36 protein-coding genes and 1 rRNA gene (1 of these 37 cut by a window edge) are annotated in these 57,030 nt (G+C 44.3%); 6 read left to right on the forward strand and 31 right to left on the reverse strand.

Annotated features, from left to right (window positions below; genetic code table 11):
• From WA407_RS22770 to WA407_RS22825, 12 genes are all read right to left on the reverse strand, one after another.
• Nucleotides 1-1,210 carry the 5' portion of an amino acid adenylation domain-containing protein gene (locus WA407_RS22770; RefSeq protein ID WP_336078440.1) on the reverse strand. Its footprint begins 3,416 nt before the window's first position, so only the first 1,210 of its 4,626 coding nucleotides appear in the window; the start codon lies at nt 1,208-1,210; its stop codon lies beyond the left edge, outside the window.
• A gap of 23 nt (nt 1,211-1,233) precedes the next feature.
• Nucleotides 1,234-10,104 carry an amino acid adenylation domain-containing protein gene (locus WA407_RS22775; protein WP_442952049.1) on the reverse strand — a complete coding sequence of 2,957 codons (8,871 nt, stop codon included), beginning with the start codon at nt 10,102-10,104 and terminating at the stop codon, nt 1,234-1,236.
• 698 nt (nt 10,105-10,802) lie between these two features.
• A complete protein-coding gene (locus WA407_RS22780; protein ID WP_336078442.1) occupies nt 10,803-16,892 on the reverse strand; it encodes an aminotransferase class III-fold pyridoxal phosphate-dependent enzyme in 6,090 nt (2,029 codons plus the stop codon).
• Complete coding sequence (fabD, locus tag WA407_RS22785) at nt 16,867-18,087, reverse strand: ACP S-malonyltransferase (protein WP_336078443.1); 1,221 nt, start codon at nt 18,085-18,087, stop codon at nt 16,867-16,869. The genes WA407_RS22780 and fabD overlap by 26 nt, the downstream gene beginning before the upstream one ends.
• A 634-nt stretch (nt 18,088-18,721) precedes the next feature.
• Nucleotides 18,722-19,507, reverse strand: a complete 786-nt coding sequence (locus WA407_RS22790; RefSeq protein WP_254329847.1) for an S-layer homology domain-containing protein — start codon at nt 19,505-19,507, stop codon at nt 18,722-18,724.
• 402 nt (nt 19,508-19,909) lie between these two features.
• The gene (locus tag WA407_RS22795; protein WP_254329846.1) at nt 19,910-20,206 is read right to left on the reverse strand and encodes a methyltransferase domain-containing protein; all 297 of its coding nucleotides are present in this window, start codon (nt 20,204-20,206) and stop codon (nt 19,910-19,912) included.
• 83 nt (nt 20,207-20,289) lie between these two features.
• A complete protein-coding gene (locus WA407_RS22800; RefSeq protein WP_254329845.1) occupies nt 20,290-20,817 on the reverse strand; it encodes a GNAT family N-acetyltransferase in 528 nt (175 codons plus the stop codon).
• Nucleotides 20,818-21,341: 524 nt separating this feature from the next.
• Entirely contained in the window at nt 21,342-21,644 is a 303-nt protein-coding gene (locus WA407_RS22805; protein WP_028541298.1) for a putative quinol monooxygenase, read from the reverse strand.
• Nucleotides 21,645-21,737: 93 nt separating this feature from the next.
• Nucleotides 21,738-22,532 carry an SDR family NAD(P)-dependent oxidoreductase gene (locus tag WA407_RS22810; protein ID WP_235306340.1) on the reverse strand — a complete coding sequence of 265 codons (795 nt, stop codon included), beginning with the start codon at nt 22,530-22,532 and terminating at the stop codon, nt 21,738-21,740.
• Nucleotides 22,533-22,669: 137 nt separating this feature from the next.
• A complete protein-coding gene (locus WA407_RS22815) occupies nt 22,670-23,698 on the reverse strand; it encodes a helix-turn-helix transcriptional regulator (protein WP_254329844.1) in 1,029 nt (342 codons plus the stop codon).
• A gap of 1,146 nt (nt 23,699-24,844) precedes the next feature.
• Nucleotides 24,845-25,909: a Gfo/Idh/MocA family protein gene (locus WA407_RS22820; RefSeq protein WP_336078444.1), complete on the reverse strand. Its 1,065-nt coding sequence runs from the start codon at nt 25,907-25,909 to the stop codon at nt 24,845-24,847.
• A 117-nt stretch (nt 25,910-26,026) separates the two neighbouring features.
• The gene (locus WA407_RS22825) at nt 26,027-26,935 is read right to left on the reverse strand and encodes an AraC family transcriptional regulator (RefSeq protein WP_061830945.1); all 909 of its coding nucleotides are present in this window, start codon (nt 26,933-26,935) and stop codon (nt 26,027-26,029) included.
• A gap of 490 nt (nt 26,936-27,425) precedes the next feature.
• Between WA407_RS22825 and WA407_RS22830 the strand changes: the two genes are divergently transcribed.
• The 4 genes from WA407_RS22830 to WA407_RS22845 all read left to right on the forward strand — a co-directional run bounded on the left by WA407_RS22830 (nt 27,426) and on the right by WA407_RS22845 (nt 31,856).
• Entirely contained in the window at nt 27,426-28,634 is a 1,209-nt protein-coding gene (locus WA407_RS22830) for an MFS transporter (RefSeq protein WP_254329842.1), read from the forward strand.
• A 113-nt stretch (nt 28,635-28,747) separates the two neighbouring features.
• Nucleotides 28,748-29,989 (forward strand): aspartate aminotransferase family protein, encoded by a 1,242-nt coding sequence (locus WA407_RS22835; protein ID WP_254329841.1) that lies wholly within the window; start codon nt 28,748-28,750, stop codon nt 29,987-29,989.
• A gap of 34 nt (nt 29,990-30,023) precedes the next feature.
• Nucleotides 30,024-31,073, forward strand: a complete 1,050-nt coding sequence (gutB1, locus tag WA407_RS22840; RefSeq protein ID WP_254329840.1) for a 2-amino-2-deoxy-D-mannitol dehydrogenase GutB1 — start codon at nt 30,024-30,026, stop codon at nt 31,071-31,073.
• Nucleotides 31,074-31,103: 30 nt separating this feature from the next.
• Nucleotides 31,104-31,856 (forward strand): HAD family hydrolase, encoded by a 753-nt coding sequence (locus WA407_RS22845; RefSeq protein ID WP_254329839.1) that lies wholly within the window; start codon nt 31,104-31,106, stop codon nt 31,854-31,856.
• Between the two features lie 362 nt (nt 31,857-32,218).
• On the opposite strand, the gene WA407_RS22850 is transcribed toward WA407_RS22845, so the two are convergent.
• The 15 genes from WA407_RS22850 to WA407_RS22920 form a co-directional block, all read right to left on the reverse strand.
• The gene (locus tag WA407_RS22850) at nt 32,219-33,820 is read right to left on the reverse strand and encodes an alpha-amylase family glycosyl hydrolase (RefSeq protein ID WP_336078445.1); all 1,602 of its coding nucleotides are present in this window, start codon (nt 33,818-33,820) and stop codon (nt 32,219-32,221) included.
• Between the two features lie 176 nt (nt 33,821-33,996).
• Nucleotides 33,997-34,473 carry an RNA polymerase sigma factor gene (locus tag WA407_RS22855; protein WP_336078458.1) on the reverse strand — a complete coding sequence of 159 codons (477 nt, stop codon included), beginning with the start codon at nt 34,471-34,473 and terminating at the stop codon, nt 33,997-33,999.
• 74 nt (nt 34,474-34,547) lie between these two features.
• A complete protein-coding gene (locus tag WA407_RS22860) occupies nt 34,548-35,762 on the reverse strand; it encodes an ABC transporter permease (RefSeq protein ID WP_336078446.1) in 1,215 nt (404 codons plus the stop codon).
• Complete coding sequence (locus WA407_RS22865) at nt 35,759-36,496, reverse strand: ABC transporter ATP-binding protein (protein WP_336078447.1); 738 nt, start codon at nt 36,494-36,496, stop codon at nt 35,759-35,761. The genes WA407_RS22860 and WA407_RS22865 overlap by 4 nt, the downstream gene beginning before the upstream one ends.
• The gene (locus WA407_RS22870) at nt 36,493-37,965 is read right to left on the reverse strand and encodes an efflux RND transporter periplasmic adaptor subunit (protein ID WP_336078448.1); all 1,473 of its coding nucleotides are present in this window, start codon (nt 37,963-37,965) and stop codon (nt 36,493-36,495) included. Before WA407_RS22870 ends, WA407_RS22865 begins: the two co-directional genes overlap by 4 nt.
• A gap of 34 nt (nt 37,966-37,999) precedes the next feature.
• Nucleotides 38,000-39,106, reverse strand: a complete 1,107-nt coding sequence (locus WA407_RS22875; RefSeq protein WP_336078449.1) for a TolC family protein — start codon at nt 39,104-39,106, stop codon at nt 38,000-38,002.
• A 209-nt stretch (nt 39,107-39,315) separates the two neighbouring features.
• Nucleotides 39,316-41,328: an ABC transporter permease gene (locus WA407_RS22880; protein WP_336078450.1), complete on the reverse strand. Its 2,013-nt coding sequence runs from the start codon at nt 41,326-41,328 to the stop codon at nt 39,316-39,318.
• Nucleotides 41,294-42,073, reverse strand: coding sequence for an ABC transporter ATP-binding protein (locus WA407_RS22885; protein ID WP_254329833.1), 780 nt, complete (start codon nt 42,071-42,073; stop codon nt 41,294-41,296). Before WA407_RS22885 ends, WA407_RS22880 begins: the two co-directional genes overlap by 35 nt.
• Nucleotides 42,074-42,174: 101 nt before the next feature.
• On the reverse strand, nt 42,175-43,161 hold the full coding sequence (locus tag WA407_RS22890) for a sensor histidine kinase (protein WP_336078451.1): 987 nt from the start codon (nt 43,159-43,161) through the stop codon (nt 42,175-42,177).
• Nucleotides 43,158-43,859: a response regulator transcription factor gene (locus WA407_RS22895; RefSeq protein ID WP_254329831.1), complete on the reverse strand. Its 702-nt coding sequence runs from the start codon at nt 43,857-43,859 to the stop codon at nt 43,158-43,160. Before WA407_RS22895 ends, WA407_RS22890 begins: the two co-directional genes overlap by 4 nt.
• A 487-nt stretch (nt 43,860-44,346) precedes the next feature.
• Nucleotides 44,347-45,189 carry a carbohydrate ABC transporter permease gene (locus WA407_RS22900; RefSeq protein WP_254329830.1) on the reverse strand — a complete coding sequence of 281 codons (843 nt, stop codon included), beginning with the start codon at nt 45,187-45,189 and terminating at the stop codon, nt 44,347-44,349.
• Between the two features lie 28 nt (nt 45,190-45,217).
• Nucleotides 45,218-46,096, reverse strand: coding sequence for a carbohydrate ABC transporter permease (locus WA407_RS22905; protein WP_061830977.1), 879 nt, complete (start codon nt 46,094-46,096; stop codon nt 45,218-45,220).
• Between the two features lie 77 nt (nt 46,097-46,173).
• A complete protein-coding gene (locus WA407_RS22910) occupies nt 46,174-47,475 on the reverse strand; it encodes an ABC transporter substrate-binding protein (protein WP_250261379.1) in 1,302 nt (433 codons plus the stop codon).
• A 198-nt stretch (nt 47,476-47,673) separates the two neighbouring features.
• Nucleotides 47,674-48,780, reverse strand: coding sequence for a response regulator transcription factor (locus WA407_RS22915; protein ID WP_336078452.1), 1,107 nt, complete (start codon nt 48,778-48,780; stop codon nt 47,674-47,676).
• Complete coding sequence (locus WA407_RS22920; RefSeq protein WP_235306352.1) at nt 48,773-50,581, reverse strand: sensor histidine kinase; 1,809 nt, start codon at nt 50,579-50,581, stop codon at nt 48,773-48,775. Before WA407_RS22920 ends, WA407_RS22915 begins: the two co-directional genes overlap by 8 nt.
• Before the next feature lie 177 nt (nt 50,582-50,758).
• Here WA407_RS22920 and WA407_RS22925 point away from each other — a divergent pair, with 177 nt between their 5' ends.
• Both WA407_RS22925 and WA407_RS22930 read left to right on the forward strand, forming a co-directional pair.
• On the forward strand, nt 50,759-51,745 hold the full coding sequence (locus tag WA407_RS22925; RefSeq protein ID WP_336078453.1) for a LacI family DNA-binding transcriptional regulator: 987 nt from the start codon (nt 50,759-50,761) through the stop codon (nt 51,743-51,745).
• Nucleotides 51,746-51,827: 82 nt separating this feature from the next.
• Nucleotides 51,828-54,104, forward strand: coding sequence for an alpha-galactosidase (locus WA407_RS22930; protein ID WP_336078454.1), 2,277 nt, complete (start codon nt 51,828-51,830; stop codon nt 54,102-54,104).
• Nucleotides 54,105-54,238: 134 nt separating this feature from the next.
• On the opposite strand, the gene WA407_RS22935 is transcribed toward WA407_RS22930, so the two are convergent.
• The 4 genes from WA407_RS22935 to rrf form a co-directional block, all read right to left on the reverse strand.
• Entirely contained in the window at nt 54,239-54,784 is a 546-nt protein-coding gene (locus WA407_RS22935) for a GNAT family N-acetyltransferase (protein ID WP_336078455.1), read from the reverse strand.
• Entirely contained in the window at nt 54,781-55,506 is a 726-nt protein-coding gene (locus tag WA407_RS22940) for a YjjG family noncanonical pyrimidine nucleotidase (RefSeq protein WP_336078456.1), read from the reverse strand. Before WA407_RS22940 ends, WA407_RS22935 begins: the two co-directional genes overlap by 4 nt.
• A gap of 271 nt (nt 55,507-55,777) precedes the next feature.
• Nucleotides 55,778-56,629, reverse strand: coding sequence for an alpha/beta fold hydrolase (locus WA407_RS22945; protein WP_235306356.1), 852 nt, complete (start codon nt 56,627-56,629; stop codon nt 55,778-55,780).
• Between the two features lie 276 nt (nt 56,630-56,905).
• Nucleotides 56,906-57,022 (reverse strand): 5S ribosomal RNA (rrf, locus tag WA407_RS22950).
• Nucleotides 57,023-57,030: the final 8 nt, after the last annotated feature.

Consider the following 57,030-nt stretch of genomic DNA (forward strand, 5'->3'; position numbering starts at 1 on the left):
TCATTGTCTTCTTGTCTTCAACTTCAATATTAAAGTCATACGGTATTTCTTCGAATAACCGGGCGTCTTCAATAATGAACCCGAGTTTGTCTTGCCAGTCCCGTCTTCCTATCATGTTTTCCAGCGGATAGTTCTCGAATACAACGATATGATCAAGCAAGCGTTGCTTGAGTGCAGATTGCGACTGGATTTCGGCAAGCGAACAATATCCGTTCATCCTTCCTTGGACAGAGGCTCTCTGGACATCGCGCAATAATTCAACAAAACTCTTTTCTTCATTTAGTCTAATTCGTAATGGAATGGTATTAATGAACAATCCCACAATTCGCTCTACTTCATCCAATTCCGACGGGCGGCCAGATACCACCGTGCCAAAAACTACGTCCTTGCTTCCGTTGTAACGACCAAGTACAATTCCCCAGGCGGCTAGAAAAAGACTGCTGAGCGTGGTCCCATTGCATTCAGCAATCGTACGCAAAGTGCTGGTCTCTGTTTCCGTCAGCGTCGTTCTATATTCCTGCAGCAGATAGCCGCCTTTTTCAGGAGTTGTAGCTGGAGTTTTTAGCATCGGAAGTCCAGCCGTTTGTTCGTAACCTTGTAATTCAGAACTCCAGTAGTCCTTGGCCGCCTCCTGATCCTGTTCTTCAAGCCAGTCGGCATACCCGGTGTAAGGTCGTGGTTCAGGCAATTGAACGGAACGGCCTGTACGATAGGCCTCATAGGCCGTTAACAACTCGTCCATTATGATGCCAAGACACCAGCCGTCCATAATAATATGGTGAAAACTTAAAAGCAACGTATAAGCATCTTTATCCGTCTGAAGTACAGCCATCCGGATGAGCATATCCCTGCTCAAATCGTAATGGCTGTTACGGTCCACATCCATAAATCTACGAATAGCGTCGGCTTGCTCCTTTCCGGTCAGCTCTGTCATATTTTCGTAAGTAATCGCCGTGTTTCGCTTTTTAAAGACAATCAGCCGAGAACGAGAAGCGGATTTATGATAAATGTTCGAGCGCAGCGTTTCATGACGCTGAACCAGTAACTGAAAGCTTTTTTGTAGGGCATTCCAATCCAGATCTCCTCGAATAGAAATACGTAATTGCTCGTAATAAGCCTGTGATTCTGGTTCCATCAGCGCATGGACGAGCATTCCTTCCTGTAAGGGAGTCAAGTTGACCACTTTTTCAATTTCAAGTCCTTTGATCATGGATATCCTCCTCGTACGAATCGTTATAGATTCTCATAAAACTGCTTCATGTCTTCAAACTCATCCAGATCCAAACCACGTGCTCCCACATCCGATGGTGTTAGTTGCCGTCCGGATTGGTCCAGACAATGCTGAATAATGCCCGACAAATGATGTTCAAAACGCAACAGAAGCATTCGGATAGTATCTGCTTCATACGCTTGACGGTTATAAAGCATGCAGATGGAAAGCTTACCGTCTTTCAGCCGCCCATCCAGATAGAGGTGATAGGCTAAATCTGAAACGCTACAATTCTGGTCGGACCATAATTCAACATCCATAGGTGATGTATGAAAGTGACAGGAACTAACCGATTCAGAATGAATCAAGCGGAAGCCAATTTCTGGGTAATACTTAGCATTAAGTTCCGATTTACCAGAGGTTGCAGATCCATATTTTAGTAATCCATATCCTAAACCCTGGTTGGGTACTTGCCGGACTGTCTCCTTTACGTTTCTGAGCAAAAGAGAACTGTCTCCCCCAGGCTCCATATTCAGGACAAGCGGATATATGGAACCGAATTGACCTACGGTTCTTGAAAGGTCCGGTTTGTCCAAAGTCACCGTTTGTTGCTCCCGATCATAATGTTCAAATCCAATGGCGATCTTAGACTGTCCAGACCATTCCACTATAGTCAGTCCCAATGCAGCAAGCAGTAACTCGGCGGTCACCGTATTATAGGTTTGGTTAGCCCGTGTTAACAGCTGGCTTGTTTTCTCGTCCGAAAGCTGTATGATGCAATGTTCTACTGGACGAAGTGTTTCTGAATGTGCAGGTGCCTTATGGTCCTTCGGTATAAATTCGCCATCGAAATGAACCTTATCCAGCCAGTAGAGTTTCTCTTTGGCCAGCTTTTTGCTGTCTGCATAGTCTTCTAGCCACCGCATCCAGGAGCGGTAAGAATCTGTTTTGTCAGGAAGCACTATCGGTTCCCCGTTAATAGCTTGTTCATAGGCAGTTGTGAAATCCTCAAGCAGGATACGCCAAGATGTGGGATCAGCCACTAGCGGATCTACAGAAAGGAAGAACTGGTCGGAGCCCGACATCCGGAATAATCCTGCGCGTACTCTGGGTCCCTCAAACATTCCATAACTGTTTTGAATCCAGAAGCATTCACTCTGTAATTGCTTGCTAGCTTGATGGTCATCATCTGCAAGTGAGAACACATCAAGTGTGAACAGTTCTTCATTTCCATCTCGGTACATAAGGATATTCGGCTCATCGATCGACGCCAGACCAAGCCGTAGTCCTTCGTGATGAGTAGTCAATGTTTGCAGCACAGACCGTAACAGATCCTCATCGAAGTCCGGGTTACCCGCAAATAGCATGGATGTTGTCGTACGCAAGGTATACAATGTACCCAGTTCATTCAACTGCCGCTGAATCGATGTTATTGGAATCTCTCCATGTATCGAATTCTGGTCTGTGTAGCGGAACAAAGTTGTCACAAGCTTGCTAAGGTCCTCAATGACCGGGTGCTCCATCAAAAGAGAAATGTCAAGGGAATAACCATGCTGACGCAGACGTGAGGCCACCTGAACCGCCTTAATAGAATCGCCGCCAAGCAGAAAAAAATGATCTCGAACGCCTATTTGATCACATCCCAAAACGTCTTGCCATACCACGACCAGCGCCCTTTCCACATCAGTTCTCGGAGCAACATAATCTGTTTGTAAAGAGTCATGTCGGTCCGGCTCAGGTAAAGCTTTTCGGTCAGTTTTTCCATTTGCCGTAAGAGGAAGCTGCTGCAGAGGCACCACATATACTGGAATCATATAAAACGGCAGCTTCTGCTTGAGCGCATTTTGCACGTCTAGCGGACTTAATGGCTCAGAAGCCACAAAGTATGCACACAAATCCTTGAAGCCGTCTTTGTTTTCCCGCGCTACGACCACTGCTGACTGGATTCCGTCTACGGACAGCAACTGCGCTTCAATCTCACCCAGTTCAATGCGATATCCTCTTACTTTAACCTGTTGATCGATCCGCCCCAGATATTCAATGTTGCCGTCAGGCATCCAACGCGCCAAATCTCCTGTGCGGTACATCCGCTCATAACCCTCCGCGCTGTTAAACGGATTAGTAGCGAACTTCTCCTTTGTCAATTCCGGTCGATTAAGGTAGCCCCGGGCTACTCCTATACCACTGATACAAAGTTCTCCCACCGCTCCAATCGGTTGCAATCGCTCCGTGCCTTCCTGTACAACGTACAAATGAATATTATCAATCGGTTTACCGATCGGGATCACCGAGTGCTCTTCCACAGGCTCGCATTCAAAGAATGAAACGTCTACAGTAGCTTCTGTTGGACCATACAAGTTAATTAGTTTTGCGTTTCCAATCCCTGACATAATTCGATAGAAACGCGCCACCTGCTGAGGAGGCAATGCTTCGCCGCTGGCAAATACATGCTTTAGCGTTTTCAATTTGGCTTGCACGACTTCCCTTGGTTGCTGCTCCAGATATTCCAGAAAAATATGCAGCATCGCGGGTACAAAATGAAGGGTGCTTACCTTGTCTTCATTAATCGTGTTCAGGATCTGTTCGGGAGACTTTTCTCCGCCGATTGGCAACAAGCTTACTTTAGAGCCCACCATCGACCACCAGAACAACTCCCATACGGATACGTCAAAAGTAAAGGCAGTTTTTTGCAAAATCGTATCTTCTACGTTCAGCCCATATCTATTGTGCATCCAGCAGAGCCGATTCACGACGGAGCGGTGCTCAACAATAACCCCTTTCGGTTTCCCTGTGGAACCGGAAGTATAGATGATATAGGCCGCATGGTTTGGTTCTGCTAGAGGCGCAAGGTTGGAGGCATCTTCATGCCAGCTACTCATGCAGTCGGTCATAGGCTCCGTCGACCTGGACGCTTGCAAAGCCATGATCGTGGAAGCATAATCCAGCACCATTACCTTGCAGTCCGCATATTGCTTCAGCTGTTCTGCAAACTGTGGTTGTGTCAGCACCAGTTGTGTTCTTGAATCTTCAAGCATATATTGAATTCTTTCTTGTGGGTATCCCGGGTCAATGGGTACATAAGCTCCACCCGCTTTTAGAATTGCATAGATACCAATCATCATCTCAGGTGAACGCTGAGCGATAATCCCCACCGGCTGATCCGGTCCCACTCCTTCCGCCCGCAGCGTTCGCGCTAAACGATTCGCCAGCTCATTCAACTCTTGGTAAGTCATACACTTATCTCCAAATATGATTGCCATGTCATCTGGAGTCCTGCTAACCTGCTGCTCAAACCTTCCATGAATCGTTGCATCCCGCGGAAAATAGGCAGAGGTGTTGTTGAACTCATATAGTAATAAGTGCTTATCTTCTTCTGTCAGCATATCCATGTCAGCCAAGCGAATTCCGACATCTTGAGTTGCAATTTCCAACACTTTTATATAATGGAGGGCAAATCGCTCAATCGTCTCCAACTTAAACAGGCTGGTCGAATACTCCCAGGTGAAAGTTAAATGGTCTTGAGTTTCCGTTACATGTAATGAAAGATCGAACTTCGATACACCTGCATTAAACTCATTCGGTTGCAAACGAAGTCCCTCGAATTCAATGACCTCTGTTCCCTTATTTTGCAGACTGAACATCGTATCAAAGATGGGATTGCGGCTTACATCGCGTACTCGATCCAGTTTGTCGACCAGTTGTTCAAATGGATATTCCTGGTGCTCCAACGCAAGCAGAGTGTTATGTTTGACGTCCTCCAGGAAAGCACTAAATGGCTGGGACGCTAGCGGTCGATTACGGAGAACTAAAGTATTCACAAACATGCCGATCATCGCTTCCGTATCCGCATGCCCTCTACCCGCTGCCGGCGTACCTACGAGGATGTCCTCTTGCCCGGAGTATTTGCTTAACAGCACATTATAAGCTGCCAAAAGCACCATAAAGAGCGTTGCTCCCGTGTCTCTTGACAATTGATTAAGTCTATCCGTCAGCTTGGATTGCACAATGACGGTAAGGATATCCCCTGCGAAGCTCTGACTTGGCGGACGAGCAAAGTCAGTTGGCAGGTCCAATACAGGGAGCTCGCCGTCCAACGAGTCTAACCAAAATGCTTCATCCTTTGCTCGGCTGTCTCCGGCATAATGTTGTTTTTGCCAAACGACATAGTCTTTGTAGTGCACGTCAATGGGGGCAAGTGGCATACCCTGATACCGCGTGCTGATCTCATCCATTAATACTGCCATTGAGAAGCCGTCTGAAATGATATGGTGCATATCGATCAGCAACATAAACTGGTCACGATGGATTGCGAACAGTTCAGCACGAATTAAAGGAGCCTTACTCAGGTCAAAAGGCTGAATAAACAGTTCATGGACGTGACTAGCATCATCTTCGGAAATTGGAGTAACAGGAATGTTCAGTGAAAGCACATCCTGTACCTTCTGCACGGTTTCCCCGTCTACTATCTCAAAATACGTCCGAAAGGATTCATGCCGTGAAAAAACCTCCTTCACTGCATCAATGAACCTGGAAACGTCTAATCCTCCCTCTATATGCAGTTGACCCGATACATGATACGCTGCACCTCCACCCAGTTGATCCAGCACATACATTCTTTTTTGAGCGGGAGATAGCGGATAAAAGGGCTGTAAATCTGCCGGAACAAGCGGCTCAAACTTTCGCTTTTGTCCTCCTTTTACATGTGCCGCCAGTTGTGCAATCGTTTGCAAATGTAAAATTTGTACCAGCGGAATATATACTTCGAATTCCTTGTTAATTCTGCTTAGAATAACAGTCGCTTTTAAGGAGTCTCCACCCATTTGAAAAAAATTATCGTTGTATCCGATATTAGATACATTCAAAACTTCCTTACATATGGATATCAGTTTGTCCTCAATCATATTACCGTCAGAAACCTGCTTCTGCGAGTCCTCTATCCTGATATCTTCTGGTTTCGGTAATGATTGAAAATCCGGCTTCCCATCAGCCAAAAGAGGGATGCTATCCATTAAAACCCAAAAGCGAGGTTGCCCATAATCAGGAAGTATTGAGCTTACACTCTCTTTCAGCTTCGCTATATCCCACGAATTAGAATTATTGTCCACTATATAAGCCACTAGATACGATGAGTTACTGCTCTCGCCGTCTTTCCGTGCCGTCAAAACACAGGCATCCAAATCGAGTGCTCGCAAAAGACGTTTCTCTATCTGCTCAAGATTCACTTGATGCCCGCGAATAAGAACATCTCGGTTAACTGCACCAATATGTCGAATTCTCCCTCCAACCTCAACATAAGCCCATTCCAGCGTCGTTCCCAGTAAACCAGCGGATGTGGCCAAATATACTTGTCCGATGGTACCCGTAGGAGACGGATGTTTATATTTATCCAAGACACAAGGATAATTCCCTTTAGAATCCGAGTGTGTCGCCCACACTTCCAGAAGCCGCTCCCTTTGCGTACTTCGAAGCAAAGACAGCGCAGATACACGCATTCCGTCTTCCTGCACAATCGAGCTCAGCAGATGTAAAAAGTATTGCGCCCATACCTCTATAGTGTCTTGTTGAAAAAGACTCGCAGCATAGTCAAAATCAAGCCGCAATTGCTGACCAGACTCCGTAACATTCAGGAACAACTCATACTGACAGGACAATATTTCATGTTCCAACAATTCTGTTTCCAGTCCGTAATAGTGAAACTCCGGAATGGGCCTATCCATATTGAACAACACCTTAAGAATGGGCAAATGGCTTAATCCTAGCTGGGCAAGTCCGGCAAAGCTGTATTTCTGATAAGCATCCAGCGTATGCATTACTCGCTTGACCGTCTGCGTGAATTCCATGAACGTTGCTCCAGAGTCTACCTCACAAATCACTGGAAGTAAGTTAACGCAGTGGCCAATTAGCGGGGACACACCCATATGAGATTGCCCTGCGGTTGGAATACCTACTATTATTTGATGTTGGCCTGTCAGTCTGTGCAAGAAAAGCTGAAAAGCAGACAATAAAGTCACAAACAAGCTGTTTCCAAGCCGAATACTGACTGATTTCAGTTGCTTCACCAGAAACGCATCCACCACAATGGTGTGCCGTGCTCCGCGCGAAGAAGGAGAGCTGATGTTGCGTTGGAGAGACGGCAAGTCAAGAACTGGCAATGGCTTCGCAAGTACATCCGACCAAAAAGCAAGGGCAGCTGCTCCACCTGCCTCTAACTGGTTTTGCTGCCATGCTGCGAAAAGTCGGAACGGAACAGGATCGGGAAGCGTGCAGCGTTCGCCCTGTACACAAGCGGAATAAAGTTGTTCCAGTTCATGGAAAAACACACCGATGGACCAGCCATCTGCAATCAGATGATGAAATGTAAATGCAGCGATGTGCTTCTCATTCGACGTTTTTAAAAGCTGGATACGGAATAAAGGTTCCCCCGCACTTATTGGGAATACGGTCTCCCTGTCCTTCTCCATCCAAGCACGGATATCGTGTTTCTGCTCCTCTCCAGAAAGACTGCTGATATCATGTAGCGGAATGCTGACAGTCATTGCCCGGGCGATGATCTGCGTTTCTCCGTCCTCCCCCATAAAGGTGCGTAAGGCTTCGTGGCGCTCAACGATGTGATGGACAGCCTCATTAAATTCCTTAACATGTAACGGGCCCCGGAAACGCAGTAAAACAGTCTCATGAAGCGACCCCGATCCCTTTGAATCCGAGACTGAGGCGAACCATAATTGCTTCTGATCCGGAGTCAGCTTAATCGTCGATTCCTTAAGGTCTGCAGTTGCAGTTTCAGGAAAAAAAGCCTTGTTTAGATCGCTTTCATGAGGGTGTGGATCCGGCAGAAATCCTCCTTTGCGCAGCTCATTAACGCTCTCTTTAATTGCCTGTACAATCCGCACTATATCTTCCGAAGTATGAGCCGTTGACAAAAAACAGTTCCGGCCTTCCCATATATAAATTCCTTTATCCAGCATGTGATAGAAGAATAGTTCCAAGTCACCTTTAAGGACGAAGCGGAACAAGGAACCGAAGTAAACGACCTTTATAGGTATCTGTTCCTCCGTAAAATAGTGGTTCAGTTCTGCTGCGAGCGCCTTCGTACGGCTATTCAGCTCGTTATGCAGTTGCCCCCTGTCCTTCTCCAACCGCTCTAGTACGGCCAGCGAAGCTGCCATAGCCAAGGGGTGATGGCAAAAAGTTCCTGCTACAAACGTTCGCTGTTGCTCATGCGGTGGATAAGAGTCATCTCCGAAGCTCCACATTCCTCCATCAATTCCATCCATGAACGATGCTTTCCCTGCCACGATACCGATCGGAAGACCGCCGCCAATGATTTTACCGTAAGTTACAAGGTCGGCTTCAATGCCGTACCACGCCTGCGCACCCCCCGGCTGAATACGGAAGCCCGTAATTACCTCATCAAAAATGAACGCGGTCCCGGATTGCTCCGTAATCTGGCGTACTTCCTTCAGAAAAGCTGCGGGATGGAAATCAGGGCGGCGACTCTGCACTGGCTCTATGAGAACAGCAGCCAGTGCATGGGCATGGGAGCGGATATATTGGAGTGACTCGTCCGTTCCATAGCTGAGCACAACGACATCGTCCACCATGTGCTGTAGTACACCAGGTGCCAGAGGAGTGGAATGTTGTTCCCTGTCATCCGTTGCTCCCCCCAATGCCAATATTCCATCAAAGGTACCGTGATAGGAACCAGAAAAAATCACCACTTTATCCCGCCCGGTGGCAGCCCGTGCTAACCGAAGAGCGACCATAATCGCCTCTGTCCCCGAGTTATATAGCGCAATTCGTTCCATGCCTGTCATTTTGCAAATTTTTTCAGCAATCTGCCCGGCCATATTAGACATCGGTCCAAGGCACATCCCGTTATGTATTTCCTTTACTATCGATTCACGAATAAAGGATGGGTTGTGACCAAACAAATTGACCCCAAACCCCATCGTCAAATCAATATATTCATTACCATCCAAATCCCAAATTTTAGAACCCTCTGCACGTTGGGATATAATCTGATACACCATTTCCTTGAGAGCAAGCCTAAATCCGGCCACATTCCGGTTATTGGCGTATACAGATCTGTATTGCTGAGTATATTCTTTGGTTTTTCGTGTGCGCATCGTGTAATGTTCAATCAGCTTTTGCAGATGCTTTTCCTGCCTAAGTGAAAGTGAATTATGGGTTTGTACATTTATTTTTTGATAGGGAACAAATGCTTTCGTTTTTTTTCTGTCTGGCAAAACAGCTGACATGGAAGCTTGTACGGGGGAAACAGAAGTAACTGTGGCAGCTACCTCCTTCATCGCGGATGTCTGAGGCTCGACAGCAGTTTGTAGTGAATGCGATTCAGGCATTGCCACTGGTGCAAGCCGAGATTGACACAGTATTTCCATCTGCTGCGACATGAGTTGAAGTTGCATTTCTAAAATTCGTTCTCTCCCCGCAAATATATCCTTATTTGATAGCTTGCTTTCATGGGATGCAGGATCTTCTATAGGGATAGTGGATTTTTGACTCCAGTCCGGCAAGACGGAAGGCACCGAAGAGGTGACACTGGACGACGCAGTCAACTGAAGCTCCTCCGAATTCCGGGTCAATTCTTCAGAGGTCGAGGTTACCCTATCAGCAATATAGTTTGTCAGCAACTCCAGCGTAGTCAGTGATTCAAAAAACTCGTTCATCGGGATATCCAAGCCAAACGTACTTTTAATGCTGTGTCTAACCTGAGATAGAAGAATAGAGTCTAAACCCAGTTCTAAAAAATGTTTTTGCGGCTCTAATTCGTCTGGACTGAGTTGGGATACACTTTCGATTATTTTTGACAGTTTATTAGCAATCGTAGATTTTTGCGGATTGGAAGCAGATTCCGTCGAGAAATACTCATTCACCATCTTTTCAGACTCCTTTACTATGGGGGATTCAAGGAATAATTTTATCCTTTTCAGCTGTGACGCTAGCCTAAAAAGTACGATACAACCTAGCTAGGGGTAGAGATAGAGTTCTCTCATAGGAAGGTAAATATGAACGGTCCACTGTATAAGAAAACCATCTTCATACTAATAAAATATAATTATCCATCTGTTAAAGCGAGGATCTAATTTGTTTTATTAAACCATTAATGGCTAAATTCTTTTATTCAACTTATTATGCAGGATATAGTTTTTTTCCAGTATTGATTCTTAAAAACTCAAATCTTTTCTTTTACCCGCTGACATGCGTCCTCATAAACTTTAAAATTCACGACACTCAAAGCTCAAATTAAAGACTCAAAGGCTTTAATATGGTTGCTCTGCCCTTTACGTGCGATTACAACCACTTGCAAAATATGACCTTTGTTGTCGATTCAGCGCAGCCTCACAGCCCAATTGCGATTTTCTTCCACTGGCTTTTTTATAATTGGTACCCGCACTACTAAAAATGCCAAGTCCTAAGAATAGAACCTGACATTTTATCAAATTTGGAGCGTAAAGACGCCGAGGTGCACTTTACTTAATTTTTCGGCAAAATAATACGGGATTGGCCAATTCACTTAACGTCTCACATTAATATAAGTTCGTATGTTAAGAAGTCACTTCGTTTCTTGACATTAAGCGAACCAGAACTGCCTTTGATCCGGGGTTAGTGGAATGACCGTTTCATCCACATCCACTGTCGATACTTCTGAAGGGTCAGCTATATACACACTTCGCTTACCTGGACCTAGGCCTTTCCCGATCGGGGTCAGATCAGGCAAGAAGCCCCCTTTACGCAGCTCATCTACACTGTCCTTGACAGCTTGTATGATCCGCGCAATATCTTCCTCCGTATGAGCGGTCGACAAGAAGCAATTCCGCCCTTCCCAGATGTAAATACCCTTTTCCAGCATGTGATAGAAGAAAAGCTCCAGATCACCCTTGAGTACGAAGCGAAATAGTGAACCAAAGTGAACAATCTTCATGGGTATCTGCTCATGGGTAAAGTAACTATTTAACTCTGCTGCCAACGCCGAAGTACGGCTGTTCAACTGATTTTGCAGCTGTTCGCCGTGGTTTTCCAAATAATTCAACACTGCTAGGGATGCCGCCATCGCCAGCGGGTGATGACAGAACGTACCAGCTACAAAGGTTCGCCGGTGCTCATTCTGAGGATAGGAATTATCTCCGAAGCTCCAGGTGCCTCCGTCAATCCCATCCATAAAGGCGGCTTTCCCTGCTACGATACCGATCGGCATCCCTCCGCCAATAACTTTACCGTAGGTCACAAGGTCAGCTTGTACATCAAACCACGCTTGAGCGCCTCCCGGTTGAATTCGGAAGCCTGTAATCACTTCATCAAAAATAAAAGCTGTACCGGATTGCTCCGTGAATTGGCGAACCTCCTGCAAAAAGACTTTCGGCTGAAAATCGGGACGACGGCTTTGCACTGGTTCCACAAGCACAGCAGCCAGCTCATGCCCATGTGTGCGTATATAATCCAGCGATTCATCCGTTCCATAGTTAAGTACAACGATATCGTCCACCATGTGCTGCAAAATGCCAGGCGCAAGAGGTGTGGAATGCTCCTTATTGTTGCCAGCGCTACCCAACGCAAGCACCCCATCGAATGTACCGTGATAGGAGCCGGCAAAAATGGCTACTTTGGCTCGCCCGGTGGCAGCACGCGCCAAACGAAGAGCAACCATAACCGCCTCAGTGCCGGAATTGTACAAAGCGATCCTTTCTACACCGGTCAGCTTGCAAATCTTCTCGGCGACTTGTCCTGCCATGTTGGACATAGGTCCGACACACATGCCGTTCTTTAGCTCTGCCTCAATTTTTTCACGGATAAAGGCTGGATTGTGTCCAAACAGATTAACACCAAAGCCCATGGTCAAATCTACATATTCATTCCCATCCAAATCCCAAATTTTGGACCCGTCTGCACGTTGAGATACAATTTGATAGACCATTTCCTTTAAAATAGGCCGGAAGCCAGCTACATTACGGTTATTCGCGTAGACAGACCGATACTGCTGAGTGTACTGCTTGGTGCTTCGCGTCCGAGCAGTAAAGCGCTCAATCAGCTCTTGCAGATGTTGTTCTTGTCGGTGTGAAAGCAATTCATGGGCTTTGACCTCCAGCTTTTTATAAGGCGTAAACAGTTTTGCTTCATGGCCTGTCTTCTTCGGAACAGCTAGTACCGGTGAAACAGTAGCTAATGCAGTTGCGACTTCCTGTTTGGTTTCAATGATCTCTGCGCTTCCTCTATTTGCTGACGACAAATCCCTTTCCGGTTGAAATGATTGAGAAACGGATGTCGGAGGAGTCGGTTGAGTTCGGAGCACATCAAGCTGCTGTGACATCACGTGCAGCTGCTGCTGCAAAATCTGCTCGATACCAGCAGAAGTCGCTATAACTGTTGTGCTTTGAAATGGCTCTTGCCCGGACGTAACTATTCCATGAGTCGATGTACCAATTTCGCTGGAATCCTGCCCTGTCCAGGTTGATACTGTAGTAGCATCTACCCGATTAAGGGGTATTTTCGGTTGGCTTTCAGGAGCACCAACTGCTGCCTCGTCAGAAACGGAACTCACCTGATCTGCAACGTAGCTAGTCAACAATTCGAGCGTGGTCAGCGATTCAAAAAATTCATTCATTGGGACATCCAGGTCGAATGTATCCTTGATGCTGTGGCGGACCTGGGACAAATTAATGGAGTCCAGCCCTAGTTCTAGAAAATGTGTTTGCGGTTCCAGTTCCTCAAGACTAAGTTGTGACACATTACCGATCATTTTCGCTAATTTTTGTTGAATGGAAGATTTATGCTGTTCAGTAAACGACACTGACGTCGAATACTCATTCCCCATAATTTCAGACTCCCTTACTATAGTATTTTTATAAACGGGTGTAGTCTGCTCCGCTCGCACCTGTTCTGGAACATGAATCCAGCACCTTTTCCTTTCAAACGGATACGTAGGCAGCGAAATCCTTTTGTACGGGTGACCTGCGTATAGCGTGTCCCAATCTATTTGTGCCCCCTGAACGTACTTCACTGCTACTTGCTCCAGTGCTTGCAAAGTGTCCGAGCTTCCGACGGCTGTTTCTGTACCACCACTACTATCTACTTTCCCAATGTATACACCTTCAATGGCCTTGCCCTGCTCATGAAGCTGATGTAATTTCGCTTTCAGGGCCTTCGCTCCTTCGGCTATCACAGCCACTCGATATGTTAAGTGACTTCTGCCTGTGTTAGCTGTATAGCAGACATCCTCCATCGGCAATTCTTCCTCACGTTCAAAGCGATCCACGTACCGTGCAATCAACTCGCTTAAAGCTCCTTCAGTTCGCGCCGATAGTGTCAGCAGCAATGGCGATGATCCATTTTTTCGGTCGGTGGTTTCTTGGTCCGCACCCTTTTTCGCTATATATTCTTCCAGCACCACGTGACAGTTTGTCCCGCTGAAGCCAAAGGAACTCACCCCGCATCTTCTCGGGAATCCGTCTGTCTTCCATTCCCTCAGTCTAGTGTTGGCATACACCGGAGATTCTTCAAAATGGATGTTCCTGTTCGGTGTGCGAAAATGAACGAGCGGTGCAATCTGCTGATGTTTCATTGACAGCACGCATTTGATCAATCCCGCAATCCCAGCAGCTTCGTATAAATGCCCAATATTCGTTTTGACTGTGCTTATCGCCACAAACTGCTTGCGCTGTGTAAATTTGCGGAATGCCTGGGTAATGCCCTTAATCTCAACGGGATCGCCTAGCTTGGTGCCGGTACCGTGAGCTTCAATATAACTCACTGTCTCGGGATCAATCCGTGCATCACGCCACGCCTGCGAAATGACTTCTGATTGAGCCAGCGCATTGGGCGCGGAAATTCCAATCGTACTGCCGTCCTGATTAATCGCGCTTCCTTTAATCACACCCAGAATGTGATCTCCGTCTTTTTCCGCTTGACGAAGCGGCTTTAAGAGAACGGCTCCAACGCCTTCTCCCCAGCCTGTGCCGTCCGACTGATCGTCGAATGCTCGTGCCCGGTCATCGGAGGATTCCATGCCAATGCCAGCTTTCAACGGCAGCAAAATGGTCTTCACTCCACCGGCCAAAGCCATCTCGCAGTCTCCATTCAAAATCGACTTACACGCCAAATGTACCGCCACGAGTGACGAGGAGCATGCCGTATCAATGGTCAGTGCCGGGCCTTTTAAATCAAGCAAATACGCAATCCGACTGGAGATAACGGACGGAAGATTGCCTATGCCAAAGTTTGGAATCGCCCCTGGCTCCACTTCGGACAACAATCGTTCATATTCAAAGCTGGTTTTGGAGAATCCAACATACACTCCTACCTTTTTCCCCGACAGCTGTTTTCCTCCATAGCCTGCATCCTCAATCGTGCTCCAAGCAGTTTGCAGAAATAAACGTTGATTCGGGTCCATCAGAGAAGCTTCCCGTGGAGTTAGCTTGAAGAAGGTGTAGTCAAATTTGTCCACTTCATCCAGATAGCCACCTTCGGCGATTTGCATGTTTCTCCCTTCCATATTCAGACGGGAAATAAAAGCTTCGGCATCCTTTTTTCTTTCGTCGCTATATGGACTGATATGGTCTGTACCGGAAGCTACATTCGCCCAAAACTGCTCCAGTGTATCCGCATGAGGAAACTTGCCGGACATGCCAATGATAGCAATATCCAGGTCCTCTACCTCCTCTTTGGATTCTGGTTGCGGTGCTGTAATCACCTTATGACCTAAATCCTGACTGGATATATATCCAGCTAGCTTGGCGATAGTCGGGTAAGAGAAGAAGTCCGTTACCTCAATATGAATCCCGAGTTGTTCCTCTAATTGGTCCGCGATCTGAACGAGTTGTAAGGAAGTTACGCCGATATCAAAGTAGCTGTCTTCCGTTCCAATTGACTGTACATTTAAAATAGCTTGGCAAATCCCAATCAGTTTTTGCTCGATCTCACCTTGATGAATAGGGGCATGGTTCGCTACCTGTGTAATTTGAGTGGCCTCCGCCAGGGATGCCAATACTGCATCAAATTCTCCCTGCTCGTAGCTCTGAGCTAGCTTGTAGCGCTGAACCTTTCCACTAGTAGTTTTGGGAACACGGCGGATTGGAACTACATCTTGAATATGCCATCCTCCCCGATAATTCAAATGGCTTTTCAGCCTTTGGACTAGTGGTAAAAATAACTCTATTTTTTTCGTGTGCATCACAAAAACAACAATACGATCCTGTCTAGTTTGTGCATCATGTACACCGCAGACAGCTACTTTCCCCAGATCCACCCCGTCCAGTTCCTCTGCAATCCTTTCAATATCATGCGGATAAATGTTCTGGCCGTTCACGAAAATAATATCCTTGGCTCTGCCTGTAATCACTAGTCGTCCGTTTCTCATAAAACCCAAATCACCGGTAATAAGCCAGCCATCCTCTGTCTTGACCTTTGCGGTAGCCTCGGGATTGTTATAGTACCCGGCAGTCACATTTTTGCCGCGAATTTGGGTGTATCCGATTACATTGTCCTTTAGCACCTGATTTTGCTCATCACAAATGCGAACGGAAGTGCTGGCCATGGGGTAGCCCAAATCCGCAAACGTAAGACAACGCTTATCGGATGAATCTACTTCTTCTATAGGTTCACCTACATGCAACTGCTGCCGATTTAAATGAATGGTAACAAAATTATCTTTATCCAAAGGTGGAGTGGAAACACCTACGCTGGCCTCTGCCAAGCCGTATACAGGATACATGATATTTTTATTTAATCCATGTACACTCATGGCTTCCATAAATACATGGCAAAGCTCCACCGATATGGGCTCAGCCCCATTTAAAATCATACGAACACTTGACAAATCCCAGTTATCCGCTGTTTTGGATTTATATTGATCAAGGAAAAATTTATAGCCGAAGTTAGGAGAACAGATTTGAGTCACCTTATGCTCCGACACCTTTTTTAGCCATAATGAAGGACGTCTTATAAAAAGAGCTGTTGGCATAATGAGTTGCTTGGCATGGGCGATGACACAAGTTAAATGAAAAGCGATCAACCCCAAATCATGTGTGAGTGGCATCCAGCCCAGATACGCATCACTTGAAGTCATTCCCGTTTGACTGGCGATATCCCGAATATTGTATACGAGATTCTCATGCGTCAGCATGACTCCCTTAGGATCACCTGTCGAACCAGAGGAAAATTGAATAAACGCCAAATCCTCCGGTCTGGATTCATGTATGGCCCCTTTGTTCTGATCGGAATAATCAAAATCATGACTAGAAAAGGTCGCTTTTTTTACAGAATCAAAGAAATCCAGCATCTCATGCTGGTGAGAATACTTTTCTAGCTGCTCTAGTACTTTATGATCCGCAATCATATAAGGGCAAGTAAGGGTACTCCAGATTTTAAACAGCTTCATTTTATGTTCATCATTATTCCCGATACTTACAGGTACGGGGACGATTCCTCCGAGCAGACAGCCCCAAAACACATTCACAAAGGTATGATTGTCTTCAATTTGCATAATTAGCTTATTACCGGGCTGTACTCCTTTTTCCTGCAATTGATGAAGCACCTGCAGTGCTTGCTCCAGAAGTTGACTGTAGCTTACATACTCCTCCTGTGTATCACCCGAAATGAAAATAATCCCATTTTCAGCTCTACTGGCTCGGTCCTGAATGATTTCAATTAAAGTTTGAAACTGTTCCATCCTGATCCCTCCTCAAAAGGTCTAAAACTTCCTCCTGCTCTCCTGCAGATACTTGTTTGGTTTGCAATATCAGGCGAATACACTCCAGCGCTTCGCGTCTTAGTTCATAAGCAGAAGAAGAGTTGCCCGATTCTATGCTTTTGAGTAACTCTTCCAACCTGCGAATAGGTAAAATAACCCCCTTATGATACTCATCCTCATTCCAATTGGCATTGGGTGTAGACACCGCCAGCGCCAGCGGTTTGACCAACCAATCACGGATCGAAAAACGACGTTCCAGTTCAATCCGATCCAAGTCTCTGTCCAAGGAAAGCACCTCAAAAGCGATGTTTGTTTCCTTTGCCAAGTTTTTCAGCACCGTTCGCGGTCCTAATTCAATCCCCTGCTTCACCCCATGTTTCTCCATATACTGCATCGTTTGTATCCACCGCACTGGACGGATCATTTGCAAATGCAAACCTTGACGAATGCTGTTGGCATCCGTATATGGTAGTGCTGTGACATTAGAAATGACAGGCCACAGTGGTTCATGAAACGTATATTTTTGCAGTTCCAATGCTAATCGGTCAGCAGCATGCTGCATAAGCGGGCTGTGAAAAGGGCCGCTTACCTGCAAACGGGTAATTTGGAACCCGCGTTGCTCTAATTGTCCCGCCACCGCAGCAACAGAGGCATGATGACCAGAAACGACGTATTGATAGGAAGAGTTATAACATGCGATGGTAATAGGCTGACTGGTTACGGCATAATGATCGCACAGCTCTTCTAGTAGATTTAAATCAGCCCCACGAACAGCAACCATGCAACCCACTCCGGCCTCTGAGGCTTCTTCCATAAAGCGTCCTCGTTCTTGCACCACCCGCAAAGCATCGCCAAACGACAAGACTCCGCTGCATACCAATGCAGAGTACTCACCCAAACTATGCCCTGCCGAAAATTGGGGAATAATCCCAACATCGTGCATGTAACGTCTGAATGCGATTACACTGATCGTGAGTAGTGCAGGCTGGGTGTAGGATGTTCTTGATAATTGAGAGATGGGTCCTTCCATACATAAAGTTTTCAAATCATACCCCAAAATATCAGCAGCCTCTTCAAAAATGTGACCTGCCTCTGAAAAACCATCATGCCATGTCGCTCCCATCCCGACATATTGAGACCCTTGTCCCGAAAAAAGCAAAGTCATGCGGTTCATGTCCAACCCCTTTCCTCACCATAAAAAAAGCGGTAAAACAAATGTTTTATGGGATCCAGATGTTCACATTCCTATGTATTTAAAATAGATACAGCAAAAACAACAAAATGTCTTGCCACAAACAAACAGTAATCGACATGTTAAAGTAAATCGTTTTTGAGTTTCATGATGTAGTTAGAAATAAAAAGTGTGTAAGTAGACTTGGAAGTGTAAAAAAAATGGAGAGTGCTGGAAGTTCAGGCTTGATACTTAGAAACTTCAGCATCATAGATGAGTGTAGTAAAACATAGATTAAGGCTATTAATTTATTATAAACATTAAATTGAATTAAAGTACAGTGATATATAATACATATATTTTATAAACAAAAACAATACCCTCTTTTGCTTAAAAAAAGGAATTGTTTTCATCTTTTTAATGAATTTACATGAAAATTTCATATTCTAAACTATTGACTGGCATCTATCGTTAAAACAAAAAAGCCGCCAATTTGGCGACTTTTATACATTGTTTCATTCGACAGTAATCGACGGTTAGGCGTCGTCATAGATACGTAACTAAATAAGTAGAAATCTCCAAAGCGGTTTATCTCCTTATGTAGACAGTCTCCTTGATGGCTACAATACGCAAGCGGTTAGTGTCGATCCTCCACTGACTTCGTTGTAGCTTCGTACAAACGCTGTAAAATGGTAACAGCTTCAGCCCGTGTGACTAGCGCTTTTGGGTGAAGGTATCCTTCATTAGCAGTAAGGACTCCCATCTTGGTTAGGGTGTAGAATGCTTCTGCCTTTTGATCCTGGGAATCTCCATCATAGTTGTACTCTTCTCCAGTCTTGTCGATGTACAGCACCGGATAGTAGGCCGAGAAATTGTCATTGTAATTGGCCTGACGAACTTTCATATCCTTGTACTGCGCAGCTGCGGAAATCACTTCCTCAATCTCAGGATGAAGCGTCTGATTGGTATAATCTGTCCGAAGAGAGGCGATCATCATCACATCCCAGCGGGTCAATGGTTTGTCAGGTTTGACATAGAATTGATAGTTTGGATATTTCCCGCCAACACTTTCAGCATACGGCCAGACGTAGTCCCCGTTGAATATTGCTGCAAAATCTTTATTCGCCCAGTGTTTACGCGCATCCACAAAGTCGGAAGGTTCGCCGGAAGAATGATTGATTTCTGGAAAAAGCTTGTGAAACATATGTACAAATTCCGCTTTCGTTATGGTTTTGCTTGGCTTGAAGGTCCCATCTGCATAGCCCTTGACAACGCCCTTGTCGACCATGGAACGAATCGATTCGGCAGCCCATTCATATTTTGTTCCTTCCACATCAGGAAACGTGTTTGCCGCGAATGCAGATTGACCGAAAAACAGTGTCGTCGCAACCAACGGGGTGATAAGCCATTTCTTTTTAAACATCTCTTTCCACTTCCTTTAGGTAAAATTTATGTATAAAATAGTTCTCTAGACTCAATTTTATATCGGCATTTCAAAAGAAAATGATGATATTAGAGAGAAAAAAGCACTGTTAAACAGTATTTTTAAATATCGACAATCTGTGTTTAAAAAATGTTATGGATACAAGTTCTAAAGCCTCTCCGTATTCGGGTAGACCCGTCGGGAATTGAGAAAACTTGTGGAGGCCTTCATGGGCCGTTCTCGCTTTTTACTCTTTTGACCTAAGCCTGTACGTTCGACCCTAGCATCGATTAACCGCTTCATGCGATGAGGAATCTGCATTAGTGTAATCTGCCCGTTAGTTAAAAAACAGCCGAGTGCTCGGCTGTTTTTGGTAGCGTTGAACTATCATTTTTAGTTAGTTTAGCGAATTACACCCCATAGGACTGGGGAGCTCTTCGCTCCAAAATATTGATACATATCTACGCTTATGACTGCATCGAAGTATTGCTCTGCAAAAGGCAAGTGGCAGGCATCTGCATGGATGGGGATAATTTGGCTTTCCAAACCAAACTCTCTGAATCTTCTATAGTTTTCAGTTGCACTAATCCATAAATCGACAGCAAATACGGTTATGTCAAACTTTTGCGCCAGATAGATAGAAGTAAGTCCGGTCCCACAACCCAAATCCAACACTCGCATTCCTTTCTGCAAAGTCAAATTTTTCGATAGCTCCTTGAGCATGTAATCGAACTAGGCCCCATTAAATTTTATGAAATCTACGTCATCTAGATCTCGCCGGATCATTTCTGCTGACCCCCTCCTACTTTCTTCATTTGATATTTCCAAGAAAGCAATTCTTCATCTTTGTGATCAATTTGAAATCCTAACTTCAATAACAAATTCTTAGAGCTGTTATTGTCAGGTACGCATCTTGCCATTACGATTTGGACTTCTTCATGATTTAAGGACCACTCTATTAATTTTTGAGCGGCTTCATAGCAATAGCCTTTGCGGCGATGACTTTCATTCGTTGCAAAACCGATCTCAATCATACCGTTCTGATCAGGATCTCCTAAAAAACCAATCCCTCCAACAATTTCTTGGGTATCCTTCTCCACAATGATCCAAGAATCAAAACCTCTAGTGCCATTATTCTTTTTCAAAAGTTCTCGAAAATAAGGTAAAGCTTCAAAGAAATCAGGACCCGGCCATTCATCACTGGTTTTATAACCCAAAGCTTCAATAGCACCTATATCACGTCGGGCTGCTGCTTCAATTAAATTAAGATCAAGTGTTTTTAATAGGAGCCGATTCGTTTGAAGTTTCATGTATTGTCCACCTTTCTACTTACTTAGATTGAATCTTTCATTCAAGAAGTCTGGTTGTATTTGACCAAATTGGAGTAATTCCCTTCTATCCCCCTTTGCTAAAATTAGAAAAGGGCAGGAATGAACATACGTCATTCCTACCCTCATATCACCTGCTATTTAGCCACAAAAAAATCCGCGCTGAACCAGCACGGATTGGACTCATTATAACAGGTATCCCTAAGGATCTGATAGTATCCGTTGTTCTTAACTATTCCGAAGCTTTCAAATCCCCACCCGTAATACAAAAATTGGGCAGACGAATAGTAGGTGCATGAAAACCTCTTTTTATGGAATTGGATTAGTAAAGAACAGCTCCAGACAAAAAAATCTCTCCTTAGTGAATTACCCTTATTATACCAGGGCCAATTTTATCTGCCAACCTTTCATATATTACAAAAGCGTTTCATTAGGACTATCCTGCTGGTTAGCTTAAAAACAACCGAGTGATCGGCTGCAGTGGTAGCAGCACTTGCATCATGGCCCTACAGGCCTTTTCCCCCTAGAGCACGTAGTTTAATGGGCTCCGCTCCAATAATCAACGGTCGGCCGCGTTGTATCGACGCCAGTACCTCTTCGTTCTTAAGGCTGGCTGCATGGGCATCTGCATCTTTCCACAGTTCGGTTACATACACCGCATTCGGGTCGTCGTCTGACACATTGACTATATACAAATAGCAGTCATTATTCGACTTCAACAGATCGGCCGCTTCTAGCAAGATGTCTGCAAGAGCGTCCCTTTGCCCTGGACGTGCCGTCAACTTTCCATACATAGCAAAATGGTTCATGATCCTCATCCTACCCTCGAATAATATTTGACTTCATCTTATTATAATGTTCCACAATGTCAGCGCTAATTTCAGCAAGCTTCTCCACAAGCGTTAATAAATAGTCGGTACCATTCCTCCATCCATACGGATTGGCGAACCTTTAAATGCAGATGCATAAGGACTACATACAAATGTAGCTAGTCTACCTATTTCAATAGGCTTGATAAATCGCTGTATTTCAGATTGAGGCAGGTTTGTAACCATAAAATCTTTCTCTTTTTCTGAAAAAGTCATATCTTCATGAGGATACATACTCTCAATGATTTGGTGCACATTCTCAGAGAGTGTTGGTCCTGGCATGATCGTATTGACTGTAACTTCTGTCCCTATTGTTAATTTAGATAAGCTTTTTGACAATGATAACAACATAGATTTTGTCATACAATACTGCGGCATTTGTCCTGAAGGCATAATTGCTTCTTCACTCGCAATAAAAATAATGCGGCCATAATCATTTTTCAACATTTTAGGTAAATAAAATTTTGATAATCCATTTGCAGCAAGAACGTTAGTACGGAAGTATTTTTCCCATACTTCATCGTCTACGTCCTCATATTGCATAATTTCATAAATGCCCGTATTGTTAACCAAAATATCAATACTAGGGTATTTTTCAAATAAAGCTTCTCTTTGTCCAATATCCACAATATCGGCTGTCGCATTTTGAGGGGAGGTAGCTGGGAAATTTGACTTAATTTCATTTATAGTTCGTTCTACCTCTTCATAATTTCGTCCATTAATTAGTACATTAACACCTTCTTTGGCTAGTTCAATGGCAGTTGCTTTACCTATGCCTTTCGTTGATCCTGTAACTAAAGCTGTTTTATATTTTAATCCCATATCCATAATACACTTCTCCTTTTTTAAAACAGTCTTGAGCTCTGGATAGTGATTATATTAACTTGTCTGGATTGTCCAGTAACTAGCATATTGCGCCAAAGTTCTTGTTTAACACGCCAAATGATAAAACTCATTAGGCAGTCCTAACGTGCTCCTGATATCGAGTTTGTACCTAAATGCTCAGTCCGCCAATTTGAAGGTGTATCACCCTCCCATAGGCGGAAGGCACGGTAAAACGAGTTCTGGTCTTCATATCCAATCAAAAATGCCACCTCTTTAATATCGAGCGAGGGGTCTGCCAAGTACTCTCGTGCCTGCTCATGTCTAGCTTGTGCCAATAGAAGCTTGAAGCTCGTGTTTTCGTCAGTAAGCCGGCGCTGCAAGGTACGATCGCTCATACTGAGCTCCTTCGCCACAGCCTGAATGTCAGGACGCCCTCCTGTAAGGCTACGTTTCATGATCCATTTGACCATTTCAGTAATTGAGCGGCTGCGCTGCTGCTCATCCAACGATCGGTCCAGAGCAGGAGTCAGGATTTCCAGCAACTCTTTGTTGTACGAGACAAAGGGACGGTCCAGATCTCTTCGATGTAGCGTCAATCGGTTACATTTTGCACCAATTCGGATGCGACAGCCGAAGTATGCTTCAAGGGCTTGTACATCGCCCATGGAGTGCGAAAATTCAACAAGCTGCGCTGTCAAAGGTTGACCTGTCCCCCGGCGTCCAATCTCCAGAAGACAAGCCAGCGTAATACCCACCAGCATCGACGGACCAGATTGCTCGGGAGACAGCCATTCCAGATCAATTGTACAGTGCTCGCCCTTCTCAGTGATGTGTAGGTTTTCCGGGGGACACAGTTGTTTGTACCGAGCCATTCGGTTTAGAGCGTCGCGGTAGTCCCGAGCGTGGTAAGTCGCTAAGACAGTCGGTGGGTACTTCGCTGTATCAAAGACGGTCGCAAGCTTGATGATTCCTTGTGCAGTGTCACCAATGAGATCAGAATATGCCTGCCAGATCGCGAAATATTGAGCGGTAGTGACTACTGTTTCAGTACTAATGGTGATCGGCAATCGTGCTTTGCGAGCTACGTCGTGGGCGCCAAACCCTAACTGACATAATCCTGCCCACAATCCTAGCGGGATTTTAATACGGTCAGAGGTATGAGACTTCATATATATGGGCCTCCTTTATATACTTCATATTCATTAGTTTTGGTTGCGATGGGGTCCCTCTTAAGTACACATAAGAATACTCTTAAGTATGTTAAGGTGTCTACATTAACGTAATAAGCTGCGAAAAATGTTACATCTTCTTGTTATCTGTGATACTTTCAATCAATGAAGAGGAATATGGCGAATTACTTAATCATAATAAAATTCTGTTAATGGCATGAACGACTCATCCTCAACATCAAAAAAACACACCCATATGTTTATGAGTGTGTTTTTAAAACCTCAAATCACGACACTCCTAGGAATGTCATTCCTTCAGGCTTCTTATATTTAAAAATTAAGGCTTCAAGAAAGGCCCGTTTTCACCGATCTTACCGGGGGCAGGATTATCCGGGAGATCAAGTACAATATACCTTTTGCACCCCAGCAGCTAGAGTAGTTATACACAACATCCTGTATGATTTTAATATCTTTGTCGTGTGCAGCATTAATCAAATCCTGGTAGGTTGCACCTGGCGACTCTCATTGGATCACTGTGGGATGCATTGCCGCTTGAAACATGATTCGCACCACCTCGGTTGTTCGAAGGGGCCGCATCAACGTTTTTTGCATTGATCAGCATTGATCGGCGTTACAACATTACAGATGTTAATACAAGTATCCCCGTGATCATGAGTAAAAATTAGCGTTTCCAGGACCTTCGTTTATAACTCCTCATTCTCTAGTCCCTTCATCTATATTCTTCTGGTCGCACACTACATTAAATGATCTCTCCCTTCCTCTTTTCTCGTACAAATGATTATTCTATCACTCTCATGGATTATTTTATGTTTTTATGGAAGAATTCAGAGTGGAATATGTTGATTTATAAGAGGAAATAGCGGATTTTATGTAAAAACTTCTTTTCTCTTTACGTGTAAATTAAACCTATTCGAAATCTCAGCAACTTAAAAATGATCAAGCAATAGAATTCGGTTGTGGAGCGATACCCGCTTGGTTTTATGGTGGGCAAAATTATTTTGCTCACCATTTCAAAGGTTTACTGATTACTCAAATGCATCCCAAAATTTCATTAGATCAATACTGTTTGGTTCTCTCCAGGATCCTATATCTCTCTCTTATGATAGATCGAAAAATAGAGCGGATTTAAATAGTTCTTCGAATCACGCTTTTGGTTGCTGCCGCCTCAAAAATCGTCTCAATCAGCACCAATACACGGTGTACTTCTTCATTTTTGATCGCAATCTCCGCTTTTCCTTCGATGGTAGAGACAAAATTCTCATAAAAGCTTTCTGCAGCAGCAGGTATTTTCTCAATCGGGAACCTAAGGGTGGATTCCTCAGACGGCGGCGCCATCGTTTTCGTCAATCCTTGACCTGCTTGAATCGGCTTGGGTTCCACGTGAGCGACATCTGGATTTCGGGTGACGATCTCTCCACTCAAATCCCAATCTCTAATCATTGAAGTTCCTTCAGTTCCTTTAATATACCAGCGCGGCAGCTTTACGTAATTGGTTGTACCCACTTCAATGACTGCGGTCAGACCGTCCTTGAACTCAATAAAGCTGGTAAAGCCGTCATCCACTTCAGTCCCCAAAATATAGCTAAGGGTAGCAGCTACGCTTTCTATTTTGCTGTCCGTAATCTGAAGCAGCTGGTCCAACAGATGTACTCCCCAATCCAGTAGCATTCCTCCTCCATACGCCTTTAGTTGCCGCCAGTCACCTGGGATGCCATTAGCCCCCTGAACTCGCGATTCCAAGTGGAAAAGATCACCCACGGTCTTATTGCCAATTATATCTTTGATAATTCGGAAGTCTTCATCCCATCTACGGTTCTGATGTACTGTAAACACACGATTTTCTTTCTTCGCCACCTCAACAATGTCCAATAAATCCGCGCTCGTTATCGTAACCGGCTTTTCACAAATGACATGTTTTCCGGCTTGCAGTGCCTGGATCGCGATTTCCTTATGAACATCATTAGGTGTTGCTATCAAAACAATATCCACTGCCTGATCGGCAAGGACGGCATCCAGGCTGGCATAGGTTTTATAGCCGGCAGCCGCAGCCAGTTCCATTCGGTAATCGACAATATCATATACACCGCCAACGGCAAGTTGCTGATTAGATTCGATCAATTGAACATGGTAGCTTCCCATGCCTCCATAACCGATAATGACTACATTGTATATACGATTGCCCATTTTCATCTTCCTCCACTCCTGATTTAAGCCCACCGCATATCAAGTGGTTGCTCATAGATCAATAAATTTTAATGTCCTCGTAACTCTCCCTTCACTTCATCGGATAGCTCTATCATACAAATCTCATGAAAAGCTTTCCTCCTCATTTCTTGCTGTTTTATTCCCGAATATTGTCCTGCGGTATTTCAATGGTGATGTTCCTGTTGCTTCTTTAAAGAGATGATGAAACGTCTTTACACTACTGAACCCTGCTGCCTCTGCGACCTCAGTGATCGGATTGTTTTCATTCAACAAAATCCATTTTGCCTTATTCAGTCTGTAATCATTCAAAAATGCTACAAAGGTCATCCCCGTATTCTTCTTAAATAGCCTGGCGAAATAATAGGGACTGAACCCCATATAATCAGCGACATTCTTCAGCGAAATGGTTTCATGATAATGGCATTCCACATATTCAAAAATACGTTCCAGTTTATAAAGGGTGTCCTTTGATTGTGTTAAGGGTCTTTCAGAGATGTCAGGAAGCCTTGGCGTCATGCTTCTCGGCACTTCACGCATAATAAGAGTCAACATCTCAAATAACTTCGCTTTGATCATATAGGCATGACCTTCGTGGTGGTTGACGTTCTCATCATAAATGCTTTGAATCAGAGGAAGCATTTTAGCTGCTGTTTCTTCTGGCCAGTTCCAGCTTGATTGCTCCATCTCCGTAAATATATATCTAAGAGGGCGTTTCTGATCACTTAATGTGGAAACCTCTTGAAAAAAGCTCAGATCAAATTGAATAACCACCCGTTCGCTGTCGGGAGAAGCCAAGAAATAATGAACATCACCCCCATTTATAAACTGAACTTCACCTTGTTTCATGCGTATCGAAATATCGTTAATTCCCAGATCCAAGGTTCCCTGGGTCACATAAATAATTTCAATTTCTTTATGCCAATGAGGATAGCAAAGCACGTCGCCTTTATTAATAAAACTCCGGAAAGGAAAATGTCGGTCAAGCTCCGGGATTTCTAAATAAAAATTCATTTTGGTAGACTCCTTTTGTTGTAAAGTTCAAAAAAGCCGTACACATGACTATTGATAATTATGCTGCACTGCATTCCTTCTTCTCTTCTTCATTTTTCTCCTTCTCGACTTTCGAATAAATTCCCTCTCCCTTTTAAATTGTAAGCGGTTAACATTCTTTTTCCTACCCTATCAATCATAGTTGTATTAAGTAAAACAACTGTTAGGTATCCTTACTAACCTAATTTTGCAAACACAAAGTTATGCCTTAATTATGAGCGGTTTGGCGCCCGAAAACAATTTGGGCTGATCTTATTTCTCCCTTCCCCATGCGGTTTCTCCGGATAAACAGGTTTCACCTTAACTGGATTAAGTAAATACGTGTAAAATTGTCGAGCGATCATTTTTACATTTTTTATATAAATACATGTGTACATTTCCAAGAAAAAGGTATAATCTAGTAAAGCAACAGAATCCATATAAAAAATATAGACTTATGGAGGGACGGACCTTGAAGAGACTATTCGCTTTAAGTTGTGCTTTCTATCTGTTAATCGGCATTACTAGTGTGGTGCTTGGAGCATTACTGCCGGTCCTACTGCCTTACTATGGACTGGGGTACAGCGATGGCGGATTATTGTTGTTCCTTCAGTTTTTCGGATTTCTTGTCGGTGTTCTGTTCTCCCCCTTCATGGCTCTACACATCGGTCGCAAGTCTATGCTGTCCATTGCCCTGGTTAGTATCGTAGCAGGATATGCCATCTTGGGGGTACTTCCCTCATGGACCTGGGTTATCGTGATGACCATATGGGTTGGCTTCGGCTCAGGCATCATTGAGTCGTCCATCGGAGCGTTCACGATTGAGTTCACCGAAGAGCAGAAAGCCGTAGCCATGTCCAAGCTGGATGTCTATTTTGCACTTGGCGCACTGCTCATTCCCGCAGTGGTAAGCCTGTATATCTGGCTTGGAGTGTGGTATTTGACCTTCTACACCATCTCCCTTCTGACGTTTATTCTGGGGCTGTTCTGGATTACCATGCCTACTTCCTCCTCTTCCCACCTTATCCAAGCAGATCTCCAAACCTCTGAGCGATCGGTCGAACAAGCCCGGTACTCTGTACAGCACCGTGTGTTACTGGGAATATTCATTGTATTCTTCTTTGTTTACATGGGGCTTGAACTGGGGCTCATGAACTTCCTGCCCTCTATTCTGATCGAGACCCTGCAGATTCGGGAATCCGTAGCTTCGTTGGGTGTTAGTATACTATGGATTGCGATGATCATCGGCCGCATGTTCTCAGGGAAAATTGCAGAGTCCACAGGATATATTCCTTTCCTGCTGTGGAGCGGAATCGGAACTTTCTGCTTTCTGGTCGCAATGGCGTTTGTCTCCAGTCAGTGGGCTACATACCTTCTGATTTTTGGTGCAGGGTTATTCATGTCCGGTCTCTTCTGTATTGCCCTCGTCTATGCGAACGTGCTGATTCCGGGAATGACCGAGAGAACGACCAGCATTCTAATTGCGTCAGGCGGAATTGGCGGAGCAGTGCTTCAATATGTAACAGGCTGGAGCATGAGCGAATGGTCGGTGACGGCTACCCTTTGGATTTTGGCGGCTTTCAGCCTAATTTTGCTGCTGGCAGTCATTTTCTCGTATCTGTGGAATAGCAGGAGCAGACGGGTAGTTGACTCCCTTGTCCATCAGGGCAAGGAAGGATGAGATTCTTTATTCTTGGGGGAGGTGAGGCCCACCGCTTTATGTAGTAGCAGGGCAGTACATTTTTTAAGGATGTACTTAATGAGAATGTATATTCTGATATGGAGGGGAACATCGTGCATACCTTAACCAAAGAACGCTTCAGATACGGAAAAGGCATTACTCTGATTGACGATTCAGGTAAGGAATATTTAGATGGCGTATCTGGCACCTTCAATCTCTCACTCGGTTACAATCACCCTCATGTCGTCACCAAAGTACAGGAACAAGTCGCCAATCTTGCCCACATGTCCTCATCCTTTACCGAGCCCTATGTCGAGGAAGTCCTGGATCATTTGATCCAGTATACGCCGAACGGCATTGACGCGGGATGGATGAGAGATATTACCGGCTCTACAGCGAACGAATGCGCTGTGAAGCTAGCCCAGAAATATACGGGAGCGCTCGATATAATCAGCCTGTATCTATCCCATCATGGGCAGACCCAATTCGCAACAGGCATATCCGGCAACGCCTTCCGGCGGAGGAAGTTTCCCAACTCGGCTGCAGCAAATTCCCTTCATGTACCTGCTCCCTACTGCTATCGCTGCCCGTTTAATTCTTCGCCTGACAAGTGTGGCTATCAATGCGTCGAAGCCATATCGGATGCTATTGAGTATGCAAGCTCAGGTTCTGTGGCCTGTATGATTATTGAACCCATCCTGGGCAACGGAGGCAATATCATCCCACCTGCAGGATATTTTAAGCGTCTCCGTCAGCTGTGCAACGAGTACGGGCTGATCCTAATCGCTGATGAGGTGCAAACCGGGATTGGGCGGACAGGCTATATGTTTGCAAGTGAACTGTTTGATATCCAGCCAGATATCATTACTCTCGCCAAGGGTCTCGGCGGCATTGGTGTACCGGTAGCAGCAGTATTGATGCAGTCTCGTCTTAATGTCCTCGAGAAGCACGAGCACTCCTTCACCTCAGGTAGTAATCTAATCTCGGTTACGGCAGCTAAAGCCACGCTAGAGGTTGTATCTGAACCCGGTTTTCTGGAAGCCGTTCGGTCCAAAGGAAGCCTGCTCGAAACCCTGCTGACGGAGATGGCCAACAAGCACGATTGTATCATTGGTGAGGCTCGCGGCGTCGGATTGATGTGGGGACTGGAAATTGTCGACGAGGATAATGCCCCAGACGCAGTTAAGAGCAATGCGATTATCGACCGCGCTTTTGCCGAACAGCAGCTGATTCTCAGAGGCTCCCGTTACGGTTACGGCAATGTGGTCAAAGTGAGACCTTCCCTCACGGCTACGGAAGATGAGATTGTCGAAATTGCCAAGCGGCTTGACACTGTTCTGACCACCCTTCACTAACGATCTGCCTAACAGGCAAAAGGAGGAATTATTTATGCTTGCACTGGTATACAAATCGGCTTGGGATGTCGCACTTGAGGAAAGACCTATCCCGGAGATAAAAAAAGATAACGATGTACTCGTCCGAATTCGGGCGACAGGCGTATGCGGTACGGACCTAGGTATCATTAGTGGCAAATATCATGCCGTTCCGTCCACTATCTTGGGCCACGAATCAGCGGGGGATGTGATCGCTGTAGGATCAGCCGTCAGTTCACTGCAGCCTGGGGACCGGGTGGTGATTGATCCAACATACTACTGCGGCCAATGCGAAATGTGCCGGACAGGAAGACAGAATCATTGCACACACAAATCCGTAACCGAGACCGGAGTTAGCGCCGACGGTACGTTCACCGATTATTATGTGACTGAGGACCGTTTTTTGTACAAGCTGAAGGACCATATCAGCTACGAAGAAGCGACGCTGACCGAACCGCTGAGCTGTATGCTGACCGGAATCAACCAGATTCACCTGCTGCCGAACTTCACAACCGTTATTTTAGGCGCAGGTCCGATCGGGATTCTGTACAGTTATGCTCTTGCTTCGAAAGGCATAACTGGTTGCCTTGTTGACATCTCGGAGGAACGGCTCGCTATAGCGGATTCTATTGCTCCCGAACGGTGGTCCGCGCACGCCACACTGGAGTCGGCCATTCATGAGCTGGCTCCGTTAAAAAATCAGGTGGACATGATTGTGGATACCACAGGAGTGGTCGGCACTGAGGTACTAAGCCAGCTTGCGAGCGGCGGGTATTTGATGCTGGTGGGGCTGAGAGATGGGGTAAGTTCGTTTAATCCGAAAGAGGTAGTTGACCGTAGCCTTAAAATCATCGGCTCGATTGATTCTCTGGGCACGTTCTCCACGGCGCATTACCTGATTGAGCAACAAATCATTCCCGCCAAAAAAATCATAACCCACTCGTATCCGCTTGATGACTACCATGAAGCCTTTAAGACGCTTGGATGCAATATCAGCGAGCGGACACTTCAGCCTTCGTCTCAGGCGATCAAGATTGTACTGCAATCTAATGGCTCCGGCAACTAAATTTAGCTACTAACAAGGGAGAGAATGGACATGACGAGCATCCATCATGTTACACCGACCAATAATGAATGCACAGGAGACCTATCAGCGTCCGTTCCGGTCAAAGCGGTCATTTTCGACATGGACGGGGTGTTAGTAGACAGCGAACCGATTTACTTTGAGGTCGAACGCAGCTCCTTTGCCCATTTCGGTGCGCCCATGACGGAAGAAGAGCATCACACCTATGTCGGAGTGACACTCGAATCCATGTGGCGTCAAGTGCTGAACAGGCATCAGCTCACCAATACGGTGGAAGAGGCCCTGTCCTATCACCGAAAAAATGTGATGCAGACGATGATTGCGCGCGAGGGCCTTGTGGCGATTGACGGACTGGAGCGGTGGCTGGACTGGCTGAAAGAGAAAGGGATTCCGGTCGCGGTGGCCTCTTCCTCTCCACGGGCGCTGATTGATCTCATTATGGAAAAGACAGGACTTGGCCGTTACTTCGACATTCGAATCACCGGTGAAGAGGTATTGCAGGGTAAGCCTGCACCGGACATCTTCTTATATGCCGCCGAGCAGCTAGGCATTGCACCGGCCCATTGCATCGTTATTGAGGATTCACAGAACGGGGTCCAGGCAGCCAAAAGTGCAGGAATGTACTGCATCGGCTTTCACAACCCCGGCTCCGGCCGGCAGGATCTGTCCAGAGCCGATCGCTGGATTCTCAGCTATGACGACCTGTGGGCGATCAAAGAGAATCTACCGTTCGATGAGCAGTTGCTTGCTAAGAGCAAGAGCTGAAAGGTACCGGAAGGTATACCCCCTTTATAATTATATGGAATCGTCCGATCTTTACTATGATTGAGGGTATTAAATAATGCCCCTTGGAATATACACGGGAGAATGTCATTTATCCTTCCCTGTGTGTACTCTAAGGGGCGTGCTTTGCATCCAAGTGGTCTAGTTGAAACGAGTAATTTCCCGGTTCAACACACAACTGTCGTAAAACTGTCTTTTTGACATATAACTGATCTCCTGACGGTTTTAAATCCTCTATTCGTGTGCAGCAAAACTTATATAGAAAAATGGGGTGCTGTTAACACCCCAAATTGGATTCATCGATATATATCCTGCTTCATCTGAACGGTAATTTTGCCCTATATTCAGCTCTTTCTGTCTTCTTCGGTAATTAGAGAACTGTAAGCCGGAATTGTAACTGTTCCTTTCTTCACCTTTACATCCTTTGAGGTGGAAAAGATCACTTTCCATTTACCCTTATCGAAATCTTTTATCTGCAAGGTAACCGACTCTCCAGACAGGTTATGATATACATACATTGTGTCTTTGCCTGAAGTACGTTTAAACGCGGTCACGCTGGCAGAACCTGCTTGTATAGGTTGCAGACTGTCGCTACGTAAAGCTTCATGTTCTTCCCTCAGACGGATGAGTGTGCGATAGCTTTCCAGTAAGGAATCATCGTCCCTCAGCTGCGCTTCCACCGATACCTTGCCTGTGTTGTATTTGGGTTTCTCCCACGTCGTTTGACCAGGGCCATCTCCCTTGTACCAGCGCATAGGCTCACGAAGATACTCATCAGGCTTCTCTCCCTTCATGCCGATTTCTTCCCCGTAATACAGGAAAGGCTGACCCGGAAGCGTCAAAAGAATGGAAGCGGCCAGCTTGGCTTTTCGCACATCCCCGCCCAGTTCGCTCATGACACGGGTCTGGTCATGGTTGCTCAAGAACGGAGCATCGAGTGCTGCCTTATTATACGATTTGTACAGTTGCAGCGTTTTCTCGGCGAATGTCGCGATACCCTGATCTCGGCCGTTTTTCACGGAGTTCAAAATCGTTCCACCCAGGTCAAAATTAAATAGGGAGTGGAGTGGTCCGAAATAAGGAGCTATGGTCTCCGGTTTGTCCCATACCTCTCCTGCCAGATATACATTTGGATTCACCTTCTCCATCTCGGAACGGAATTCATTCCACCAGGCGATGTTCTTATCCGCACCATCCTTCGTCTGTCCTCTAAAAATATGCATCGCCGCGTCAAGCCGGAACCCGTCTGCACCCTGCTGCAGCCAATACTTGCCTACTTTGATCATTTCTTTGCGGACTTCGGGATTGTCAAAGTTCAGATCCGGCATGCCCGACCAGAATGTACCGTAGAAATATCCTTCGCCGTTCGGATTCTTATGCCATACCTGCTGACCCCACGATCCCTTTTCTTCCAGATCTGTGTTCTCATCCGCCCATACGTAATAGTTGTGGTATTTGCTCTGTGGGTTGGCACTGGCCTCCTTAAACCATGGGTGCTCGCTGCTCGAATGATTGATAACAAGGTCCATGATCACCTTGACGCCCTTTCGGTCCGCTTCTTTCATCAAGGTGCGGAAATCATTTAGACTCCCATACTGCGGGTCCACCTGATAGTAATCAGTTACATCATATTTATGGTAGCTTGGAGATGGATTTAGGGGCATAAGCCAGAGGCCGCTGACCTGCAAATCCTTACCCGAATGGAGTTTGCCATCGTTTAAGTAATCAAGTTTTTGTGTGATTCCTTTCAAATCACCGTGTCCGTCTCCATTCGAATCATAAAAAGAATTGATATAAATTTCATAAAATACGCTGCTTCCAGTAGAAACCGGAGGCTTATGTCTGTTCAATTCCTGCTCTGCCATTGCACCTGAAGCGAACATCGTGAGCATAGGCACCGTTAACATGGCGGTGGACAATCTTCTTAAGCGTTTGTTACGTGTCAAAACAAATCAGCTCCTTTGATTGTTATGGGTGCGCTTTCATTATAAATAGAAACAATCCAAAAAAAGGGGATATTTATTATCTATTATGGTGGAAAATATCGATCTTATTGTTATATCTCTGTATCAAGTAAAAAAGAGCAGACTCTATGTCTACTCCGCTTTTCATCCAAATCAGTTCAGGAAATATATCTTAATTTAATGCGTTTTGAAGCTCTGTGCAGCGAAGACTTTACCGAATTTTCACTCTTGTTTAAGATTCTAGCCGTTTCTTTTATGGAGTATCCTCGGACTACACGCAATTCAAGTACCGTCCTTTGCTCGGTATTACTTGCCATCAAAAGAATTCGATTGACCTCCTCCTGAATTTCAAAATCGACGGTATCCCAGTGATAGTAGAGCAGCTCCTTACGTAAGTTGTATTCATCCATCTTTTTTCGTTTTCTTATTAAATCTATAGCTAAATTTTTGGCAATTCTCAGAAGATAAAATCGAATACGATCTTGAGGCAAGTCAGGTGAAGCTCTTATAAACCGAATAAAGCACTCATGCAACAAATCTTCGGCATCCTGTTTGTTATGCAATATCCTCAATAGATATCCCAAGAGATCTGATTTGCAAGATAAATATAGATCCTCCACACCTTTAATATCCATATTATTGCTTGTCCCTTCTGTTTTGTTTGGAATCGGCAAGTCACTTTATTGTCTTAAATTCATATCCCTGCTTATTATTCGTATCTCAATGCATCTATAGGCTTCAAACTTGCTGCTTTATAAGCCGGGTATACTCCAAATAGGATGCCTGTGCCTGCAGAGCTAAGAAACGAATATATAATAGGCGAGATCGTAAATTCAATGGTCATATGTGCAGTTGCTTCAAGTATTTTGGATGCCCCTATGCCTGTTACAACCCCGATTGTACCTCCTAATAGACCAAAGATGACCGCTTCAGATAGGAATTGAATCATAATATCTCTCGGCTTGGCGCCAATAGCTTTTCGAATACCGATTTCTCTTGTACGCTCTATAACCGACACCATCATAATATTCATAATTCCGATTCCCCCTACCACGAGCGATATCGCGGCTACACCTCCTAGCAAGCTGGTCATGATATTATCTACACCTGAAGCAGCACCTGCTGCTTCTGACAGACTAATAATTTGAAATTGATCCGGTTCCGAGGGTTTTAGCTGGTGCGTTAAACGCAAGCTTTCCAATATGTCTGAACGAGCCTGATCCATCAAAGCTGGTGACTTGGCGGATACGTCCAATCCTGTAATGTTCTTCTCACCCAGACGGTTCATTATAGTTGTAGCAGGGATGTAAATTTGTTCATTAGTGCTGTAGCTTAATTTCGTTACTGGCTGAGTATTTAATACTCCAATTACCTTGAAAGGGATCTGTTTAATTTGAAACGTTCGTCCCAATACATTTTGGGTATCTCCACCAAAAAGACGTTGAACCGCCTGACTTTCAAGAATGGCGACATTCATGCGTTTATCCATCTCATCGTTGGTAAATGTTCTGCCCTCGGCAAAGGAAAACTTTTTGACTTTATAGAATGAAGCGGAAGTCCCTACAATAGTGGCGTTATAGTTATATCGCCCCCACGTAGCTTTTGAATTGCTCGTTATATTTGGCATCAATGCATCTATGGAATTCTTTTGTTCCAACGCCTCGACATCAGCCCAAGTAAACGATGGAGTGTTGTCATAATCTATTTCACCATCGACCATTGTCATAGCTGGCGCAACCATCAATACGTTATTCCCTAATTTATTAATTTCCGCCTTTATGCGGGTTGTAGAGCCGTTTCCAATCGCCATAATGGCAATAACCGCTGCCACGCCGATAATAATACCGAGTATTGTTAAAAAGGAGCGTAGCTTATTGGTTGTTAAACTGTTAATTGATACACGGATCGTTTCCATTAAATTCATAGGCTTGCCATCCTTGATGAAATTCTTCTATTCATAATGCTCTCATCCCGCTCAATATTCCCATCACGAAAGCTGATCAGGCGCTTGGCATATTCGGCAATTTCCAGCTCATGAGTAACTAAGACAATGGTTTTCCCCTGTTCATTCAAACCTTGAAACAGCTCCATAATCTCGACACTCGTCTTTGTATCTAGTGCCCCCGTTGGCTCATCCGCCAGCAGAATAACAGGATTATTCACCAACGCACGCGCAATGGAGACACGTTGCTGCTGACCACCAGATAGCTCATTAGGCTTGTTGTACATCCGTTCTGCAAGCCCTACACTTCGAAGCGCCTCCACAGCTCGTTCCCGGCGTTCCTTGGCAGGTATACCTGCATACATCATAGGTAGCTCTACATTAGCTAATGCTGTAGTTCGGGGAAGTAGATAAAATTTCTGAAACACAAAACCCAGTTTCTGATTTCGAATCTCGGAAAGCTCGTTCTCACGAGCATCCAAAATGGAATACCCATCCAAATAATACTTCCCCGTATCAGGATGATCGAGGCAACCAATGACATTCATCATAGTGGACTTACCCGAACCAGAGGGGCCCATTATGGCAACAAACTCACCTTCGCTAATAGATAAATCAACACCACGCAGAGCCTGAATCTCCTGACCGCCCACCTCATATAATTTTTTAAGTTCTTTAATTTCAATAACGCTTTTATTCAAACGAACTTCGTTCATTGTGCCTGACCTCCATCAGGGTCCTGACCCTCTTGACTGCCATTCGGACCAGCACTACCACCCTGGGGCGGAATAACAATGGTTTCGCCTTCCTTGACACCAGACTTGATTTCGGCCTGATCCGCTGTATAGACCCCCAGCTTCACTGGTCTGAATTCATAATCTGCAGGGTTAGCCGGGTTCCTCGCTACATATACTCCATCCACTCCACCTTCGGATCTCAATGCGAACAATGGAACAGACAACGCATCTTTATGTTCAGCCAAGAGGAGTGATACATCCATGTTCATCCCTGGTTGTAGTCTTATCTTTTGACTATCCAAAGACAATTCAATTTTGTATGTAGTCACATTGGAATCCGTAACCGGCTCTGGAGAAACAAAGAGGACTTCGCCTTTAAATTCTTTGTCAGGGAATGAATTCGTGTGTAACGTAGCCTGGAGCCCAGTCCTCATTTTAGCAATGTCACTTTCGTTAACCTTGGCACTAACCTTCATAACGCCTGTATTGGAGTTGTTCATAACAATGAAAGGTGCTGTAGGACTGGTACCAACATCGCCATTAACCTTCAAAATAATTCCATCCCACGGTGCCGTAACCTGTAATTTGTTCAGAACACTTTTCTTCTGTTCCAATTCCGTTTCAGCCTGTTGTAAAGAAGCCTGTGCGGATTGAATATTGGAAGCATCAGGCGGGGACTGTGCTGCCTTTAATTGTATTAAAGCTGTTTTATAGCCCATTTCCGCATCCTCAATCGCCTGAACTTGTCGATTCTTTGCCTTCTTGTATTGAAGTTCGACATTATTCATATCCAATTTTGCCTTATCGAGGTTTTGCTTGGCCGTCGCCAGGTCACTTTCTGCAGCTGCATCATTCTGGACTAGATAATTCTGGTCATCATAATCCTTCTGGGCTTTATCCAAAATCATCTTGGCCGCCACTTTTTGTGCAGCGACTTCTTCCAGCTCCATGGAATCCTTGGCTGTTTTAATCGCCATCTGCGCCTTTAGGACATTTGCCTTCTGGAGCTCAATATCACTAGACTTTGGTCCGCGCTTGGCTTCCTCCACCTTGGCTCGGGCAATCGCTACATTGGATTCAGCATTTTTAATTTGTAACTTGGAATCCGAATCATCCAAACGAGCCAACACCTGACCCGCTTTGACACTATCTCCTGCTTTAACATTGACGGCAATGAGCTTGGCACCCTCAACATTTGTAAAATTGATATTGACTTCCTTAGAAGCCTGAACGGTTCCAGTTACTTTAAGCGATTCGGTCATGTTTGTTTTCTGTACCTGTACGATCTGGTTCGCAGGACCCTCCACGGGCTTTTCCTGACTTCTATTCATATAAACAGTACTGCCAATTCCCGCTATAATAATCAAGACAAGAATACCTATGATCCCTTTCAATCTTTTTTTCCTTCTTAACACTTGCAATGCATCTTTCTTTTCTGTTTCCGGCAATGTTATATCCCCTTAAAATGTATTTTTTTTAAACCTATACGCTCCATGGTTTGTTTAAAGCATGTTGCAGCATTGTCATTTGAATAATGAGTTCATCTTTATTCCGTTCAATTTGCTTTGCTTTTAACTGATTCGTGGCGACCTCCGCACCTGTGGCAAATCCACGTTCCCTTTTTTTACGAGATATGTCCAACACTTTAATAGCGTTCTGTAAATTACTTTGCATTTGTTCGTATTGTTCATCATTTTGCTGTAAGTTAAAGTAGATACTCTTTAGTGATTCTGCCAATTGATCCTTGGTATTTTTGAGTCCACCTTCCGCTGAGTCTACATCAATCTGTTTAATTTCATAATCGTCCGTTCCCGAGTTCCATGTGTAATATTTAATTTCCATTTTTGCTAGCTTGACAGCCTCCTCCTGTCTCCATACCGAAGGACTCGACGAGATTGCACGCGTCACAAGCGTATCCAAATTCGTGTTATCCATTTTCCGATAAGCGGGTCGATCAACCAGTTCATATACCGTACCTTGCGGTTGCCCCATTTGGGTGTTTAGCACCTCTAACGCTTTTTGCAGCGCAGATTTTGCAATCTCTACATTCTTTTCTGCTTCTAAACGAGTCTGAATAATGGTGCTTTGTTCACCTGGAGATATTTTTCCACGGTTCGCTTTCGCCTCAGCAGCTTTTTCCTCCAATAAGGCAAGCGAAAGTGCATCCTCACTACTCTTCACTTTGTTGTCAGCCAAAAGTACGTCGTAATAGTCCTTCATTGTGGTGTAGTCTGTCTGATCTTGAGCAAGTTCGATTTGCTTCTTGGATTCCAAATAAGAAACCGTCGATGAAGCATACCCCTTCCAAGCTGAGCTACTAGCCGCGTCTTCTTCACCGTTGCCTGCACCTGCTGGAATGAAATCCAGATTCTTACCTGCATTTTTTAGGTTAATCCGGTTACGCTCTATCGTTTGCTGGGCTTCTTTCAAACTAAAGCTATTAGACCGTGCCCATAGCTGGGCTTGACTCAATGTTAGTTTCACACTTGCATTGGAAGCCAATTGCTGCCCCTCTGCTTGAACAAAGGACCCTGAAAAAGAACTGGTTGATAAGGCCAACAACAATAAAATAACCACACTTTTTTTCATAGATATCCCCCTCTTTCTAAGTTTATTAAGTCTAATAAATACGTTGTTATATGAATTTCAATTCTTCCTCTACACTACAATTTCTTTGTATGACTCCCCATCAAGGAAATCGTGATTGAGAGCTGCATCGTCTATAATCCGTGGAGATTCCAGAAAGGAGGAACCGCTCCTCCCCTTCTGCAACTTTTTTACACACAGCTTATCGTTCCTTATAACATCTTCAAATCCAATTGACGAAGGTACAGGAACCGTACAATAAGAAAGGAAAAGAATTGGATTGCCCAAAAGCACAGCATAATCTGAATAAGCGTAATGCGAAAGGGTACTACATATACTCCAGATGGTTCTGACATAACTAAACAAAGCACTATTCCTATGGATGATACGACTAATGGCAGAAGAAATAAGAAAGCAATTTGTCTGGATGCAGCTCGTCTCATTTCTCTTGAGTTTAGTCCGATTTTCGATAAAGCTCGGTATATTTCCTCATCCCGTTGAAGATCTACATACAATCTGAAATACAATAGACTTACAGTGCTTGCCAACATAATAATGGCGATAAATCCGCCAATAAATTCGCTAATATTCAGATCCATCTCCGATGTCAAATAATCCACTGCTCTAGAGTTAAGCACCCCTTTATTCACCTTGTGGGCCAACACGGAATACAACCATATCTCCTGTTGAGTTTCTGAAGTATCTAAAGAAAGTTGACCATTCTTCCATTTTGGCACAAAGTAGTAAACAGATTTGTATGCCAATGGATCATTGAAATACCGTTGTTCAATTAAATGGTCGTAAGTTCGATCTGGAACAACAAGTAACCGTCCTAGTTCAGAGATGATGTTTTCATCAGACTTTAAGTTATGGTCCAACTTCTGAGTATCCATAATCTGAATATTCATAATCTGAGATTTTCCTTGATTGTAAGTTAGCTTTTTTTCAAAAAAGGTTTTCTGTTCTTCTAAAGACATCCCGTTTGAATCAAAAATGAAAAAGCCTTGATGATCCCGAAGCGCTACTGCCTGTTTTAGCTCCTTAAACCTGGAAGCAAGAGCCTCATAATTGGATTGTTTCATCACTGGCGCGAGCTGTTCATGAAAGGGAAAGATCAACACTTCTCCTTTCGAATAATCTACCCCAGCCGTATGAAGATTTTGGTCAATCCCTTTTTCAAGCTCTATAGAACTTACAACATCAGAAGTAAGTGCAAATGAATAGGATTGCTCCTTAAGAAATCTTTTTTGCTGCTGCATGGAGTCAAACGTTGACGCTGCTCCTACACAAGAAATGATAGAAATTAGGGTAATTAATGAAAACAGCCCGGCATTATTCCTGATTTTGTATGTGATCTCAGATAACCATAATAAGCGTATTCCGCTCCAAGACCATTTCCTGTTAGCTCTAAGCAATTGAATGAATAGTACACATAATTGAGTGTAAAATAAGTAAATACCAATAAATCCCATTACAATTGTATATTTAAATGTGTCTCCAACTGAATAGTGTAATATATAAAAAGAAAGAGTCCCCAAACGATACGGTGCCAGATAAATGTAGGGTGGAAAATCAATCCTCATCAAATATACAGCCGCTCCTATTAATACTATGGCAAGAAAGGACAGGCTCCATGAAGCTTTTAAATCCTTTTTCAGCTGTGAAACCTTGCTAAAAGGCTGCTGCAATTTAAAATAGCGTATGAAGAAAACAGACACAAATGAGATCAATATAAACAAAAACATAAAGCCCACCACGGTGAAAGCCAGTGCTTTCCAAGGAAAATAAAACGTTAAATACATTCTTATGACATTGGAGCCCAAAAGTAGAAAGAATTTCGCTGAAACAAATCCTCCGATAATCCCGGTAATTAAGGATAAAAAGCCTATAATTAGATTTTCATATGCGACCAAAAAATAAATCTGCCTGTGATGTGTCCCTAAAATGGTCAGTATACCAAATTCTTTTTTCCGTGCAGCAACAAAAATATGGTTTGTGTATAATACGAAGAAAAAGGAAAACACAAAAATCAACAGATCAGCAACTTGTAATCCCTTTTTTACATTAGCTGCTGTGATTGCATCTGAGACATCCGGGTGAAAAATAAATATCGCATATACGAAAAAAATCGAAATCATCAATGAGCTGCTTACATAGTAAGGTACATAAGCACGCACATTGTGCTTGAGATTATTCCATGCTAACAGACGAAAGCTCATGCGCATGTCTACTTCCCCCCAAAAAGGAGAGTATATCTATAATTTCTTGAAAAAATAATTGCTGACTATGACTACGATGGATTTCATTATATAACTCACCATCTTTTATAAAAATAACCCGATCGCAATAACTGGCTTCCACGGCTCCGTGTGTTACCAGCACGATTGTGGAATGATCCACACGACTGATAAGCCCCAGCATTTCCATCACAACACGTGAAGACATGGAGTCGAGATTTCCAGTGGGTTCATCTGCGAGCAAGAGTGAAGGAGAGTGAATAATAGCCCTGCCTACAGCTGCTCTTTGCTTTTGTCCTCCTGACACCTCATAAGGTCGTTTATCCAAAATATCAATAATATCCAGTTTCTTCGCTACCTCTTCCAGTTTGTGCTCCATTTCCTTTAATCCTTTTTTATTCAGCATCAGAGGAAACAATATGTTCTCTCCCAAAGTGAGAGTTTCCAGCAAATTATAGTCCTGAAATACAAATCCCAGCTCTTTGCGACGAAATAAAGCCAGCTTATCCTTCTTGAGCTGATGTGGATTTTCCCCTTTAATGCAAACCTCGCCAGAAGTCGGCATATCAATGGTTGAAATCATGTTTAATAATGTAGTCTTCCCACTACCAGACGGCCCCATAATGCCAACAAACTCGCCTTGTTTGATCGTTAAATGGATGTTGTTAAGGGCTCGGTAGGGAACCTTGCCATAGTATATTTTGGTGACTTGATCCATTCGTACAATCTCCATAATTCATTCCTTTCTTTTTCCTATGTCATGATCATAATCCATCCAGACAAGTGAAGCGATCGATTAACATTACAAAAACCTTAAATCTGTTGTAAGGTTTCTCATTTGCGAATTGGAAACAGAATTTGAACCGTCGTCCCTTCACCAACCGTCGATTTTAACTGAATGTTATGATTCAGTCTTTTGCAGATTTCAGACACCAAATAGAGACCCATCCCGGTTGATTCACGATACTTCCGCCCATTTTCACCTGTGTAATAAGCCTCATATACCCGTTCTACGTCTTTTTTAGGGATACCAATCCCCTCATCCTGTACTTCCAACACAATGACATGATCTCTTACGTGAGACATCAGTTTTAGACTGTGGGCATGACCTGAAGAATACTTCACCGCATTGGTCACCAATTGGTTAATTATGAATCTTAGCCACTTGGCATCGGTTATCACACACAACTGCTCGTCCACTTCATTGGAAGGATAAATTTCGTTACGAATCAATAGTCTTTTGTTATCATAGATCACATCACTAACCAGTTTTCGTAATACAACAGGCTCCACATGAAAATCAGGTTCAAAGGATTCCAACCGTGACATATATAAAATCATGTCTAGTCCTTTTCCCATTCGATCAATTTCATCGTAAATCTGATCAGATTCAGGATCTATTTTTCCTTTGAGGATTAAATGAATAACAGCAAGAGGAGTTTTCATCTGGTGAACCCACTGATTGATAAATGTAATATGATCACGCTGCTGATGCTCTAACTGATGAATTCGAGACTGATACAATCGGTAATATTGTAAAAGCAAATGTTGCAAAGAAGAGGCTAACGGATTAAGTACCTTCATCTGAATAAGCTCATCTAAATCTCTTAGGTTTGCAGTGGATAATATTCGATATAAACCAGAGTACAGGACATATCGGAAGAGCAAATAAACCAGCAATATGGAAGCCCCAAAAAAGACGGAATACAGGGCCGTCGACCAGTTACGGTAACCATCCAACCAATAGATACTTAACACAAGAAAAAGTTGGATGATATTAAAAATCACCAGCGAAAAATGGTCACGCCAAAAAAGCTTCACCGTTCATCCTCCTCAGTCAAGTGAAGCCGATAGCCAGCCCCTCTAACCGTCTCTATGATATCCCCCAGTCCCAGCTCGCTCAGCTTTTTACGGACACGAGTGACATAAACATTCAATGTGTTCTCCCCCACATATTGGTGATCATCCCATAAAGCCTCTAAGAGATGAACTCTACCCACAACCTGTTTAGGATACGTCATTAATAGCTCTAGCAGTGCTGCTTCTTTCTGGCTAATTTCGACCTGCTTGTCATGGAACACAAGTTCCATAATATCGGGATATAGCGTCAAACCTGACACTTTTAAGGAACGGGATTTTGGAGCAACGGCATAAGAACCATAGGCACGTCGCAGATTACTTTCTACTTTGGCTAACAGTACTTCGGGATAAAATGGTTTCGTAATGTAATCATCTGCTCCATTTTGCAAAGCAATGACCTGATCCATTTTATCATCGCGTGCAGACACAAAAAGGATGGGACATGTAGATTGAGTCCGTATTTGTCTACACCAATAAAATCCATCGAAACGAGGAAGATTCACATCAAGTAGTACCAAATCAGGCTTCACCTCTTGAAAGGCAACTAAAACTTGATCAAAATTTGAAACAATAACTCCTTGATAACCATACTTTTCAAGATAGGATTGGAGCAAGGAGCTAATTTGAGGGTCATCCTCTACTATTAATATCTTTTGCATTGTGTTTTCTACCTTCTTAGTGCTTGAATTTTTAACAACTGATTTCTCTATAATGCCTTTATTTGACCATTCAAGCAATAACAACAATCTAATCCCCTTTGGTTGTAGATTTAGGAGGTTTTCGTGGTGGTGTATATAGAACCCCGGATAATATGCATGGTGCCAAATACCAGAGTGATTAACAATATAATTATAGTAACAACAACTATTACTGTTATAATGGTTTTTTTACGATTTTTTAATATTTGATTGAAACTTTGCTTTGGATCTTTCAATTCTGCTCACTTCTTTCCTTGCCTTGCTATTTACCAGCATAATTAGTTTCTACATAACGAACAACAGTTGAATCTTACAAAAACATTTCTTTGCTGTAAGGTTTCTGATTACCTACAGACCATCGTCGGATTGAACTAACGTATGTACATAACAAAACTGCCCGGGGTTGAGAATCTTTTTCTGATTCTCAACCCCGAGCAGTTTATCCTTTCTATCCTTTTACAGCCGAACCTACCGTCATCGCCCGCTCCACTTGTTCACTCAAGAACAGGTAGACGAGTACCATCGGTAAGGAAGCCATAGTCATAACAGCCCCCATGGCTCCCCAATCTGTGCTGTAAGAGCCTTGGAAGAAAAGCAAGCCGAGTGGCAATGTCTTCATATTTTCATCAGAAATTAAAATATAGGCCAAAGTGAACTCATTCCAGTTGTTCAAGAATTGAAAAATGGCCACCGTCGCAATTGCGGGCAATGCAAGTGGCACAATGATTTTCAGGAACAGTCTATAAATATTAGCTCCATCCATGCATGCCGCCTCTTCAATCTCCTTAGGAATTCCTATAAGAAATCCGTAAAAAATCATGGACGAGAAAGGAAGGCCAATTGCGATATAAGGAAGAATAAGAGCTCCATACGTATTGGTAAGATGAAAATCGCGAACCAGAATCGCCAGCGGTATCATGATAACCTGCAGTGGCATAAACATTCCTATGATCATATAAGTCCGAACGGCAGAACGAAACCTCCATCTCATACGAGCCACTGCGAAGGCAAACATCAGAGCCAGTAAAAGGATGAACAGAGTCGAAATCGTTGATACGACTAGACTGTTCAGAAAGTAACGGGGAATATTAAACTGCGTCCAGGCATTAATGTAATTCTCGTAACGAAAATGCGTCGGCAGTCCAAATGGATTAGAGACAAAGATCTCATCGTTGTTCTTGAACGAGTAGGAAACCATCCAGAACAACGGGTAGACCGAAACAATAAAATACAACCACAGCGGTATCTGCAGAACAGCTTGTCTGAACTTGCTCAAAGCGGTTTTACTCATTTCGTTCTCCTTTTCGATACACGCCTTATCAGGCGGTTTGTCCGCGGTCGAACAGCTTATTGATGACTACAGTTGCCAATAGTGAGATTAGTACAAGCAGCACGGATACAGCACATGCATACCCATAGTTGCTTTCCATGAAAGCATAGCGGTAAATCATGAATGTCATTGTATAGTTTGTAGTGCCGGGGCCACCATTTGTCATAATCAGCATCTGCACAAAGGCCCCAATTCCAGAGGTAATCGCAATAATAAAGCAGAATTTGTAAGTTTCCCTCATCAGAGGAAGTGTGACATGCCAGTGCGCTCTCCATTTGCTGCAGCCGTCAATCGTGGCGGCTTCAAAGTAGTCTTCGGGTACTGACTTAACTCCTGCATATAGCAGCGCGAATTGATACCCCATAAACTGCCAGGCATTAACGAAGGCGATGGCAATAATCGATGCTGTCGGGGAGCTTAGCCAATTTTGCTGATAAGGGATGTTCAAGAGATCAAACAGCCGGTTGATCAATCCGTTAGTTGGGTCATAGATTGCGATCCACAGCTGGCACACCACGGTTACCGATAAGACAACTGGGATAAAATAAGACGTTTTCAGTATTTTTCGCCCGCGTGTGCGCGGGTCCGCACAGATTAGCGCTAATAGTGTTCCCAGTCCGATCTGAAAGACCGCCAGCACAATGGCAAAGATTAATCCGTTCTTAAGCGAAGTAGCAAGTAGAGGATCGGAGAACAGTTCCCGATAATTACTCAGTCCCGAAAAGGTCAGCGTACTCAGGCCGTCCCAATCATAAAAGCTGCGAAGAACAGTTTGCAGAACGGGATATATCAGTATCACGCTATACAGTATCAAAGCAGGGAGGAGAAACAGTGCGAGCGCCGATTTGTTCCCCAAATATTTATTCATGTCTTGCTTCCACCCCTTATCTTTGGAACAGTATCCCCCAGCGACTTATCCGCCAAGGGTGCCGAATCCCTGAATTCTCAGTTTTCTTTTTCCAATGTACTATTCAGATTGTTCACAAAATCCTGTTCAGAGAAATTGTCTACCATTAAATTTTGAGTATTGTCATTAATGGTGTTCTGAATTTTTGTATTGCTCAGAAGTTGAGCATATTCCTGCGCGTTTGGCAGCAACTCTTTGACGACTCGCTGCATCATTGCTGGGACATTAGAGGCCATTGGCTTATCCACTTTCTGCGAAACAATTGGACTTCCAAGTTGGGTGTATCTGTACTCGGCTGACTTTGTGGCAAGGAAGGCCGCTACCTTTACTGCTGTTTCCTTGTTCTTGCTACTCGGTGATACTGCGTAACCTTGTGGTGAACCCGAGCCGTCTATGAAATATTTGGAATTCTCGTAGGTTGCTTCATCCTTTGCAGGCCAGTACATCCAGTCAACCTGGTCGCCCAGCTTTTCTTGTGAACTGTAAATTTCCCATTGTCCGTTCACGAACATAGCAGCCTTCCCTTGATAAAATAAGGACGATGCCTGATCATAATTGGTATTCGTGGCGTTGGCATCGAACAATCCGGCTCTCTGCAATTGCTTCATCTGCTGAGCTGCTGTTACGAATGCCTCCGGCAATGCTTTTACACCTTTCTGATCAAGTGCTCCGAATCCATGCGGCTGCTCCCTTGTAACCAGTCCATTATAAAAAGCGGTCGTTATCCATTTTTCCTTGGCGAAGATTGACATAGGCACATAACCTGCGGCTTTCAACTTTTTCCCTGCATCGGCCATCTGGTCAATCGTCTTAAGCGGTGTTTTGATTCCGACCTTCTCAAAAATTGACTTGTTATAATAGATCATTTGGAATTCTATACCGGTTTCGGGATAAGCATATACATGATTGTCTGGAGCTACCAAACGCGATTCAACACCCGGGTTAAGATTCTTCTTGAATTCGGCCGTTGTGTCATAGTTGTCCAGCACCTCAACATTTTTCGACTTTGCGAAAGTTTGCAGAACAGACCAATCCGCTAAATAGATGTCCGGCATGTTGCCCGTTGCCGCATAGGTTTTCAGCTTCTGGCCTCCATCCTGCACGGCAGGATCCAGTTCAATCTCTACGTTTGGCATCTTCTTTTTGAGCTCTTCCACCGCATAATCGAACGGCTTTATGGTATCGTCATCAAAATGCTGCGCATACACCTTCAATTTGATCGTACCGTCCCCTGCCTCGCTCTTGGAAGAGGTCGAGTTATCTTCGCCACAAGCGACCAATCCAATAGACATGGTGAGCACTAGCAAAGCTGCACTCCAACTTCTGTAAGTTTTTTTCATGTGTTTAATCCCCCTCATGCAGTGTGTTTTATGATTACGCTTTCATTTGCATGACTACAGTATACTGCCGCTTCTTTTTTTGATTAAGGAATAAAACGGGCTTAATCAGTAAAAAACGGGACAAATAGAGCAGCGGTTCTCCATATATAGGAAAACCACCAGGCTTAAATCGATTTGTCCTGCCTCTTAGGAAAGGCGCTACCTTTTTTTGAGTTGCTCATATTCAGTCGGTGTCATGCCAAAGCGTTTCTTGAAGCATTTGCCAAAATAATTGGGGTCACTGTATCCAACACTTTCAGCGATTTCTGACAGCTTCCGATTTCCATACAGCAAAAGCTCCTTGGCCTTCTTCATCCGGATGTGTGTAATATGATCCACTATGGAGAAGCCAGACTCCTTGCGAAAAACGCGGCGGAGATAGCTGGCATCGACGAAAACTCCGCACGAAACCTGCTCAGCAGACAACTCTGTGTCTGCATAATGTTCCTCGATATAATTGATCGCCGCCGCAAACAAATTGGAAGCCTTCGTAGGACGCATATTCTCCATCAGCTGGATCAGCTTGCGGTATAGGGCGAGCATCCAACCTTCAGCAGCCTCCCAGGAATCCAACTCCCGCAGCCGGTCGTAAGGAGATTTGTTCCCTCCTTCATCCCATAGCCGATCATAAGGAATGCCGCGTTCACTTGCAAAGGAAAGCGCTAGAGATACGATTCCCATAAGCATCGCATCTGCGTATTCATCCCCCCACTTGTATATACTAAGCTGCCGGATTGCCTTACGGACCTCCTCTAACGTTTCACTGTCTTTCATTCGGAGGTCTAGGACGACCGCATCACGCAGATGGCCCAAATCAGGCATACCTGCTCTGCCGTGCAACGCTTCGCTACCATGCTTACCCCACTCGGTACTTTCGCTCTCTTGTGGAAACACTGGTAGTTTCGGCTTAATACGTTCCAACATCGAGAGCATTTCTTCTGCATTGAACGGCTTCAACAAATAATCCTGTACTCCGGTTCGAACCGCCTTCTGTAGGTATTCAAATTCGTTATGTCCGGATATGAATACAATAACGATGCGTTCGAACTTGACTTTCAACCTCTCGGCTAATTCAATTCCGTCAATAAAAGGCATATTGATATCTACGAGAGCGAGATGCGGCTGATGCCGCTCGGCTTCCTGAAGTGCTTCCTGGCCGTTCCTTGCTTCGCAGCAAACCCGAAAGCCATGACTTTCCCAATCTATCTTAATACGCAGAAAGTCTCGGAACAGCGGTTCATCATCGACAATCATCACTTTATACATCTTGGTGTTCACTCCCCTTTGGCAGCATCGGCAGCAACAGGTCAACAGTTGTTCCCTCCGTGAGCACACTTTGCACGGATATCCCATACTCTTCGCCAAAATAGAGGCTCAGTCGTTGCTGAACACTGTAGGTACCGATTGATCGTATTCCTTCTTTCGGTAAATGTCTGGACATGATAGTCTGAACTTGGAATTCATCCATCCCCACACCGTTGTCCTGCACTCGAACGACCACCTTATCTCCCTGTTTAAAGGCAAAAATACGGATAAAACCTTTTGTTTCTTTCTTCTTAAGACCATGATAAATCGAATTTTCGACAAGCGGCTGAAGCGAGAGCTTCGGGATCGGTGTACCTGCAAGCTCTGGAGGGATATCCACTTCATAGCGAAACACATCGGGATAACGGATTTGCAGAATCGTCAGGTAATCATCAGTAATCTGAGCTTCCTTTTCTAAAGTGATTAATTCCCGTCCCTTGTTCAGCACCATTCGATAAAAATCTGCCAGCGCTTTTGTAGTATCTCTAGCCTCCTCATTACGATCTAACTCATTGAGTGCATAAATGGTATCCAAAGTGTTGTACAGAAAATGCGGTTTAATTTGGGCACTTATTAGTGCAAGTTCATATTCACGCTTACGGTTCTGTTCCTGCCTTACCTCATCCAGCAGCTCCCGAACTCGTCTTATCATAAAATTAAACGCTTCAGCAATGGTACCGATCTCATCCTCTGTGCGGACTGTTGTAACCGATTGCAAGTCACCGGTTACAACAGTCCGCATGGCCCTAGTTAGTTGTTCGAGAGGGCTAACGACCATTTTAGATAGAAAGCTAGCGCCCAGCCAGGAAAAAATAAGGCATAACACGCCGATTAAGAGCGACAGTCTAACATTTTGCCGGACATCAGCCGTAAGCAGGCTAAGAGAAACAATATTGACCAACTTCCAATCCATCCGGTTATAATCCGTGACCGTTACCAGATTGCCCTCATACTCGAATGAGCACGTTCCATGGGATGCATTAGGTGCACAACGTTGGATGGCCTCACCCAGCTGTGGATTCACCAGATTCATCAACATCTCATTGTCTTCTGCCACAGCCACGCGCATTTCGTTATCTAAAAAATAATAAGATTTGGGTGCATCTGGATCGCTGGAACGAAAGTAATCAGACAAACCTTCTTCCTTCACTAACAGAAAAAGCGTTCCATAGGGTTCGCCGGTGTCTATATTAATGACCATCTTCCCCAGCGTCAAAACGGGAGAGCTCCGATCTGGTGTTAGGAAATCCCTCTTCTCCATATCAAACCAGAGGGCCTGTCCATAACTTTCAGATTCCCTTACCTGCTTAAGCATGCTATAGATCTTGCGATCATCCCCGCTTTCGGTATAAGAGGCGAAAATCGTCCCTTCGTTATCAATGAATACAGCGGCATCCACCTCACGAAAGATTGACAAATCAATGGATAAGCGGCTCTGCATCAAGTTTCCAAACTGAATAGGCTCCATGGCAGTATTAGGTTTGGCACCGTATGAATCATACATCCGGTTAATATTCGTGACCATAATATTGGCCGCCGTTTCCACACTCCTGAATATATAATCGGTCCTAGACAAGATGAGCTGAGACTCATCGACCACATTGCTGGTGGTTCGATCTATCAAAGAACGGCTGAAAAGTTGGTTTGACAATAGTCCAAGAATAAGCAGAGAAATAATAATTAGCGGAAGAAATACCGTTATAACCTTGCTTTTAAAGCGAAGTCGACCGAACCACTTACGAGCTAGTGACAAAATATTCAACTAGGACCCCTCCGTCATCAAGAGAATATTCATCATGTTAACACAAACAATCTCTACAGTAGTAGTTCAAAAATAAAGTTAAAAAAATTCAACCGTTCTTCTTGAAAGTGCTTTAGAGATGTGTTAGGATAAAGTCGATTTTTAGTAAAATTATTAACTAAAAAGGTGTGAGCTCTTTTGGCAACCATTAAAGACATTGCCCGCGAAGCGGGTGTGTCTGCCGCAACCGTTTCAAGGGTTTTAAATAACGATCTGTCACTGTCCGTAAGCCCAGACACTAAAAACAGAATTTTTGGGGTTGCCGAGCAACTCGGGTATAAGCCTACCCGGCTGAGGCAATTAAAGCAGAATACGGAACGTGCCGGGAAAACGGTCTCCCTCCTGCTGTGGTGTTCTATTGAGGAGGAAAGAGACGATCCGTATTACGCTTCGATCCGCCGTGGAATCGAACTGCGCTGTGAAGAGCTTGGCCTGACGTTGGGCCAGACCTTGCGAGGCCGCTCATCCATCGGCACCCTGCAGAAGGCGGACGGTCTGATTGTTGTGGGCGGCGTTGACCCTGAAGAGGTATTCAAGCTTCATCCTGACAAGAACACCATTGTCCTTGTCGACCAGTACCATGAACAGCTGGAGTATGATTCTGTACGACTTCATTTCCGGCAAGCTGTTGATCAGGCACTCGGTCATCTACTTGAGCTTGGCCACCGACAAATCGGATTTATCGGCGGTAAGAACGACGGTGAGCGAAGAGCGCATTATTTTGAACGATTCATGCGGGAACAGGGGTTGTACAATCCTCAATTCGTCCGTATAGGTGCCTGGAGTACCGCGGATGGTTATCTCATGATGAACGAACTCCTAACCCAACAGGAACGACCGACAGCCTGCTTCGCTGCAAGCGATCCGCTCGCTATTGGTGCCCTCCGCGCCCTTCATGGACATGGAGTCAAGGTACCCGAGGATATGGCTGTTGTCGGCTTCGACGACATTGAGATGGCAGCCTTCGTGCAGCCTCCGCTAACCACTGTCCGTGCCTACCCTGAACAGATGGGAAAGGCGGCCGTGCAACTGCTCTCTGAACGGTTTGAGGGACGTGAACCACCTGCGTACAGCGTGATCGGGACTAAGCTTGTCATTCGGGAGAGCTCATGCAAAAAAGGCTAACATCAGTACTTGAGAGTCTTGTTGTCATTGATCAGTATCCTTACGTAAAACAATAATGATAACCCCCTAAGGAGTGAATATCATGAACATTCATGTTAACGAGGCGCTTGGTTTGTTTCATTTGCAGTCCAAGGATTGCAGCTATATTATCCAGCTTGTAGAAGGATATCCCGCACATGTCTATTGGGGAGCTCAACTTCATCATGACCAAAGTCTCGCAAGTATATTGGAGCTTAGGGAGCGTTGCTCCTTCTCTCCCACTCCCGTTTCTTCCAGCCGTACAATTTCTTTGGACACGCTTCCTCAGGAATACCCCCAGTATGGAACAAGCGACTTTCGTCAACCAGCTTACCAGGTTGCACTTGCGGACGGAACTCGGACTACGGAGCTGAAATATAGTGGTTACCGTATTGAACCGGGTAAACCAAAGCTCGAGGGACTTCCTTCCGTCTATACCGAATCGGATGATGAAGCCACAACCCTCTTTTTGATCCTTGAGGATCAATACTCGGGGCTTAAGACTACACTGCTCTATACTGTATTTGCGAACCACAGTGCTATTGCTAGGTCTGCTCTTTTTGAACAAAAGGGAAGCGCTACCATAAATATTGAACATGCCATGAGTGCCTCTGTCGACTTCGCCGATTCCAACTACCAAGCTCTCTACTTATCTGGAGCCTGGGTTCGGGAAAGACATATCCAACGCCGTGATCTCGGACCCGGCTCCATTCGGCTCGAGAGCCGACGGGGTTCCAGCAGCCACCAAATGAACCCCTTTCTGGCACTGCTTCGTCCTGATGTGACTGAAGATCGTGGGGATGTTTACGGTTTCAGTCTAATCTACAGCAGCAACTTCGTCGCACAGGCAGAAGTAGAGCAGTTCAATCAGACTCGTGTAAGTATCGGAATCAATCCTTTTGACTTCTCCTGGCGGCTTGAGCCGGGTCAGTCATTCCAGACCCCTGAAGCCGTATTGGTCTTTTCCGAAGAAGGTCTTGGAGGCATGTCACGCACCTATCACCGACTCTATCGCACACGTCTGTGCCGAGGGGCTTACCGTGACAAAGAACGTCCGATTCTCGTGAACAATTGGGAAGCCACGTATTTCGACTTCGACGCCGACAAAATCGAAGCGATTGCCAAGGAAGCAGGACCCCTTGGAATTGAGCTCTTTGTTCTAGATGACGGTTGGTTTGGTAAGCGCGACAACGATGATAGTTCGCTTGGAGACTGGTTTGAAGACCGTCGCAAGCTGCCTGGCGGGCTTGCTGACCTGGCAAAACGGGTTAATGAACAAGGATTACAGTTTGGCTTGTGGGTTGAGCCGGAAATGGTATCACCGGATAGTGAACTGTACCGCAGCCATCCCGACTGGTGCCTGCATGCAGAAGGCCGGCGGCGGACGGAAGGCCGATCCCAACTGGTGCTCGATCTCTCCCGCAAGGAAGTATGTGACTACTTGTATGAGACACTTAGCTCCGTATTCTCGATCGCTCCGATTACTTATGTCAAGTGGGACATGAACCGTAATATGACAGAGATTGCTTCGGCTACTGCTCCTAGTGGACGTCAAAAGGAAACTGCACACCGTTATATGCTCGGACTTTACGATCTGATGGAACGTCTGACCTCCCAGTTCCCGGACATCTTGTTCGAAAGCTGTTCCGGAGGCGGTGGACGATTCGATCCCGGAATGCTCTACTATATGCCGCAGACATGGACCAGTGACGATACCGATGCCATTGAAAGATTGGCTATCCAGTACGGCACAAGCATCGTGTATCCAGCCAGTACCATGGGCGCACACGTATCGAACGTACCAAATCACCAGGTGGGGCGAATCACCTCCCTCGCTATACGCGGCGACGTGGCAATGAGCGGGAATTTTGGCTACGAACTTGACTTAACTGCCTTTACAAATGAAGAAAAGGAGCTCGCTGCCAAACAAATTGCCCAGTATAAGGAAATTCGTTCCCTCGTACAGCAGGGAGATATGTATCGACTCCTTAGTCCATTTGAAGGTCGAGGCGATACGGCCTGGATGTTCGTTAGCGAGAACCAGTCCGAAGCTTTTGTCGCTTACTTCCGCGTACTAGCTGAACCGAATGGGCCCATCCGGCGACTAACTCTAAAAGGACTTGACCCAGATAAAAAGTATATAATCGAACACGGAGCGACGGGCAACACAGCAGTCCATACGGGTAATACCTTAGTGGAAGATGGCGGTTCCCCCTTCTGCGTAGCATTTGATGGCGAAATTTTTGGAGGTGACCGCCTAATGAAAATTGGGCTTGTTGTCTCGGATCTCTCTGGAGATTTCGCCAGCTCTACCTTCCGCCTTAAAGCTATCTCCAACTAATAACAAATGCAGTTAGCAACGATGAATATCGATGAAAAAATTAAAACAAGGCAGTCCGATTTTCCGGCCTGCCTTGTTTTATAACTTTGGTCCCTGTAGATTAAAGACACAACAAGAGATTGCCAAGCCATTGATCATTTAATAGCATCCTTGACTTTGATTCTCCATATCATATGATCAGAGCCTGCTCCCCAATAATCTTTTAATAAATAATCAGGAGTTCCAAATTTCTTTTTCCATATTTTCTGCGCAATACGATATCCACTATCTAAACAAAATTCTTCTACTCCTCTATTCTTCAGCGCCAAATACATTGATTTCAACAATAAATTCCCTACCCCAGTCTTCTGGTAGTCAGGGTGAACAAATACAGTTCCTACCTCGCATAACTTTTTAAATGTATCACTGGTAGATTTACTTATTAGTTGACTTACTGGTCCATATTCAATAGAACCCATTATTTGATTCCCATCTACAGCGATTAAGAAATATCGCTGCTCACCGTGACTCTCCAAGTCACTTTCCAAATATAACCTCTTAGTATCAATTTCCTCCTCTATGTCTTCCAGCATATGACCAATGCCTTCTTTAGCAAACGTGTCTGTAATCACAACTCTAAACAATTCATTTAACTTTTCGATGTCCTTAATTTCCGGCCTTCTGATTTCGACATTATTCATCTAATTTCAGCTGATGTACGATTCAGTACGAGACGCTTTGAAAGTACACTATTCGGCAGCTCCATCAAACTTGTTATTTCATAAGTGGGTTGAATGCCAGACGTATTTGTTTTTCTGGAAGGGTTGAACCAACAGGTATCAATTCCATATTTGTTCCCTCCTTGAATATCAGAAGTTAAAGAATCGCCGACCATGAGAACCTTACTTTTATTAGAGATGGCCAACTTGGTAAATGCGTAATCGAAAATACCAGCTTGCGGCTTTTGACAACCCACTTCCTCTGAAATAATTACCTGCTCAAACACATCACGCAGCGGCGAAAGCTGAATTCTGGAGGTTTGCACCTCTTTGATTCCATTCGTAATGATCGCCAAACGACAGTCGGATAGTACATTACATAATTCAATCGCTCCGTCCATCAAAAAAGCACCTTCACCCAAATAACGTAAATAAGCAGTACTAAAGGCATCTGGATTGAAGTCTAGACCATGAACAGTAAATAATCGCTTAAACCTCTCGACCCGTAGCTGTGCCGAGGTAATATGTCCTTCCTCTGCCTCTCGCCACAACGAACTGTTGATTTCATCATAGCTGGATTTATACTCCGTGGCCCCTTGCGGCAATCCAAATTGGGCAAACGTATTATGTAGCGCATGACTCTCTGCCATTTTAAAATCAAACAGCGTGTCATCAACATCAAACAAAATAATTTCGTATTTCATAACGGCCTCCATATCATTGCTTTACTAAATTGTTCAGTCTCCTTGATCCTTTGAGCTGTTCCAGATAGAAGTACAACAAAAAACTAACAATACATTATTACCTTTCGGTTATTATACAGAACCTAGTTAAGCCGTCAAGTCACTAATAACAAAGTCATAGTATTTTGTCATCGGTGCAAAAGGTAAATAACGCTCAATAAGAATGCCCGTAAAATGAAGGTGATCTCATTTTACGGGCCACTGAGCATCTAAGAGATGATATAGCAAGAATCTAGTGATCTTCATTAATCCATTTAGCTAGTGTTTGATCAAAACAATGAGGTTCTTCAAACATCGGGTTATGCCCACTATATTCAAAAATCACTTTTTTCACGTTATCGTAGGTGTCATCGACCCTATCCCATAAAGAAACTGGCGCAACCAAATAATCATACCTTCCCAAACCAATAAATACGGATTTATGGATATCCGCTAAGGATTGTATCAAATTCATGTTTCCGAATACTTCTCCCCATAAATAATCAATGATAGGCATGTTCGTATATACATCATTCCACGTGTAAGCCGCATCATAGGCATAATCATAAAAGCTTTGAGCTCCCATACGTATACACATGTGAACAAATCTTCTATCAGGGTCTCTTTTGATATCTTCCTCTAATAAAACAATGTCCTTTTCAAAACGTTCCTTTCTTTCTGAACTGGCCGTTTCATTAAAGAAAGAAAAGCTTTGCCGTTGTCTTTCTTGGCTGTTTGTAGGTGCTGAATTTAAAAGTACCACTTTTTGAACATAGTCCGGGTATTGTTTAGCATATTCTAAAGCCATAAAAGCATGCCCGGAATGTCCTAATATGATAAATTCATTTAAATGAAGGCATTGTCTTGCTGTTTCTATATCATTAATAACTTTATCCAAAGTATAGTCTTCTGGTTTTAAAGCTCGAGTCGGTTTTGCAAACCCTCTATGATCCAGAAAAATAAACTGAAACTCTTTATATAAATGGTCTGAAAATAAGCGAGGATAATATACACTACTGCCGATCACCAATATCGGTCTTCCGTTACCTCTTATAGCATATTTCAGCTCAAATCCATCACTAATAACTGTTTGATAAGTGCTCATTTATAATCTCCTTTTCTTTTTTAAATCACTCCCTTTCCTTTGTGTAATTCCCTTGTATTCTCCATAGAACGTTCCAACACTTCAACTCACCTCAGAAAGTACATTTATTTTTATGAGAAAAGTTTAACATGGTTTTTTCAAAAACAAAACTGTGTTATTTTGTCTTACTTGTCTTGACTTATGGGATTCATACTTCATTTTTGACAAGCACATCTTTTTGGAAACAAAAAAACCGCGATAATCGCGGTTTTTTATGTAGAGGTCATACTTTTATTTGCTTGGCGACGTCCTACTCTCCCAGGACCCTGCGGTCCAAGTACCATCGGCGCTGGAGGGCTTAACGGTCGTGTTCGGGATGGGTACGTGTGGAACCCCTCCGCTATCGCCACCAAACATGAATT

It is taken from the genome of Paenibacillus sp. 203 (assembly GCF_037027525.1).
Lineage (GTDB): Bacteria > Bacillota > Bacilli > Paenibacillales > Paenibacillaceae > Paenibacillus > Paenibacillus polymyxa_B.

What these genes read in the sequence shown, in the direction of transcription:
- WA407_RS22780 (WP_336078442.1), bottom strand. Translation starts at nt 16,892, where the DNA reads ATGGAACAGTTTCAAACTTTAATTGAAATCATTCAGGACCGAGCCAGT.
- fabD (WP_336078443.1), bottom strand. Translation starts at nt 18,087, where the DNA reads ATGAACCGCATGACTTTGCTTTTTTCGGGACAAGGGTCTCAATATGTC.
- WA407_RS22790 (WP_254329847.1), bottom strand. Translation starts at nt 19,507, where the DNA reads ATGTTTAAAAAGAAATGGCTTATCACCCCGTTGGTTGCGACGACACTG.
- WA407_RS22800 (WP_254329845.1), bottom strand. Translation starts at nt 20,817, where the DNA reads ATGAAACTTCAAACGAATCGGCTCCTATTAAAAACACTTGATCTTAAT.
- WA407_RS22805 (WP_028541298.1), bottom strand. Translation starts at nt 21,644, where the DNA reads ATGAACCATTTTGCTATGTATGGAAAGTTGACGGCACGTCCAGGGCAA.
- WA407_RS22810 (WP_235306340.1), bottom strand. Translation starts at nt 22,532, where the DNA reads ATGGATATGGGATTAAAATATAAAACAGCTTTAGTTACAGGATCAACG.
- WA407_RS22815 (WP_254329844.1), bottom strand. Translation starts at nt 23,698, where the DNA reads ATGAAGTCTCATACCTCTGACCGTATTAAAATCCCGCTAGGATTGTGG.
- WA407_RS22820 (WP_336078444.1), bottom strand. Translation starts at nt 25,909, where the DNA reads ATGAAAATGGGCAATCGTATATACAATGTAGTCATTATCGGTTATGGA.
- WA407_RS22825 (WP_061830945.1), bottom strand. Translation starts at nt 26,935, where the DNA reads ATGAATTTTTATTTAGAAATCCCGGAGCTTGACCGACATTTTCCTTTC.
- gutB1 (WP_254329840.1), top strand. Translation starts at nt 30,024, where the DNA reads ATGCTTGCACTGGTATACAAATCGGCTTGGGATGTCGCACTTGAGGAA.
- WA407_RS22845 (WP_254329839.1), top strand. Translation starts at nt 31,104, where the DNA reads ATGACGAGCATCCATCATGTTACACCGACCAATAATGAATGCACAGGA.
- WA407_RS22855 (WP_336078458.1), bottom strand. Translation starts at nt 34,473, where the DNA reads ATGGATATTAAAGGTGTGGAGGATCTATATTTATCTTGCAAATCAGAT.
- WA407_RS22860 (WP_336078446.1), bottom strand. Translation starts at nt 35,762, where the DNA reads ATGAATTTAATGGAAACGATCCGTGTATCAATTAACAGTTTAACAACC.
- WA407_RS22865 (WP_336078447.1), bottom strand. Translation starts at nt 36,496, where the DNA reads ATGAACGAAGTTCGTTTGAATAAAAGCGTTATTGAAATTAAAGAACTT.
- WA407_RS22875 (WP_336078449.1), bottom strand. Translation starts at nt 39,106, where the DNA reads ATGAAAAAAAGTGTGGTTATTTTATTGTTGTTGGCCTTATCAACCAGT.
- WA407_RS22880 (WP_336078450.1), bottom strand. Translation starts at nt 41,328, where the DNA reads ATGCGCATGAGCTTTCGTCTGTTAGCATGGAATAATCTCAAGCACAAT.
- WA407_RS22885 (WP_254329833.1), bottom strand. Translation starts at nt 42,073, where the DNA reads ATGGAGATTGTACGAATGGATCAAGTCACCAAAATATACTATGGCAAG.
- WA407_RS22895 (WP_254329831.1), bottom strand. Translation starts at nt 43,859, where the DNA reads ATGCAAAAGATATTAATAGTAGAGGATGACCCTCAAATTAGCTCCTTG.
- WA407_RS22900 (WP_254329830.1), bottom strand. Translation starts at nt 45,189, where the DNA reads ATGAGTAAAACCGCTTTGAGCAAGTTCAGACAAGCTGTTCTGCAGATA.
- WA407_RS22905 (WP_061830977.1), bottom strand. Translation starts at nt 46,096, where the DNA reads ATGAATAAATATTTGGGGAACAAATCGGCGCTCGCACTGTTTCTCCTC.
- WA407_RS22910 (WP_250261379.1), bottom strand. Translation starts at nt 47,475, where the DNA reads ATGAAAAAAACTTACAGAAGTTGGAGTGCAGCTTTGCTAGTGCTCACC.
- WA407_RS22915 (WP_336078452.1), bottom strand. Translation starts at nt 48,780, where the DNA reads ATGTATAAAGTGATGATTGTCGATGATGAACCGCTGTTCCGAGACTTT.
- WA407_RS22930 (WP_336078454.1), top strand. Translation starts at nt 51,828, where the DNA reads ATGAACATTCATGTTAACGAGGCGCTTGGTTTGTTTCATTTGCAGTCC.
- WA407_RS22935 (WP_336078455.1), bottom strand. Translation starts at nt 54,784, where the DNA reads ATGAATAATGTCGAAATCAGAAGGCCGGAAATTAAGGACATCGAAAAG.
- WA407_RS22940 (WP_336078456.1), bottom strand. Translation starts at nt 55,506, where the DNA reads ATGAAATACGAAATTATTTTGTTTGATGTTGATGACACGCTGTTTGAT.
- WA407_RS22945 (WP_235306356.1), bottom strand. Translation starts at nt 56,629, where the DNA reads ATGAGCACTTATCAAACAGTTATTAGTGATGGATTTGAGCTGAAATAT.